A 56936-nucleotide genomic window follows, 5' to 3' on the forward strand; every position below is an offset into this window, starting at 1 on the left:
CAACCAGTTCCTCGCCGCCCACACCAACCACCGTACCGATCGTTGGGGCGGCAGCTACGAAAACCGCATGCGCCTGGCGGTGGAGATCGTGCGCCGGGTGCGCGACGCCGTCGGCCCGAATTTCATCATTATTTTCCGCCTGTCGATGCTCGACCTGGTGGAAGGCGGCAGCAGTTGGGAAGAAATCGTGCAACTGGCCAAGGCCATCGAGCAGGCCGGTGCGAGCATTATCAATACCGGGATCGGCTGGCACGAAGCGCGTATCCCGACCATCGCTACCAAGGTGCCGCGTGGCGCGTTCAGTAAAGTCACCGCCAAATTGCGTGGCGCGGTGCAGATCCCGCTGATCACCACCAACCGCATCAACACCCCGGAGATTGCCGAGCAGATCCTCGCCGCAGGCGATGCCGACATGGTCTCGATGGCGCGGCCGTTCCTCGCCGACCCAGAGTTCGTCAACAAGGCCGCCGCCGGCCGTGCCGATGAAATCAACACCTGCATCGGCTGTAACCAGGCCTGCCTGGACCACACCTTCGGCGGCAAGTTGACCACCTGCCTGGTCAACCCACGCGCGTGCTACGAGACCGAACTCAACTACTTGCCGGTCAAGCAGATCAAGAAAATCGCCGTGGTCGGCGCCGGTCCTGCGGGCCTGGCCGCGGCGACGGTGGCGGCCGAGCGCGGCCATCAGGTGACATTGTTCGATTCGGCCAGCGAGATCGGCGGCCAGTTCAACATCGCCAAGCGCGTGCCGGGCAAGGAAGAGTTTTTCGAAACCCTGCGTTACTTCAATCGCAAGTTGCAGACCACCCATGTGGAGCTGTGTCTCAACACCCGTGTCGACGTCGCGCAACTGACGGCGGGCGGGTACGACGAGATCATCCTGGCCACCGGTATCGCACCACGCACGCCGGCGATTCCGGGCATCGACAATCCCAAGGTGCTGAGCTACCTCGATGTGATCCTCGAGCGCAAACCGGTGGGCAAGCGCGTCGCGGTGATCGGTGCCGGTGGTATCGGCTTCGACGTGTCGGAGTTCCTCGTGCATCAGGGCGTGTCCACCAGCCTGGACCGCGACGCGTTCTGGAAAGAGTGGGGCATCGACACGCAGTTGCAAGCGCGTGGCGGTGTCGCCGGGATCAAGCCTCAACCCCACCCGCCGGCGCGCGAGGTGTTCCTGTTGCAGCGCAAGGCCTCCAAGGTCGGCGATGGGTTGGGCAAGACCACCGGCTGGATTCACCGCACCGGTTTGAAGAACAAGCAGGTGCAGATGCTCAACAGCGTCGAGTACCTGAAGATCGACGATGAGGGCCTGCATATCCGCATCGGCGCCGAGGGCGAGCCGCAGCTGTTGGCGGTGGACAACATTGTGATCTGCGCCGGCCAGGACCCGTTGCGCGAATTGCAGGACGGCCTGGTCGCGGCGGGCCAGAACGTCCACCTGATCGGTGGCGCCGATGTGGCGACCGAACTGGACGCCAAGCGCGCCATCAACCAGGGCTCGCGCCTGGCGGCTGAGTTGTAAAATGCCTGGAAGGGGCGGTGTTAGACTATCGCCCCTTTTTTCATGCGGACTTGCCCCGATGGGCCCTTTCGATTGGCTTCCCCATGCGCCCCTGGAACCGCTGCCGCTGGATTGGCTGAACGGGGTTGAGTTGGCCGTGCTGCGCCTGGACCGTATTGACCCGCTGATCAGCGGCAACAAGTGGTTCAAGCTCACCGAGCACCTGGCCCAGGCGCAACAGGCCGGTGCCGGCGGGATCATCAGCCTTGGAGGGGCGTACTCCAACCATCTGCATGCGCTGGCGGCGGCCGGCAAGCGTTTTGATTTTCCCACCGTCGGCCTGTTGCGCGGCCATCCCCAAGACACGCCCACTGTCCTCGACCTGAAAGCCTTCGGCATGCAGCTGCATTGGCTGGGTTATGGCGGCTACCGTGCGCGGCATGAGCCAGGTTTCTGGCTGCCGTGGCGCGAGCAATATCCCCATCTCTATCCAGTGCCCGAAGGCGGCGGGGGCGTCGCCGGGGCGTTGGGTTGCGGCGTATTGGTCGAGCAGGCGCGCGCGCAGTTGAGCAACGTGGGGTGGGATGATTACGACGCATGGTGGCTGGCGGCAGGCACCGGCACGACGCTGGCCGGGCTGGCATTGGCCGAGGAGGGCGCGCACCCGGTGTACGGCGCAATGGCGGTGCCGGACGATCACGGCGTAGCGCAGAACGTGCGCGCCATTGTGCAGGGCGGGCATGAGTTGTTGGACGCCAGCCGGGGCGGCTTCGCCAAGGTCGACCGGTTATTGCTCGACTTTATCGAGACCACGCAACAGGCCTGCGGCTTACCGCTGGAGCCGCTCTACACCGGCAAAGCACTGCTGGCGTTGAAGCAACAGGTCGCAGCCGGACGCTTCCCTGCGGGCACGCGTCTGATCTTCGTCCACACCGGCGGCTTGCAAGGCCGCCGAGGGTTGGCTGCCTAGCGTTTGGGGATCATGCGCAACACCGTGTTATCACGCATGAAGTAGTGGTGGTACAGACCGGCCGCTGCATGCAGGCCGATCAACCAATAACCGATGGCACCGCCCAGTTCATGCCACTCTTTGATCTGCTTGGACAAGTCCTTGTTTTCGCCGATCAAGGGCGGTAACTCGATTCCGTAGAACATCACGGAGTGCCCTTGAGCGCTGACGATCAGCCAGCCGGCAATCGGCATGCCGATCATCAAGGCATACAGCGCAATATGCATCAGGGTCGCGAGCAGGCTCTGCCATTGCGGCGGTGCCGGTACAATCTTCGGCGCAACCCCCAGCGAGCGCGCAAACAGGCGCAGCCAGACCAGCACAAACACGGTCAGGCCGAGCATGTAGTGCATTTCCACGATCAGTGCTCGCCCGCCACTGCCTTTGGGGAAGATCCCGCGAAACTCAATACAGGCGTAAACCACCGCCAGCAGCACAAGCATCAACCAATGCAACGCTATCGACATAGTGCTGTAACGTGACTCGGAATTTTTCCACGGCATCGCTTGGTTCCTCTCTCATCAGGGCAAATCTCCGTTCTTTGGCGACGAAGTTCTTTTACTTTAAGCCTGTTTTGCGGGGTTTGCCCGACGTGAATGCCGTTGAGTTGACCTTGATCAGTGGCTTTGCGGCATTTCACCACGTGCCAGGCGCCGGTTGATGTCGGCGATCACCCCTGGCAGGTCGGTGATGGTGTCGATTAGGTAGTGCGGCCGCGAACCTTCGAACAGGGCTTCGATACGCGTGCGCTCGCGGGCCAGGGCGGTGCTGTCCAGGGCTCGGAACTGTGCGTAGGTCAGGCCCAGGGCGTTGCCGGAGCAGGTCAGGGCCACGGTCCACATCCCGGCGCGACGGCCTTCGAGAATGCCCGGCACGGTGTCGTCGACCTTGACGCACGCCGCTACATCGTCAATCCCCAGGGCGATCACGTTGGCCAGCGCCTGCGCCGGCCATGGGCGGCCATTAGGCACTTCGTCGGTGGCGACCACGTGGTCGGCGACGTAGCCGTTGGTGGCGGCCAGCGCGACGACCTTGTCCATCACTTGCTTGGGATAGCCGGAACAGGAGCCGATCTTGAGCCCTTGCGCACGCAGCGCAGCGATGCAGTCGAGGGCGCCGGGGATCAGGGCCGAGTGCTCGGCGATTTTTTCGATCTGCAGCGGCATGAAGCGCTGGTAGATCGCGGTTACGTCGTCATCGGTCGGCGTGCGGCCGAACGCCTTGCGGTAACGCTCGGCGACCTGCGGCTGGTTGCACAGGGTGCGGATATGCTCCCATTTGCCCATGCCCATCGGGCCACGGGCTTCCTCGATAGAGACGTGCACATCGAACTCGGCGAAGGCTTCGACAAAGATCTGCGTTGGGGCGAACGAGCCGAAGTCGACCACGGTGCCGGCCCAGTCGAGGATGACGGCCTGCAGGGTGTCGGGATGTTGATAGTTCATGGTTCAGATCCTGTGGGTAAAGGGCAATCAGATGTCCAGCACTTGCATTTCTTGCAGTACCTGCGCAACCGCCGCGACCGCCGCACGCATCTCGGCCGCATTGACGTGGCCGATGCAGCCCACGCGAAAGGTGTCCACCTGGGTCAATTTGCCCGGGTACAGAATGAAACCCTTGGCCTTGACCCGTTCGTAGAACGCCTTGAACTGGTAGCGCGGGTCTTTCGGCGCATGGAAGGTGACGATGATGGGGGCCTGGATCGCCGCCGGCAGAAAGCTGCGCAGGCCCAGTTCGGCCATGCCTTCGAGCAGCACCTGGCAATTGTTGGCGTAGCGTCGGTGGCGCGTGGGCCGGCCGCCTTCTTCGTGGTATTGCAGCAGCGCTTCGTGCAGCGCGGCGACCACGTGGGTCGGCGGGGTGAAGCGCCACTGGCCGGTCTTGGCCATGTAGTGGTGCTGCTCGAAGAGGTCCATCGCGAGGGAGTGACAGTTGCCTTGGGCGGCGCCCAACGCGCGTTTTTCGGCGAAGACAAACCCCATGCCCGGCACGCCTTCCAGGCATTTGCCTGAAGCAGCGATCAGGGCATCGAACGGCACTTCGCGGGCATCGATCGGCAGCGCGCCGAAGGAACTCATCGCGTCGACGATCAGGCGCTTGCCATGCTGTTTGACCACTTGGGCGATCTGCGCCAGCGGGTTGAGGAGGCCGGTACTGGTTTCGCAGTGGATCAACGCGACGTGGGTGATGGCCGGGTCGGCGTGCAGCAGGCGGTCGACGTCGGCGGCGCTGGCGGGTTCGTCCTCGGCGGTTTCAACGGTGGTGAAGTCGCGGCCGAGCACTTCGCAGATCTTTGCCAGGCGCTTGCCATAGGCGCCGTTGATCAGCACCAGCACCTTGCCGTCGCGTGGCACCAGGGTGCCGATGGCGGCTTCGACGGCGAAGGTGCCGCTGCCTTGCAACGGCACGCAATGGTGGCTGTCTGCGCCGTTGATGATCGCCAACAGTTGCGAGCAGACGCTGGCGGTCAACTGGTTGAAACGCTCATCCCATGAACCCCAATCCACCCGCATTGCCTGGCGGGTGCGGGCAGAGGTGGTCAGGGGGCCAGGGGTCAGCAGGATCGGCGCGGCGGTGCTCATCTCAAGTCCTTGCAAGGTGTCGGGGGTTGACGTTACGGCGCCTAAATTGCAGTTTGGCTTGTCATCAATCAAATTGTTTGTTGTTATGCGAGCTATCAGTTAGGCCGATAATCAGGTCAGTCAGCATGAACTTGTTCCAACTACGCGCATTCGATGCGGTGGCCCGCGAGGGCAGCTTTACCCGTGCGGCGGCGCGGTTGTTCATCAGCCAGCCGGCGGTGACCGGGCACATCAAGGCCCTGGAAGAGCGCTACCAGATCCCGTTGTTGCGCCGCACTGCGCGACGTGTGGAGTTGACCGAAGAGGGCACACGCCTGGCGGCGCTCACCCGGGCGATCTTCGGCCTGGTGGATGAGGCCCAGGCGCTGCTGGAGGCGAATCGGCAGTTGCTCACCGGGCGCCTCGAAGTCGCGGCGGATGGCCCGCACCTGGTGATGCCGATGATCGCCAGCCTGCGCGCGCGCTACCCGGGCATTACCGTTAACCTGCGGCTGGGCAATGCCCAGGAAACCCTGGCGGCGCTGCTGTCCGAGCACGCGGATGTGGCGGTGCTCACCGAAGTTGAACCGCGCAACGGCCTGCACCTGCAAGCGTTGAGCGAGTCGCGGATCTGCGCGTTGGTACCGGCCGGCCACCCGTGGGCGACGCTGGCCGAGGGCATTCAACTGGCGCAATTGCACGAGGTGATCATGGTGCTGCGCGAGCCCGGGTCCATCACGCGGCGCACCTTTGACCACGCCTGCCTGGGGGCGGGTGTGCAACCGAAAGTACTGCTGGAGTTGGACAGCCGGGAGGCGGTGACCGAAGCCGTTGCCGCGCAGTTGGGGGTGGGCGTGGTGTCCTCGATGGAGGTCAGCCCGGACCCACGCGTGCGTGCGCTGCCGATCCACGGGGAGGGGCTGGTCAACCGACACAGCCTGGGGTGCATGGAGCGCCGTCGGTCGCTGCGTTTGATTCAGGCGTTTTTCGAGCTGGCGCCGTGAAGGTTTTTTGGTGGAACGTTGCGTTTTTGCCCTATAAACTCTGCCCCCAAAGCGCTGGCCAGTAGACGTCTCGGCGCGATGGACGAGAAAGAGAGTGAGTCATGGGCGCACAGTGGAAAGTCAAACATAAAGAAGCGGCATCCAATGCCAAGGGCAAGATCTTCGGCAAACTGGTGAAAGAGATCACCATCGCCGCCCGTAACGGTGCCGACACCGCGACCAACGCCCACTTGCGTCTGGTGGTGGAGCAGGCCAAAAAAGCCTCGATGCCCAAGGAAACCCTGGACCGCGCCATCAAGAAAGGCGCCGGTCTGCTCGGTGAAACCGTGCAGTACCACCGCGTGACCTACGAAGGGTTCGCCCCGCACCAAGTGCCGTTGATCGTTGAATGCGTGACCGACAACATCAACCGCACCGTGGCGGAAATCCGCGTGGCGTTCCGCAAGGGCCAGTTGGGCGCTTCCGGCTCCGTGGCCTGGGACTTCAACCACGTCGGCCTGATCGAAGCCGCGCCGGACAGCCCGGATGCCGATCCTGAAATGGCGGCCATTGAAGCGGGCGCCCAGGATTTCGAAGAGGGCGAAGAAGAGGGCACCACTCAGTTCATCACCGAAACCACCGACCTCGACGCCGTGCAGAAAGCGCTGCCGGAGCAGGGATTTACCGTGCTGTCGGCCAAGCTGGGCTATATCGCGAAGAACCCGGTGTCGGGTTTGACCGACGAGCAGATGGCTGAAGTCGAAGCCTTCCTCGAAGGCCTGGACAACCACGATGACGTGCAGGATATGTTCGTCGGCTTGGCTGGCTGATTCGTAGCTGAATAAACGCGCTCCAAACGGTGGGAGGGGGCTTGCTCCCGATAGCGGTGCCTCAGTCAACGATGATGTTGAATGTGCTACTGCCATCGGGAGCAAGCCCCCTCCCACATTGGGTTCAGTGGTGTGGAATAGACTGCGTTGCAGCGCCCTGGTTTCCACGATGAGCAGATTCGAAGCCTTTCTCGAAGGCTTGGCTGGCTGATTCGTAGCTGAATAAACGCGCTCCAAACGGTGGGAGGGGGCTTGCTCCCGATAGCGGTGCCTCAGTCAACGATGATGTTGAATGTGTTACTGCCATCGGGAGCAAGCCCCCTCCCACATTGGGTTCAGTGGTGTGGAATAGATTGCAGCAGCGCTTCGACTTCTTTGAAGCTCGGCCGCGCCAACACCTCGGGCTGACAGCAACGCCCCTGCAAGCCTTCCAGTGCCTGGCGCGTGGCGTCGCTCAAGCCCGTGTCAATCCGCTCCAGCAACTCCCCGAGCAACACCCCGAACGCCCGTACTTCAATGCGTTGCAGCGCCCGGGTTTCCACGGTGTCCGCCGAGGCATGGAACGATGCCGCGCCGAAATCCCCGAGCAAGCAGTCGCCCGCCGCGTTCCACAGAATATTGTGGCCGTACAGGTCGCCATGGGTGATGCCGTGGCGGTGCAGGTGCGCGGCCACCGAGGCGATGCCGCGTGCCATGCGCAATGCCACGGCGAGGCTGAAGCGGGTGGCCGGTTCGTAGATATCGCGGGTGCAGGACGCCAGGCTCGGCAGGGCGGCGAGGTTGCGGTAGCTCGGCTCGATCAGGTCCATCACCAGCGCGGCCTGGTCATCCGGGTGGTCAACCACGCGGCCTTCCACCTTGATCAGGTTGGGATGCAGCCCGGCGGCAATGCACGCCTGCATTTCGTGCAGCGGTGAGCCATCGCTGGTGATGCTGCCTTTATACAACTTGACCGCCACCGGCTTGGCCGAGGGTTGCCAGAGCGCCTTGCGAATCACCCCGGAGGCGCCTTCTCCGAGGACCTCGGCCAGTTCCAGTGCCGACCACGGAATGTCCGGCGTCGCGTCGTCGTCAGCTACGTCTACCGCCATTTCCACCGGGTTGCCGGCGTAGGCCAGCCAGGTCAGGCTGGGCAGTGCCAGGAGCCAGTGCGGCAGGCCGGTGAGGCGGTTGGAGGCGATGCGGATCAGCTCGAGGTTGTGGCAGTTGGCCAGGCTTGGCGGCAGGTGCGCCAGGTGGTTGCCGGCCAGCATCAGTTTTTGCAGCAGCGGCCGCTGGCCCAATTCGTCGGGCAGTTGGCTGATGCAGTTGTCGGTGAGGATCAACCAGCGCAACAGCGGCGGTAGCGCGGCGGCCGGCACGTGGCTGATCCGGTTGGCTTTGAAGCCTATCATGCTCAGCTTTGCGCATTGGCCCAGGCAGGCCGGCAGTTCGGTAAAGGCGTTGTCCGAGCAGAACAGCACGCGCAGGTGCGGCAGGCGATGCAGGTCGTCGGGCAGGCTACTCAGGGCGTTGCCGCTGAGGTTGAGGATTTCCAGGGAGTCGGCCAGTTCGAAGATTTCCCGGGGGAATTCGGTCAGCCCGCAGGACAGGTCCAGGCGCTGGATGCCGGCCAATTGGCCGGCCTTGAGTTGGGCGAGGGTATTCATGAACGGCGCGGTCACTCGGCAAGGGGGGTGTAAAAGGCGCTCATGATAGCGGGTCGGGCGTGTGTTGCGGGTGGACCGCTTGCAATTGGTTCAGGCGACTGGCAGTACGCGCCAGATCGATGGCGTGGCCGCTCAAGGCCTGCTCCAGCGGGTGCGCACCGATCAGGATCAGCTGTTTATCCTGGTCGTAGAGCACGTCCACCAAATTGATAAAGCGCTGTTGCACGGCAATCGGACAGTCTGCCAGGTGCGGCAGCCCGTCGATGATCCAGTGGTCGAAGTCCTGGCACAGCAGCAGGTAATCCATCACCGCCGTGAGTTGTTCGCAGAGGTCAGCGAACGTGAAGGCGATGCGCCGTGCCTGCTGGCTGCGGCAGCGCAACGGGCGGTTGCCGACCCTCAGCACCTGCGCCGGGCAATCCGCTGCCGGCAGCCCGAGCGCGGTGCGCTGCGCCGTTGTGCCTGGCCACACATACTGACCGCTGCTGAAGCGCTGTTCGGCATGGGCCTGGGGCAGGCTGCGGAAGTCCTCGGGCGAGCTGACTTCCAGCACGTCCATACGCGCCGCGATCAGCTCGATCACCGGTTTGAAGCGCTCGTGGTACAGCGGGTTGGGCAATAGCCCTTGCGGCGGGTAATTGGACGTCACCAGCACCAGTACGCGACGTTGGAACAACGCCTTGAACAGGCGATTGATCAGCATTGCATCGCCGATATCGTGGACGTGGAATTCGTCGAAACACAGCACGCGGCAGCCGTCCAGCAGCGCATCAAGGGTCACGGCCAGTGCGTCGTGGTGCTGACGATGGGCGAACATGCCCCGGTGCAGGTGGGCGAAAAAGTCATGGAAATGCACGCGTTGTTTTGCGGCAATCGGCAATGCCTGGAAAAACCCATCCAGCAGCCAACTTTTGCCGCGCCCCACCGGCCCGTGCAAATACAGGCTGCGGGTGGGCTGGCCGGCGAGCAGGTGCCGGGTTTCACGCGCCATCGCGGCAATCGCCTGGGCTTGTGCGGCGCTGAGGGTATAGCCGTGCTGCTCGGCCTTGGTCTGAAAGAACGTCGGGATGGGCGAGTCGTCGTGGGTGTGGTGTTTTTTACCGAGCAAACGACGGATCAGGGAACGCGGCGCCAATGGGAGTCACTCTGTGTGCGGTGGTCGCTCACTTTAGGGCGACAGCTTGGATTTGACCAATAGAGAAGCGCGCCGCCAGCTATCTCGAAACCGCATGGCCGTCGGTTTTTAGAAGCGCAGCAGCGGCGTGGTCGGCTGACCCACCGGGCTGACCATCGCATAGTTGTACCCGCCGCCGGACCAGTACTCGGCCTGCAAGCCATCGGCGCTGCGGCTGCCACGGGGCAGGAAGGCGTTTTCCGGGCCCGGTGGACGGATATAAAAACTGATGTGCCGGCCTTGCAGATCCTCGTACAGCACCATCGCCGCCGCGCCTTGTTCGGTGCTGAGCAAACGCCCGCTGACAGGGCTGAAGCCCGCCTGGCTCAGGTCGGGCAGGCGCTGGGCCTGGTTGAAATAGCGGTCGAGCCAGGCTTGCATGGTGTCGCTGCCCTGGGCGTGATAGTCGGCGGGCAGCACACCGTCCTGGGCAAACAGACGGTAGGCCTGCATGGCATCGGTCATGGGCAGCATGGGCGATTGCGTGGCTTCGCGGGCCTGCCAGCCGCCCAGACCGCCAAGGCTGATCGCTATCAGCAGCAGCGCCGCCGTGGCGAAATGGCGGCGCGACTGCTGCTTGATGCGCTGGCGGATCAGCGCCGGGTCCAGGTTCGGGTTGGCCGGCTGCTGGAGTGCGCCACTCAAGGCGGCGCGCAATACGTGCGCGTCCTGCTGCCAGGCATGGACCTGGGCGGCGACCTCGGGGTGGGCAGCCAAGTAGGTTTCCAGCACGCGCCGATCGCTCTCTGGCAGTTGCTGATCGACGTAGGCATGCAAATCATGTTCGCTGGGGGGCAGGCTGATCATTTGAGTATCCGCAGGGAAGGGCGGCTAATTTCGCCATCGCTGAGTTGACGCAGGGCTTGGCGCGCCCTGGACAGGCGCGACATTACGGTGCCGATGGGCACATCGAGAATCTGCGCGACTTCCTTGTAGCTCAAGCCTTCGACCGACACCCACAACAGCAGGGCGCGCTGTTCGCTGTTGAGCTGGTCGAAGGCTTGCAGGGTCGACTGGGCGATCACCGTGCGTTCGACCGAGGGCTGCACATTATCGCGGCCAGTAAACAACTCAAGCATGCGTGCATAGCGCCGGGTGCGCCGATGGGCATCGAGGAACTGCCGGTAGAGGATCGAGAACAGCCAGGCGCGCAGGTCGCCGTCGACGGTTTTGTCGGCCCAGCGCGTGATCGCCCGTTCCAGGGTCGATTGCACCAGGTCGTCGGCGCTGCTGGCGTTACGGCTCAGGGACACGGCAAAACGCCGCAGCCTGGGGATGAGTTCACGTAACTGTTCGTCGAGTTCATGCATGGGGAATCGAGTCTAGCCGGTTGTATGCAGGTAGACGCTGCTCCCTGTAGGTTATTCCACTCGCGATGAAAAGAAACGTTACGCGTGTCGGTGAGACGTTTCTGTAAATCCTGAGTACCTGTAATCAACGGCTCGCGCCTCAATCCACCCTCGTACCTGCCAGCTATTTTTCGGCAGTCAACCGATGAGGGTGTATCCATGACGTTTTCACCGACCGACAAGCGGCTTTTTTCCCACCCGGTGCTGGCGCATCTGTCTGTCCTGCAGCGAGTCTTGTTCGAGCAATGGGGCTTTGGTCCGTCAACCCCTCCGGGCTACGGCTGTATCCACCACGCCATCGAAGCGCAAGCGGCGCTGGCGCCGCACGCGACGGCGGCGGTGTGGGCGGGACAGCGCATCAGTTACGAACAACTCAACCGCCAAGCCAATCGTTTGGCCGCGCGCCTGGTCGAACAGGGCGTGAAACGCGGCGACACCGTGGCGCTGTTCGTCGAGCGTTCGATCCCCATGGTGGTGGGCCTGTTGGCGGTGTTGAAGGTCGGCGCCGCCTACGTGCCGCAGGACGCCAGAATCGTACCGACCCTGCAACTGGCCATGGTCCTCGAGTCCTTGACCAGCCCGGTGATTCTGACCCTGTCGAACCTGGCGGATCGCATTCCGCCGGACGCCGCCCAGCGCCGCCTGTGCCTGGACAGCTTCCTGGCCGAAGAGCCCTGGATCACCCAGGACAATCATCACGTGTTCGCCGCCGCCGACACCCATGACCTGTGTTTCGTGCTGTTCACCTCCGGCACGACAGGGCGCCCCAACGGCGTGTGTGTCAGTCACCGTAACGTCTGCAACATCCTGCTGACGCAGCCCGGGCGGATGGGCATGGCGCCGGGCCGCAACGTGGGGCAGATCCTCAATATCGGGTTCGACATGGCGGTCTGGGAAATACTCGGTTGCCTGGCCCATGGCGCGACCTTGCTGATTCGCGGCAAAGCCATTGCACAGACCGCTGCACAGTGCCATGTGTTGATTGCAACCCCCTCGATACTGGCGCGCCTCGACCCTCGGCAGTGCCCCGATCTCCAGGTGGTCGCGGTCGCCGGAGAACCCTGTTCCCAGGCCCTGGCCGAGCGTTGGGCCGAGCACTGTACGTTCTACAACGGCTGCGGGCCCACCGAAACCACCATCGTCAACACGTTGCATCGGCATGTGCCTGGCGCGCCATTGACCATCGGCCAGCCGACACCCAACAACAGCGTGTACGTGCTCGACGAACAGGGACGCCCCTGTGAGTTGGGGCAAACCGGGGAAATGTGGGCAGGCGGCGCCGGGGTGACGGCGGGCTACCTGAACAACCGCGCACTGACCCACGAACGCTACCGCCCGGACCCCTTTCTGGGCGGCGATGCCATGATGTTCCGCACGCGCGACCTGGGGCGCTGGACGGCCGACGGGCAACTCGAACACTTGGGGCGCGTCGATGACCAAGTGAAAGTCCGCGGGTTCCGCGTGGAACTGGACGCGGTGTCCACCGCCCTGGAGGCCGGCGATGGCTGCACGCGGGCGGTCACGCTGAAGCTCGACAGCCGCACCTTGGTGGCCTTTGTTTCGCCGGCCAGCGCCGACGTGGCGTCTTGCCGATTGCAGTGCGAGCAACGCCTGGCCTACTACTGCGTGCCGTCACTGATTGACGTGGTGGAGCATTTTCCACTGACCGCCAGGGGCAAGATCGACAAGGCGCTGTTGCTGCAACGGGCGCGCGAAAGGTGGGTGGCATGGCAGGCGTTCGCGCCGCAGGAGTCTGGCCATGCTTGATGCGCTGAGCCAAACCGTGGTGCCACCCAAACCGGCGCTCTGGCGGCGCTGGACGGCGTTGCCGGTGTTTTCCTACTACAACCGCCTGGTGGCGCTGGTGTTGATCAGCAACCTCGCGTTTGCCGTGTTCGGCGTCGGCCTGCCGGGCATCAGCGCCCAGACGTTGTCGGAGCTGGTGCTGATCAACCTGTCGCTGGCCATCCTGATTCGCCAGCAATACCTGATCAATGCGTTGTTCTGGTTGGCGACGCGTGTTCCCGTCACCTGGCCGCTGCGTGTGCGGCGCAGTGCGGCCAAGGTGTACCACTTCGGTGGGCTGCACAGCGGCGCGGCCCTGGCGGCCACGGGTTGGTTCGCGGGGTGGGTCGGTGTGCGGGCCACGGACTATCTGCAGCAGCCGGGCAGTGTTTCGCTCGCCGAGTTGTGGCTCGGCGCTACGTTGCTCGGCGTGTTGCTGTTGATGGTGGTCATGGCTCAACCGCGCATTCGGGGGCGGTTTCACAATGGCTTCGAGCGGGTTCATCGGTTTGCGGGGTGGGCTGCGTTGCTGTTGTTTTGGGGGCTGACGTTGCTGGCGTCCGTCGATAGCTTTGCGAGCCTGCTGCACAGTGGCGCGTTCTGGATGCTGGTGCTGTTGACGCTGAGCATCGCGCTGCCCTGGCTGCGGCTGCGCAAAGTTGCCGTTGAACACACGCGGCCTTCCGGGCATGCGGTAATTACGCGCTTTACCCACACCACGCCTTTTGCCGGTTCGTCGACCGCGATCAGCCGGCATCCGCTGCTGGAGTGGCACTCCTTTGCCAACATCCCCACGCCGGGCCAGGCCGGGTTTCGTCTGACCATCTCCCGCGCCGGCGATTGGACGGGGCGCTTTATCGAGGACTTGCCGAGCCATGTATGGGTCAAGGGCATCACCACTGCCGGCGTGGCCAATGTGGAAACCCTGTTCAAGTCGGTGGTGTACGTCGCCACCGGCAGCGGGATCGGCCCGGTCATGCCGCATTTACTCGCGGCGCGGCTGCCGATCCAACTGATCTGGTCGACCCGCAGCCCGAGAAAGACCTACGGCGACGAATGGGTCGACGAGATCCTGCGCGCCCAGCCCGGCGCGTTGATCTGGGACACCGATGCGCGCGGCAAACCTGACCTGGTGCAGTTGGCCTACGGTGCGGTGCAAGCCTTTGGCGCGGAGGCAGTGATCTGTATCGCCAACCAACGTCTGACGCGACAGGTGGTGCAAGCGCTGGAAGCCCGGGGAATACCCGCCTATGGCGCGATCTGGGATTCCTGAAAAGCGCGTGTTCATTCAACGATATCAATCACTGGAGGTGCCTATGAATGTAGTGATCGAGCGTCATGGCCGGGTGGTCCTGGCCAGGCTCAATCGTCCCCATGTCAAGAACGCGCTGAACTCGGCGCTGATGACGCAGCTGGTTTCCTGTCTGGAGGCCCTCGACCAAGACCCCGAGGTCGGGTGTTTTGTCATCACCGGCGCAGCGGAGTACTTCGCCGCCGGAGCCGATATCAAGGAGATGAGTGGCAAGTCCTATCTGGACATGCTCAACGAGGATTACTTCGTCGGCTGGGAGGCGTTTAGCCGCCTGCGCACGCCGACCATTGCCGCCGTCAACGGTTACGCCTTCGGTGGCGGCTGTGAGCTGGCGCTGATGTGCGACATGATTTTTGCCGCCGATACCGCCACCTTTGCCCAGCCGGAAATCAAGCTCGGCGTGATGCCGGGCATGGGCGCGACCCAGCGCTTGGCAGGCTTGATCGGCAAGGCCAAGACCATGGACCTGGTGCTGACCGGGCGGCCGATGAGCGCTCAGGAGGCTGAACAGGCCGGGCTGGTGTCACGTGTCTATCCGGCGGCGACCTTGCTCGAGCGGACGCTGGCAGTGGCCGCGCAAATCGCCGGTTTTTCTCGCCTGGCCACGCGGGCGGCGCGTGAAGCGGTCGAGCAATCCCTGCAGCTCGGCTTGCACGAGGGCGTGCGGCTGGAACGCCGGCTGTTCCACAGCCTGTTCGCCACGCCTGATCAGCAGGAGGGCATGCGGGCGTTTCTCGACAAGCGAGCGGCCGTGTTTAATCAGGTCTAGGAGGGCGCAGGACGCGGTGCTAGGGCTACTATGAAAAAAACTACAGTGAAGGGGGAATAAACCTACATGGGATTCGTCTCATAGCTCAATTCCCCCTTGGCCACGCGCCCTGGAGCTTTCATGGTAGATCACTCATCACCGCCCCGTCGGCCACTCAGCACGGCCAGCCTGGTGCTCAGGCTGGCGTGTATCGGTGGCGTGGTGGCGGTTGTCGCCGGGGCGTTTGCCTACGTCAACGGCACCTTCGACCCACAACGTCTGCAGCCCAAAACCCTGGTCAATGCCCTGGAAACCAATAACGGCGTACACCCGGGGTTCCGCCGCAACCACGCCAAGGGTGTGTGTGTCGCCGGGTATTTCGAGAGCAGCAGCGAGGCGCGAGCCTACTCGAGTGCTCAGGTATTCAACGCGGCCAAGACCCCGCTGATCGGCCGTTTTGCCTTGCCCAGCGGTAATCCCTACGCGCCGGACAGCAGCGTGCCCATCCGCAGCTTTGCCGTGCAATTCAGCCAGGCCAACGGCCAGCAGTGGCGCACCGGGATGAATAGCATGCCGGTATTCCCGGTGGGCACCCCTGAGGCGTTCTACCAAATGCTCAAGGCCGGCGCGCCCGACCCGGCCACCGGCAAGCCGAACCCGGCGAATATGCCGGCGTTCTTTGCGGCCCATCCCGAGGCCGCGCCGTTCCTGGCGTGGGTCAAGACGGCCAAGCCATCCGCCAGCTATGCGACTGAAACCTATAACGGTATCAATGCGTTTTACCTCGTGGGCGCCGATGGTAAGCGCCAGGCCGTGCGTTGGGGAGTTGTCCCGCAGAGCCTGGATGCTGCGGGGGATACCGCGCCAGCCGGCAGTGATTTCCTGGAAAAAGATCTGATGCAACGCCTGGCTTCAGCACCGTTGCGTTGGCAGTTAAACCTGACCCTGGCCAACCCCGGCGATCCGCTCGACGATGCAAGCAAACCCTGGATCGGCGAGCACACAGTGCTGAACGCCGGCACCCTGGTGCTGCAAAGCAGCCAAGCGCAAGCAGACGGCGATTGCCGCGACATCAACTTTGATCCGCTGATTCTGCCGAGCGGTATCGAAGCCTCGAATGACCCGTTGCTGGCCGCACGTTCGGCCGCTTACGCCAGTTCTTACCTGCGTCGCGCCGCAGAAGTCAGCCCGTTGCACCGCAGCGCTCAGGAGTCGAAGCCATGAATGCCCAACCACGGTTTTTCGCCCCTCTGGCGCGCTTGCTGCACTGGCTGATGGCGCTGATGATCATCGCCATGCTGTTTATCGGCGCGGGGCTGGCGGCCTCGGTTTCCGAACGCCATGAATGGTTGATTCACCTGCACAAGCCGCTGGGCATCGCGATCCTGGCGTTGGTGATCGTTCGCTTGGTGGTGCGTTTCTCTACGCGCCAACCGCCGTTGCCTAGCGATTTGCCGCTGTGGCAAGTGTTGGCGGCCAAAGCGTCCCATCTGGTGCTATATGCCTTGATGCTGGTGTTGCCGCTGCTCGGCTGGGCGATGATTTCGGCGGCGGGCGACCCGGTGATGCTCAGCCGTTCGGTGCAACTGCCGGCGCTGGTGGCGGCCAACGCGCCGTTGTTCGCGTTACTGCGCAAGGCCCATGGCTATCTTGCCTACGTGCTGTTCCTCACGGTGCTGTTGCACCTGGCGGCAGCGCTGTTCCATGGGTTGATTCGCCGTGATGGCGTGCTGCGGAGCATGACGGGCACCCAGGACTGAGGCCCGCGCTCGATGGTTGTGGCGAGTACGCTCGCCGCATTCAGCGCAACAGGCTGACGATATCGGCCACGCTGCTCAATACATCCTTGCCCAACTGCATCGACCGTTTGCCCGACCAGCCGGTGTGCGGGTTGGGGGCGTCGTCGTTGTCCTTGAAGGGCATCTCCAGGGTCAGCGACAGGCAGTCGTATTTCTCACCGACGGCATTGCAGGCCAGGGTCATATTGGCTTCGCCCGGCAGGTCGCGGGTGTAGCCGTGGGTGGTCTGGAAGTCCCGGGTCAAGGCGCTCAGGTGGCTGCGGAAGTGTTTTTCCAGCCCTTCGATACGCGGGGTGTAGCCGGGGTTGCCTTCGCAGGCGGCGGCGAATACGTAGGGGATTTCCTCGTCACCGTGGATATCGAGGAACAGGTCGACGCCATACTTTTCCATTTGCTTCTGGACGAACAACACCTCCGGGCTGATCTCCTGGCTGGCGTTCTGCCAGGCGCGATTGAGGTCCTGGCCCATGGCGTTGGTGCGCAGGTGGCCGTGGAAGGCGCCGTCGGGGTTCATGTTCGGCACCAGGTACAGGTCGGCGACGGCCAACAGCTTTCTCAGCTCGGCATCACCGTCCTGCTGCAGGCGTTCGATGATGCCTTCCATAAACCATTCGGCCATGTGCTCGCCGGGATGCTGCTGGGCGATGATCCACACCTTGCGCCGACCTGCGCCACCTTTGCCACGGCGCAACAATTGGATATCGCGGCCTTCGACACTTTTACCGGTGGCCAGCAGCTGGGTGCCCGCGTGGTTCAGCGCCTGGTCGATGAGCCCGGCGTGGCGCGCGCGGCTGTAGGGTTCGAAGTAGGCAAACCACGCATGCTTCTCGCGGGTTTCCAGGCTGATGTGCAGGGTTTCACCATCGAAGCGCGTAGGCACCCGAAACCAAGTGACATGGTCATACGACGCCACGGCGTTGTAGCCGCTCCAGGCGTGCTTATAGGACGATTGCCCGGCGTTGCTCAGGCGGAAGGTGTGGGTGTGGCCCACATGCATGCCTTCGGCCTTGAAGTGGAACCATTGGAAATGGTGACTGCGGGTATCGGGTTTGATTGCCAGCAACAAGTGATAGGCATCGCTGGCATCCAGCACTTGGATGTTGCCGCTGTCGAAGTCGGTGCTTATCTTGATGGAGGTCAAGGCCACGGTCATAGTCTGGTTGCCTGAGTATGAGTGTTGTGGCGGTTATCTTACACAGAGGTTGGGCAAAATCTGGATGCAAAATTGTTGCGAGAGGAGGGGGGCGTCGTCCTTGACGCCGCTGCAGCTTAGGGTCTATGAGATTGATTCTCAAGCGCTATTTCGCAAAGATCTGAGCTAGAGCGGTCGCCCGGCTTTCTTTCGACGATGGTCTTTTGCTATCATTTGCGTCATCAAGCAACACACAGTCCTCATTAGCCTGAAGCCATGCCAGGGAAACTGGCAAAAAAAAGACCCGGCCAAAGAGCCGGGTCAAAAACCGTGATTAGCCTGATGAGGAGATATTCCAAGAGTCCGACCTAAGGTCTCTTGGCCTATCGACTGATCTCGCGATCAGCTGGCTCCAATAATAATCATTATCATTTGCAAGTCAAATGTTTTTATCCGAGGGATAGGAATATTTTTCTTTCGTGTGGCTCATGGATTGTCCTGAGCGTGCGGCGCCTGCAACGATCGCTCCACCATCGCCTTCGCCATATCAATCAAATACACCACTGAAAATGCCAGGTCACGCTGGTTGCCTTGATGGCTGCTCGCCGATTCGTAGGCCGTGGCGGCCGCGCTGCGCAACAGGTCCGAGGCATGCACCAGGGCTTCCTCCGGGCTGATGCCGGGCTTGATGCTGAAGAAGGCGTCATTCGGGGCCGAGTCGCACATATCTTCTTTCAAATAATAGTCCAGCGCACGTTGAGCGGCACCGCTGCTGCGCATGTCGAGCAGTTCATGGGATTCGGGTTCGCCGGGCAGGCGATAGGGGCTTGTCGTCATAGGTCGGTACTCGGGTTGGGTGTCGAAACGCGGATGCCCGATAATAGTACGTATCGTATTTATGTCGTTTTATGGATTACTACAAACTGTTTATTGCCCTGAAAAATACGCAACGTATTGTCAGGCCCCATGGATAACTGGATAGCGTTGGTCAGGGCCAACATGAAAGACCGCAAGGTCACGCAGGATGAACTGGCCGAACGCCTGGGCATGTCCCAGGGCGGTGTGGGGCATTGGCTGAACAAGCGCCGGGTGCCAAGCCTGGCGGACATGAACCGGGTGCTGGAGGAACTGGGGCTGGGCGACCTGGAAGTTGCGCTGGATATTCGCCAGAAGACCGATGCACTGCCGGCCGGGCTACAACACTACAACCCGTATTTTCGCTACCCGGTCAGTGACTGGAAAGGTGTGTGCGAACTTCGCGAAGAGCGCCCGGCCTACGGCGCGGCACGCTTTGAACTGACGGATTATCACGCCCAGGGCGAGGCTTACTGGCTGCCCGTGGTCGGCGATGCCATGACCGCGCCCAGTGGCCTGAGCATCGGTGACGGCATGATCATCCTGGTGGACCCGGCCATCGACGCCGAACCCGGCAAGCTGGTGGTCGCGCAGTGTGCGCAGAGCACGCAGGCGACCTTTCGCCAATTGCGCGAAGAGAGCGGCCAGCTGTACCTGGTGCCGCTCAATCCGACTTACCCCAAGCGGCTGTTCAGCGACGATTGCCGCATCCTCGGCGTCGTCGTGCAGGCTACGGCGAAGTTCTAGTCCGCTGTTTCAAGCTCCACCAGCGCGCAACCTTCGGCAACCATTTCGCCTTCCTGGCAGAACAGTGCCTTGACCACGCCGGCCTGGGGTGCGCGGATGCTGTGCTCCATCTTCATCGCCTCCAGCACCACCAATTGCGTGCCGGCTTCGACGGTCTGGCCGACGTCCACCAGCACACGCACGATGCTGCCGTTCATCGGTGCGGTGAGGCCGCCTTGGTGGGATTGGTTGGCCTCGACCGCCGCAATCGGATCGAACAGGCTGATGGCATGCATTTCGCCATCCCAGCGCAGGAACAGCGTGCTGGCGCTGCGCACCGCCAGATGGGCGCGGCGTATCCCCTGGTGTTCGATCAGCAGCTGTTCGCCTTGCAGTCGCGGCGCGTGCTGCGCCAACGTCACCAGGCGATCCTGACCGTTGCAGCTCAAGTGCAGCGAGACTTCGGCGGGCAGCCCCGCGCGAAAGCCACGGGTGTCCGCCCATGGCCCGTCACCCGCTGGCAGGCTCTGCATGAAGGCCGAACCTGCGGCCTGCCAGAACGCGTCGCTCAATGCGCCAGGCACCGGCAGCAGCTCGTCCTGATAGCGCGGAATAAACCCAGTATCCAGCTCAGCGGCGGCAAACGCCGGATGACCGATGATGCGTCGCACAAAGCCCAGGTTGGTCTTGAGCCCGCCGACGGCGAACTCGTCGAGCATGCTCAACAGGCGCAGCCGCGCTTGTTCGCGGTCCTCGCCCCAGGCGATCAGTTTGCCGAGCATCGGGTCGTAGAAGGGCGAAACGCTGTCGCCTTGCTCGACACCGCTGTCCACCCGACGGCCCGGGCCGGGCGCGGACTCACGGTACAGCGTCAGGTGGCCGGTGGCGGGGAGGAAATCATTGGCCGGGTCTTCGGCATACAAGCGTACCTCGATCGCATGCCCGATCAACGGCACCTGCGCCTGGGTGATCGGCAGCGCTTCGCCCTGGGCCACGCGAATCTGCCAGGCTACCAGGTCGAGGCCGGTAATCGCCTCGGTCACCGGGTGCTCCACCTGCAGCCGCGTGTTCATCTCCATAAAGAAAAATTCGCCCCGGGCATCCAGCAAAAACTCCACCGTGCCCGCGCCCACATAACCAATGGCCTGGGCCGCACGCACTGCGGATTCGCCCATCGCCCGGCGTTGTTCGGCACTCAAGCCGGGCGCCGGGGCCTCCTCGACGACCTTTTGGTGGCGCCGCTGGATCGAACAGTCGCGCTCATTGAGGTACAGGCAGTGCCCATGCTGATCGGCAAACACCTGGATCTCCACATGGCGCGGCTTGAGCAAGTACTTCTCCACCAGCATCTGCGCGTTGCCGAACGACGACAACGCCTCACGCTGGGCGGAGGCCAGGGCTTCGGCCAGTTGGCTGACGTCCTCGACCACCTTCATGCCCTTGCCGCCGCCCCCGGCCGTGGCCTTGAGCAGCACCGGGTAGCCGATACGCGCACAGGCGGTGCGGAAAGTTTCCAGGTCCTGAGCCTCGCCGTGGTAGCCCGGCACCAGCGGCACGCCGGCGGTTTCCATCAGGGCCTTGGCCGCCGATTTGCTGCCCATGGCGTCGATCGCCGAGGCGGGCGGGCCGAGAAAGATCAACCCGGCCGCCTCGACGGCGCGAGCGAAACCGGCGTTTTCGGAAAGGAAGCCGTACCCCGGATGAATCGCCTGGGCGCCGCTGGCCTGGGCGGCGGCGATCAGTTTGTCGATTTGCAGGTAGCTGTCGCTCGCTTTGCTGCCGCCGAGGTCGACGCGGATATCGGCTTCGCGGCTATGGCGCGCATCGCGATCGGTGGCGCTGTGTACCGCCACGGTGGTCAACCCCATCGCCTTGGCGGTGCGCATCACACGGCAGGCAATTTCGCCACGGTTGGCCACCAGCAAGCTGGTCAGTGTGTTCATGCGCGTGGCTCCTGCGACTGCCAACTGGGCGGGCGTTTTTGCAGGAACGCGCGCAAACCTTCCTGGCCTTCGGCGCTGACGCGAATTCGTGCGATGGCATTTTCGCAATAGCGCCGCAGCGCCGGGGTAAGGGCGCCGTTACCGACTTCGCGCAGCAAGTCCTTGCTCGCACGCATCGCCGCCGGGCTGTTTTGCAGGAGGTTGGCAATCCATTGGTCCACCTGTTGATCCAGGGTTTCGGCCGGATAGCTTTCGGCCAGCAGGCCGAGGTCGCGCGCGCGCTCGCCGCCAAAGCGCTCCGCGGTCAGCGCATAACGACGCGCGGCGCGCTCCCCAATGGCTTGCACCACAAACGGGCTGATCACGGCGGGCGCCAAACCAATGCGCACTTCTGACAGGCAGAACTGTGCCTCATCCGCCCCAATCGCCATGTCGCAGCAACTGATCAGGCCCAGCGCGCCACCGTAGGCGGCGCCTTGCACCACCGCCAGGGTCGGGATTTTCAGCTTGGCCAGGTTGTACATCAGCTCCGCCAGTTCGCGGGCGTCGTCAAGGTTGGTGGCGTAATCCAGTTCGGCCGATTGCTGCATCCAGGCCAGGTCGGCGCCGGCGCTGAAGTGTTTGCCGCGCCCGCGCAGGACCAGAAAGCGCAGCGACGCATCGCCCTGCACGTGGTCGAGGGCGAGGATCAGTTCGCGGATCATCTGGGCGTTGAACGCGTTGTGCTTGGCTTCACGACTGAGCCACAGCGTGGCGAAACCACGGCTGTCGGTGATCAGTTCGAGGGTGTTGAAATCGTTCATGGGGTACAGCTCCATTTACATGCGGAACACGCCGAAGCGGCTCGGCTCGATGGGGGCGTTCAGCGCGGCAGACAGGGCCAGGGCTAGTACGTCGCGGGTCTGCAACGGGTCGATGACGCCGTCATCCCACAGGCGTGCGCTGGAATAATAGGGGTGACCCTGGGTTTCGTACTGGTCGAGGATCGGCTGCTTGATCGCCGCTTCCTCATCGGCACTGAACCCGTTGCCGGCGCGTTCGGCCTGCTCGCGCTTGACCTGCACCAGCACGCCGGCCGCCTGTTCGGCGCCCATCACGCCGATGCGCGCGTTGGGCCACATCCACAAAAAGCGCGGGTCGTAGGCGCGGCCGCACATGCCGTAGTTACCGGCGCCAAAGCTGCCGCCGATGATCACGGTGAATTTCGGTACTTTGGCGCAGGCCACCGCTGTGACCAGCTTGGCGCCGTGCTTGGCGATGCCGCCGGCTTCGTACTTCTGGCCGACCATAAAACCGGTGATGTTTTGCAGGAACAACAAAGGAATCCCACGCTGACAGGCGAGCTCGATAAAGTGCGCACCTTTTTGTGCGGCTTCGGCGAACAGAATCCCGTTGTTGGCCAGGATCGCTATCGGGTAGCCGTGCAAGTGCGCAAAACCACAGACCAGTGTGGTGCCGAACAGCGCTTTGAACTCATCGAATACCGAGCCGTCCACCAGCCGCGCAATCACTTCGCGCACATCGAACGGCTGCTTGGCATCCGCCGGAATCACGCCGTACAACTCTTCGCTGCTGTACAGCGGCGCCACCGGTGTGCGTTGCAGCAACTGGCCCTGTTTGCGCCAGTTGAGGTTGGCCACGCTGCGCCGTGCCAGGGCCAGGGCGTGTTCATCGCTGTCGGCATAGTGGTCGGCCACGCCGGAGATCTTGCAATGTACATCGGCACCGCCGAGGTCTTCGGCGCTGACCACCTCGCCAGTGGCGGCTTTCACCAGCGGCGGGCCCGCGAGGAAGATGGTGGCTTGCTGGCGTACCATGATCGCTTCGTCCGCCATCGCCGGCACATAGGCACCGCCAGCGGTACACGAGCCCATCACCACGGCAATCTGCGGGATACCCTGGGCGCTCATGTTGGCCTGGTTGAAGAAGATCCGCCCGAAGTGCTCGCGGTCCGGGAATACCTCATCCTGGCGTGGCAGGTTGGCGCCGCCGGAATCCACCAGGTAGATGCACGGCAGGCGGTTCTGTTCGGCGATGGTCTGGGCGCGCAGGTGTTTCTTGACCGTCAGCGGGTAGTAGGAACCGCCTTTCACCGTGGCGTCGTTGGCGACGATCATGCATTCGACGCCTTCGACCCGGCCGATCCCGACAATCACCCCGGCCGCAGGCACGTCTTCGCCATACACCTGGTGGGCGGCCAGCTGGCTGAGTTCCAGGAACGGCGAGCCCGGGTCGAGCAAGCGGTTGATCCGCTCACGTGGCAGCAGTTTGCCACGCGAGGTGTGACGCTCCTGAGCCTTGGCGCCGCCGCCTTGCTGCACCTGGGCGAGCAGGGTGTGCAGGGCGTCGACCTGTTGGCGCATCGCCGCGCTGTTGGCGGCAAATTCCGCCGAGCGCGGGTTGAGCTGGGTGTGCAAGGTGGCCATGACGCGCTCCTTCAGCGGGTTTCGTTGAAGAGTTCGCGACCGATCAACATGCGTCGGATCTCACTGGTGCCGGCACCGATTTCGTACAGCTTGGCGTCACGCAGCAGGCGTCCGGCGGGGAATTCATTGATGTAGCCATTGCCGCCCAGGATCTGGATCGCGTCGAGGGCCATTTGTGTGGCGCGTTCGGCGCTGTAGAGGATCACCCCGGCCGCGTCCTTGCGCGTGGTTTCACCGCGCTCGCAGGCCTGGGCCACCGCGTACAGGTAGGCGCGGCTGGCGTTGAGCTGGGTGTACATGTCGGCGACTTTGCCTTGGATCAGTTGGAATTCGCCGATGCTCTGGCCGAACTGCTTGCGGTCATGGATGTAGGGAACGATCAGGTCCATGCACGCTTGCATGATCCCGGTCGGGCCGCCGGACAGTACGACGCGCTCGTAGTCCAGGCCGCTCATCAGCACTTTGACGCCGCCGTTGAGTACACCGAGGATATTTTCTTCGGGCACTTCCACGTCATCGAAGAACAACTCGCAGGTGTTGGAACCGCGCATGCCGAGCTTGTCGAACTTGTTGCTGCGGCTGAAGCCTTTCCAGTCGCGCTCGACGATAAACGCCGTGATGCCGTGGGGGCCTTTCTCCAGGTCGGTCTTGGCGTAGATCACGTAGGTGTTGGCGTCGGGGCCGTTGGTGATCCAGGTCTTGCTGCCGTTGAGCACGTAGCGGTCGCCGCGCTTGTCGGCGCGCAGTTTCATCGAGACCACGTCGGAGCCGGCATTCGGCTCGCTCATGGCCAGGGCGCCAACGTGTTCGCCACTGATCAACTTGGGCAGGTACTTGAGTTTCTGTTCATGGTTGCCGTTGCGGTTGATCTGGTTCACGCAGAGGTTGGAGTGGGCCCCGTAGGACAACGCCACCGACGCCGAACCCCGGCTGATTTCTTCCATGGCCACCACATGGGCCAGGTAACCCAGGCCGGCACCGCCGTATTCTTCTGCCACGGTAATGCCCAGCAGGCCCATGTCACCGAACTTGCGCCACAGGTCGGCGGGGAACAGGTTGTCGATGTCGATTTGTGCCGCGCGGGGAGAAATCTCCTTGGCCACGAAGGACTGCACGTGGTCGCGCAGCATGTCGATGGTTTCGCCGAGGGCGAAGTTCAGGGAGGGATAACTCATGGAAGGCACCTTTATTGAGCTTTGTTGTTGTGGGGTGACGGCGCCGGGGGAGGGGCGCTCACCTTTACGTTAACGTAAACTTGCGTTGCGGCGCTGTCAATCGTAGTTTACGTTTACGTCAACCTACAAAAAAGACAACAGGGGTCGTTATGGATCAACCGAATCAGAGCTACAGCCGTGGCTCTCAGGACAAGACCTTATTGGCCATGACGATCGGTCAGGCCTTCGATCACACCGTTGCGCAGTATCCCGACGGGGAAGCCTTGGTGGTGCGTCACCAGCAACGCCGCTACACCTGGCGGCAACTGGCCGAGAGCGTTGACCTGCACGCCCGCGCGCTGCTGGCGTTGGGCCTGCAAACTGGCGACCGCCTGGGCATCTGGGCGCCGAACTGCGCCGAGTGGTGCATCAGCCAGTTGGCCAGCGCCAAGCTCGGGGTGATTCTGGTCAATATCAACCCGGCCTACCGCAGCACTGAGCTGGAATACGTGCTCAAGCAATCCGGTTGCCAATGGTTGGTGTGTGCCGGTTCCTTCAAAACCTCCGACTACCACGCAATGTTGCAGGCGTTGGTGCCTGAGCTGGCGGAGCAATCCATCGGCCAATTGAACTGCGAAAAGCTCGCGGACCTGCGGGGCGTGATCAGCCTCGCCGCCAGTCCACCTTCGGGATTTCTGCCCTGGTCGCAGCTCTCGGCCCTCGGTACAGGCATCGCGCCTGAGCGGTTGAGCGCGCGCCAAGCCAGCCTGCACTTCGACCAGGCCGTCAATATCCAGTACACCTCCGGCACCACCGGCTTCCCTAAGGGCGCCACCCTCAGTCACCACAATATCCTCAACAACGGCTACATGGTCGGCGAAAGCCTGGGCCTGACTGCGCAGGACCGCCTGGTGATCCCGGTGCCGCTCTATCATTGCTTCGGTATGGTGATGGGCAACCTGGGCTGCATCACCCACGGCACCACCATGATTTACCCGAACGACGGCTTCGATCCGCTGCTGAGCCTGACCGCCGTTGCCGAAGAACGCGCCACCGGCCTGTACGGCGTGCCGACGATGTTTATCGCCATGCTCGATCACCCACGGCGGGGCGAGTTCGACCTGGCCACCTTGCGTACCGGCATCATGGCCGGTGCCACGTGCCCGATCGAAGTGATGCGCCGGGTCATCAGCGAGATGCACATGAGTGAGGTGCAGATTGCCTATGGCATGACCGAAACCAGCCCGGTGTCCCTGCAGACCGGCGCCGATGACGATCTGGAGCGCCGCGTCACCACAGTCGGCCGCACCCAGCCGCAGTTGGAAAGCAAGATCATCGACCTGGCCGGTAACACCGTCGTGCGCGGCGAGATCGGCGAACTGTGTACCCGAGGCTATAGCGTGATGCTCGGTTACTGGAACAACCCCGACGGCACCCGCGACGCCATCGACGCCGCCGGCTGGATGCACACCGGTGACCTGGCGACCATGGACGAGCACGGCTACGTGTGCATCGTCGGGCGCAATAAGGACATGATTATTCGCGGTGGCGAGAACGTGTACCCGCGCGAGCTGGAAGAGTTTTTCTTCACCCATCCGGCGGTGGCCGATGTGCAGGTCATTGGCATCCCCGATGAGCGTTACGGTGAAGAAATCGTCGCCTGGGTCAAGTTGCATCCCGGGCATGTGGCCAATGAGCTGGAACTGCAAACCTGGTGCAAGGGCCGTATCGCGCACTACAAGACGCCCAAGTATTTCAAGTTTGTCGACGCGTTTCCGATGACGGTGACGGGCAAGATCCAGAAATTTCGCATGCGCGAGATTTCGCTTGAGGAGCTGCGAACGCAGTCTTAGTTGCCTCACTGAAACCCAGCGGGAGGGGCCCCCTCCCACATGATTGGATGTGTGGCTTAGGCCGGCATGGGCAGGGCGACTATCTTGCCGTGGCAATACACTAATGGCCCGGCGTTCCGCTGGGGCACGATGAGGTTCTTCACCGAGCCGACCATGATCGCGTGGTCGCCGCCTTCATACTCACGCCACTGGGACGGGGCTGACACCCTGCAATCAAACTGTGGGAGGGGGCTTGCTCCCGATAGCGGTGCATCAGTCAACCCACTCAATGACTGGCACACTGCCATCGGGAGCAAGCCCCCTCCCACAGTTTAAATCGAGGCTGTGCTTGAAAATTGCGCAATCCCAGACAGCACAAAGGGGACCCGAAGGTCCCCTTTAATTTGTTGTTACGTGCTCTTTTTTTATTATTGAGGGGCGGTCTATTGTTGTTTTTAGCAACCGTTACCCTTTACCGCTGTTTTTGGCGACCCCCATTCGGGGTCAAGAGCAAACGTATTTTTTTGAGCGCTGATCTGCTTCTTCGCACGCGATCCAACCAGTGGGTAGCTACCTGAGGTAGTTTTATTTTTCTCTATCCGGTTGCGGGTTTCGGCAAGCCGTACCCTGCGAAGCACATCTTCTCCAAAAAAATCTGTTAGCTGCGTCTCTGCCGTGTTGTTTTTGTTATGTCAGAGTCGTTTCGTCTTATTTTTATTAGGTTTGGCGCTTTTTATTCTTGTTATGTAATAGAGATAGCAGAAGCCGTGCCAACTTTTAAAAATCTTTTAAAATCAATGTGTTGTATTTTTTGTAGGAAATGGTCTGTAGCAAACACGACAAAATATGTTCCCGTGTTACTCGTCTGGCCGGCCTGCGGTAACACATTGTCACGGCTAAGCGACTCAACTGGCGTTACGCGCCTTGGCAACGCGTGAGCCGCTGGGTCGGCCCAGTACGTTGCTGATCTGCCGGCCCGCGAGAATCAATTGCTCCAGGTCGATCCCGGTCTCGATCCCTAGGCCGTTGAGCAGGTACACCACATCTTCGGTGGCGACGTTACCGCTGGCGCCTTTGGCATAGGGGCAACCGCCCAGGCCCGCGATAGAGCTGTCGAATACGTTGATCCCTTCCAGCAGGCTGGCATAGACGTTGGCGACGGCCTGCCCATAGGTGTCATGGAAGTGCCCCGCCAACTTGTCCCGTGGCACGTGCGCGCCCACCACCTCGAACAGCCGGCGCGTGGCCCCCGCCGTGCCGGTGCCGATGGTGTCGCCCAGGGATACTTCGTAGCAGCCCATGGCAAACAGCTCGCGGGCCACCGCCGCCACTTGTTCCGGGGCGACCGCGCCTTCATAGGGGCACCCCAGCACGCAGGACACATAGCCGCGCACACTGACACCCTGCTGTTTGGCGGCCGCTATGATCGGCACGAATCGCTCCAGGCTTTCGCTGATCGAGCAGTTGATGTTGCGCTGGGAAAACGCCTCGGACGCGGCGGCAAACACCGCGACCTCCTTGACCCCGGCGGCCAGCGCATCTTCAAAACCGCGCAGGTTCGGCGCCAGCGCGCCGTAGGTCACGCCGGGCTTGCGCTGGATCTGCGCAAAGACTTCGGCGGAGCCGGCCATCTGCGGCACCCATTTAGGCGAGACAAAACTGCCGACTTCGATATAGCTCAGGCCGGCGGCGCTTAGGGCATCCACCAACTGCACTTTGTCGGTCACGCTGATGGGTTGGGCTTCGTTCTGCAAACCGTCGCGCGGGCCGACTTCGACCAGGCGCACGTGGGAGGGGAGGGACATGGCAACTACCTTATGATCAACGGCCAGCCTGGCCTTGGATGGTTTCGGCCAGGGCCTGGGTGCAGCGCTCTTCGGCGGTGTCCAGTTCCAGCTTCATTTGTTCGATATCCAACAACTGCTGCTCCAACTGTTCGCGACGCTCGGCGATCTTCACCAGCATGCTGTTGAGTTGGATATGGTTGCCGCTGGTGGGGTCGTAGAGTTCGATCAGCTCACGGCACTCTGCCAGGGAAAAACCGATGCGCTTGCCACGCAGGATCAGCTTGAGGCTGACCTTGTCCCGCGCCGAGTAGATGCGCTCCTGGCCCCGGCGTTCCGGGGCCAGCAGGCCTTGTTCTTCATAGAAGCGAATGGCGCGGGTGGTGATGTCGAGCTCGCGGGCGAGGTCGGAGATGCTGTAGGTCGTGCTCATGAGGGCGCTCAAGAAGGTCTTGGCGCTAAGCTAATGTCAGGTTGACGTAAACGTCAAGGGCCGCTGCGCAGCCCATCGGGGGCAAGCCCCCTCCCACAGGGGGCGTTCTTCAACCTCAGGCTTGTTGTTTATCCAGCTTATTTTCATGGGCTGTGACCTGCTGGCACAACTCGATCATTTGCTCACGCATCCAGCGGTTGGCCGGGTCCTGGTCGGTGCTTTCGTGCCAGTACAAGTGGGTTTCCACCGCTGGCACGTCGTTGACCGGCAGATTGAACCAGTGCAGTTCATGACGGCGGGCGAAGCGTTCGGGAACGGTCATCACCATGTCGGTCTGCTGCAACACTTGCGAGGCCATCAGGTAATGCTGGGAGCGCAGGGCGATCTTGCGCTGGATGCCCATCTTGCCCAGGGCCAGGTCGACATGGCCCAAGCCGTTGCGGCGGCTGGAGATATGGATATGGGTCAGCGACAGGTAATCATCCAGGGTGAACTTGTCCTTGCCCGCCATCGGGTGGCCCTTGCGCATGGCGCACACGTAGCGGTCTTCCATCAGCTTGACATGACGCACCTGCGGGTCGGTGTTGAGCGGCGCATCGACGGCAAAATCCAGGCGCCCGGCGGCCAGTTCCTTGGTGGTCTCGCGGCGTTTGGACAGGAAACTCTCGATCACCACCGTCGGTGCCAGGCGACGCAGGCGCTGGAACAGCAGCGGCAGAATCACCGCCTCGGTCAAGTCGGTCATGCTGATGCGGTAGGTCTTGGCCGCTTGCTGCGGGTTGAAAATCCGGCTTTCCTGCACCGACACCCGCAGCAATGACAGCGCATTGCGCACCGGGCCGATGATGTTCTGCGCCATCGGCGTGGGCACCATGCCTTGGGCGGTGCGCACGAACAGCGGGTCGTTGAAGGTCTCGCGCAGGCGTGCCAGAGCATTGGACACCGCCGGTTGGGTGATGCCGACAATCTGCCCGGCACGGGTCAGGTTGGCTTCGGTGTAGATCGCGTCAAAGACGATAAACAGGTTGAGGTCGACCTTGCTCAGATTCATTTCGTTGCGCTCTTATTGTTAGGTGTCCATGCCCCGATCATATATCGGTGATGAATGTTAATACACGCCGAGAATAGGCTAGGTAAATTATCAGCGCTGTTCTAGCATCGATTGCATGACCTAAACAACCTCTCAAAGAAGGGAGCTGCTCATGGATTTCGCCTATTCGCCCAAAGTTCAGGAACTGCGTGAACGCGTCACTGCGTTCATGGACGCTTACGTTTACCCAGCCGAACCGGTGTTCGAACGCCAGGTCAGCGAAGGCGACCGCTGGCAGCCCACCGCGATCATGGAAGAGCTGAAAGCCAAGGCGAAAGCCGAAGGCCTGTGGAACCTGTTCCTGCCCGAATCCGAATTAGGCGCCGGCCTGACCAACCTTGAATACGCGCCGCTGGCGGAAATCATGGGCCGTTCGCTGCTAGGCCCGGAGCCGTTCAACTGCTCCGCGCCGGACACCGGCAACATGGAAGTGCTGGTGCGCTATGCCAACGCCGAACAGAAACAGCGCTGGCTCGAACCGCTGCTGCGCGGTGAGATCCGTTCGGCTTTCGCCATGACCGAGCCCGACGTCGCCTCATCGGATGCGACCAACATGGCTGCCCGCGCCGAGCGCCAGGGCGACGAGTGGGTGATCAACGGCAAAAAATGGTGGACCTCCGGCGCCTGTGACCCGCGCTGCAAAATCCTGATCTTCATGGGCCTGAGCAATCCCGATGCGCCGCGCCATCAGCAGCACTCGATGATCCTGGTGCCGGTGGACGCTCCTGGCGTGAAAATCGTGCGCCCGCTGCCGGTATTCGGCTATGACGATGCGCCCCACGGGCACGCCGAAGTGCTGTTCGATAACGTGCGCGTGCCGTATGAAAACGTCCTCCTGGGTGAAGGCCGTGGCTTTGAAATTGCCCAGGGACGTCTTGGTCCTGGCCGCATTCACCACTGCATGCGCTCCATCGGCATGGCCGAGCGCGCGCTGGAACTGATGTGCAAACGCGCCATCAGCCGTACCGCGTTCGGCAAACCGTTGGCGCGCCTGGGCGGCAATATCGACAAGATCGCCGACTCGCGGATGGAAATCGACATGGCACGCCTGCTGACCCTGAAGGCGGCGTACATGATGGACACCGTGGGTAACAAAGTGGCGAAAAGCGAAATCGCGCAGATCAAGGTCGTGGCGCCGAACGTGGCGTTGAAGGTGATCGACCGCGCGATCCAGATCCATGGCGGCGCGGGCGTCTCCAACGACTTCCCGCTGGCCTACATGTACGCCATGCAACGCACCCTGCGCCTGGCCGACGGCCCGGACGAAGTCCACCGTGCGGCGATCGGCAAGTTCGAGGTTGGCAAGTATGTGCCTAAAGAGCTGATGCGCGGCGGGCAGTAACACCGCGTCGCCTGCCATCGGGAGCAAGCCCCCTCCCACAGTTGACCGAGTTGTGCATGAGAACGCGGTCTAGGGTGGGAGGGGGCTTGCTCCCGATGAGGCCATTCCGAACACCGCAAGGCTAAGGTCTCAGTACACCCACACCTCCACCCGCCGATTCTTGATCCGGCCTTCATCCGCCGTATTCGCCGCCACCGGCATCTGCGCGCCGAACCCGCGAATATCGCGCAGCACCACGCCGTTCTTGACCAGTTCCCGACGCACCGCCATCGCTCGCAGCTTGGACAACAGCGCCGCGCGTTGCGGGTCATTCTTGATATCGCCGAACCCCACTAGCGTCACCTGCTTGTCGAGCTTGTCGTGGCTTTTTATATACGCCACCACGCGTTGGACATCCTGGCGCGCTTTGTTGTCCAGGCTGGCGCTGCCTTCTTCGAAGCGAAAGTTCACCGTCAGGCGCTGGGCCTCGCGGGCAATTGCCTGATAGTCCTCGGGCATCGAAGGGCGCGGCTCCACGCCCATCGCCTGGACCCGCTGCGCGATAAACCCGTTGGCCGCCACGATCGCCTGGCCCTTGCTGCTTTGGGTAAAGTCCACCAGCGCCTTGGCCCACGGGTTGTGCGTGGTCGGCGGCAGGTAAAAGAACAGGCGGCGCGACAGCGGGTAGTCCTCGGTGGCAATCAGGCTGTTGAGCGGCAACATCGGTTGCGAGTCACCGTCGACGATCGCCACCGCCTTGGCCTGGCGCACATAGGGCAGGCCGATAAAGCCGATGCCTTGCGGGTCCTGGCTCACCGCATCCGACAGTTGCTCGCTGGCCTCGAACCGCTTGGCCGACGCCGCGAGGGGCTTGCCGCGACGGCTGAGCACCAGGTCCTTGAACGTGTCATAGGTGCCCGACTGGTCATCCCGTGCATATAAATGAATCGCCCCGCCGATGCCGCCGAGTGCCTCCCAGGTGCTGATCTCTCCGTTGAAAATTTGCGCCAGTTGCTCGGTGTTCAGCGTATTCAGCGGGTTGCGTGGGTTGAGGATGATGGCCAGGCCGTCGATGGCGATCACCTGTTCGGCCTCGGGGCTTTTCAGGTCGCCCAGGGGTTCGAGGTCCACCAACTCGGTGTCTTTGATCGGGCGGGATGAGGCGGCAAGGTCGGCGCTGGCTTTGTGCAGCGCGGCAAACCCGGTGCTGGAACCATGGGCCGCGACCTCGATGGTCAGCGTCTGGCCCTGGCGAGTCTTGCCGATCACGCGCATTTCATTGGCGCCTTCGGCGGGTTCAGCGTGTACCCCTTGCAGACCCTGCCGCTCCATCAACCCCTTGACCAGCGCCGGGCCAAGCGCCGCACCAATCGTGTTAGAGCCCTGGATGCGCAAGGCGGGGCCCTGATCGGGAACGGGCAGCGGCGCGCTAACGGCAAACAGGGGAAAAAGGGTCAGCAGTAACAGAACGCGCGGGATCATGCCGGCACCGTCTCAAGGCAAAGGGAGTGCCGCGAGATTAAGTCAGTTGGGTTTCAGTAATATGACTGACACTCAACTGTAAAAATGTGGGAGGGCGCTTGCTCCCACATGGTTTAAGCGCGTCGTACTTGAAATCAGCTCAATTCCAGCCAGATCGGCGCATGGTCCGAGGGTTTTTCCAGGCCGCGCAGTTCGTAGTCCACCCCCGCATCCTTGATCCTGGGCAGCAAGCCGTTGGACGCCAGGATCACGTCGATACGCAGGCCACGCTTGGGCTCATCTTCAAACCCACGGCTGCGGTAGTCGAACCAACTGAAACGGTCGGTCACGTCGGGGTTGAGGTGGCGGAAGCTGTCCACCAGGCCCCAGTTCTTCAGGCGGGCCATCCACTCGCGCTCTTCCGGCAGGAAGCTGCACTTGCCGGTTTTCAGCCAACGCTTGGCGTTGTCGGCGCCAATGCCGATGTCGCAGTCTTGCGGGGAAATATTCACATCGCCCATCACCACCAGCGCCTGGTCGTTGCTGAACTGGCTTTCCAGCAACTGTTGCAAGTCTGCGTAGAAGCGCTGCTTGGCCGGGAACTTGGTGGGGTGGTCGCGGCTTTCGCCTTGGGGGAAATAGCCATTCATGATGGTGACCGGGTTGCCCTGCGCATCGGCGAAGGTGCCCCAGATAAAGCGACGCTGGGCGTCTTCTTCATCGCTGGCAAAGCCCTTGTGTACGCTCAATGCTTCTTTGCGCGAGAGCAGGGCCACACCGTAATGGCCTTTCTGGCCGTGGTAGTACACGTGATACCCCAGGGCCTGCACGTCGGCCAACGGGAACTGGTCGTCGTGGACCTTGGTTTCCTGCAGGCCGATTACATCGGGTTGATGCTTTTCAATCAGCGCCGCCAACTGATGCGGGCGAGCCCGTAGCCCGTTGATATTGAAAGAGACGATTTTCATGGTCGGCTGTCCAGTCTGGCAAAAGGGCGATGCTAGCCGACAAGTCGGACGGGGGCCAGCGTGGCGGTAGGACGGATGCACTGCTAATGTCTGGGAACGACTCGCGCTGCGTAAGTTCGTACCCATAAGAACGCCGTCTTTTGAATGGCGCCCAGGGAGATTCACCGTATGCCTGACACTTCAACTGCGATTGCCGAAATCCGTCTGCTCAATAGCGACTATTCCCGCGAAGCACGCTCCCTGTTGTACCAGGCTTATCGCCATGAGCCGACGTTCGCCTACATCTTCGAAGCTGAGCGCCCGGGGTATGAGCAGCGGGTGCGCGCCACCGTGCGCGAGCTGGTCAAACAGCATTTCTTCCAGAAACTTCCCGCCATCGGCCTGTTCGTCGACGACCGCTTGATCGGCATTGCGTTGATCGCGCCGCCCCAGCGGCGCCTGGGCATCACCGAGAGCTGGGCCTGGCAATTGCGCATGTGGTTGAGCACCGGTGTGCGCGGTACGCGGCGTTACCTGGATTATCACCAAGCGGTACTGGCGTGCCTGCCCAGCGAGTCGGTGCATGTATTGCCGTTGCTGGGCATTCACCCGCAATTCCAAGGCAAGCACTTCGGTGAGCAACTGCTCGGCGCGGTACACGACTGGTGCGCCGAGGACCCGCATTCGTCCGGCGTGGTGCTCGATACGGGCAACTCGCGTTACCTGGAGTTCTACAAGCGTCAGGGCTATGAGGAAATCGGCGAAGTCGCCATAGGACCGGTCCTTGAGCATGTGTTTTTCCATGCCAATCCGCAGCCGTTACAGGCGGCAACGACTTGAGTCAGGATTTTTCAGATAAATCCGAGTTCAAAGACGCTCCCCAGCTCGTGTAGCATCCGCGCCTATGAAGTTTCCAGGAAGATTTACCAGCGGCTTGATTCTGCTGTTCACAAGCTGCGGCGCTTTGGCGCAAAGCGAACTGGACGTGCGCGTCAAACCCTCAAACGACGCGTTGAAAGCCAACATCGAAGGCTACATCGGCGGGGTAGGCGATCGCGATGAAGAAGCGTTGCTGCGGTTCAGCCGTGGCGCCGAGGAGCAGGCGCGCAAAGCGGCCCAGGCCTTGGGCTTCTATCAGCCGCGGATCAGCAGTGATGTGCAGGGCGGCAAGAACCCGCGCCTGACCCTCACCATCGACCCCGGCGAACCGGTGCATTTGCGCAACGTGACTATTCGGGTCGATGGCCCGGCGGCGGCCCTCAAGGCCTTTCGTGTGCCCGCCAGCAACGACCTTCAAACCGGTGCCGTGCTCAACCACGGCCATTACGAAGACGCCAAGCGTCTGATCCAGAACCAGGCCTCGCGCTACGGTTTCTTCAGTGGGCGCTTTACCCGCCAGACCCTGTCGGTCGACCCCAAGGCGGGCGTCGCCGATATCGAACTGGTGTATGACAGCGGCCCGCGTTACACCTTGGGCAAGGTCAGCTTTGCCGGCAATACGCCCTTTGATGAAGAGCTGCTGCAGCGCATGGTGCCGTTCAAAAACGGTGCGCCCTACGATTCCGAACTGATCGCCGAGCTGAACCAGAACCTGCAAGGCAGCGGCTTTTTCGAGGGCGTGCGGGTGGACGCCGCGCCGGCCGCGTCGACTAACGATGTCATTCCGGTCGCGGTGCAACTGGAAACCCGCAAGCCACGCACCATGGGCCTGGGCCTGGGTTTTTCCACCGACGTCGGCCCGCGGGGCAAGGCCAACTGGACGCGCCACTGGGTCAACTCCCAGGGTCACAGTTACGGCTGGGAAGCCGAACTGTCGGCGCCACGGCAGAACGTCGGCCTGTGGTACGACATCCCGCTCGACCCACCGCTTACCGACAAGCTGCGTTTCGCCGGCGGCTACCAGAATGAAGAGCTGGCCAACACCGACACCTTGAGTAAATTGCTCACTCTCGGCCCGGAATGGCACAGCAAGTTGCCCAGCGGCTGGACCCGGGTGATCTCCCTCAAGTGGCAGCGTGAAGAGTATCGTTTGGGCGACGATTCGGGCCTCAGCAACCTGCTGATGCCGGGGCTCAGCTATTCCTATCTGCGCAGCGACAACCGCATCGATCCCCACCACGGCTACCACCTGCAATTCGACACCAAGCTGGCCAAGGAAGGTCTCGGCTCCGACACCAACCTGCTTTACGGCACGGCCATGGTCAAAGGCCTGACCACCTTGTGGGACAACCACCGCTTCCTCGCACGGGCGCAAATCGGCGGCAGTGCCACCAACGGCTACAAGTCGGTGCCGCCGTCGCTACGCTTCTTTGCCGGTGGCGACCAGAGCGTGCGTGGCTACGAGTACCAGACCCTGTCGCCGGAGAACGACCGCGGCGACCGCATCGGTGGCCGCTACATGGTGGCCTTGAGCGCTGAGTATCAATATTCCATCGCCGAAAAATGGCGGATCGCGACCTTTATCGACCAGGGCAACTCTTTCAACACCCTGGAAATGCCCAGCCTGAAAACCGGCGTGGGCGTCGGCCTGCGCTGGGTGTCCCCCGTCGGGCCGATTCGCCTCGACCTGGCCCATGCCCTGGAAGACCCGGGCGGTATTCGTTTGCACTTTTCCATGGGGCCTGAGCTGTGATGCGTGGTTTGAAAATAGCCGGGCTGGTTGCCGTCGGCCTCCTGGGCGTGGTGTTGCTGGCGTTGTGGACGGTACTCGGGACCCAGGCGGGCAGCCGTTGGGCGTTGGGCCAGGTGCCGGGCTTGAACGTGGACAATTTCCAGGGCCGTTTGGGCGGTCAGTGGCGCGCCGATCATCTGGTGTGGCAGCAGGGCAGCAGTCGCGTCGAACTTAATGCGCCGACCTTTGACTGGTCGCCAGCCTGCCTGCTGCGCATGACGCTGTGCATTGATCGGTTGGATGTGGATCAAGTCAGCCTGCAATTTGCGCCGAGCACCGAAGAGAGCAGCGGGCCGCTTCAGTTGCCGGCGCTGAAGTTGCCGGTTGCGCTCCAGTTGGGCGAGGTTCGCGTCGGCAGCCTGCTATTTAATGGCAGTGAAGAACTCAAGGACCTGCAATTGGCCGCACATTGGACCGCCGCCGGCCTGCAAATCGATGCCGTACACCTGCAACGCGACGACCTTGTGCTGGACCTGTCGGGCCTGCTTCAACCTGTCGGCGACTGGCCGTTGACCGCCAGCGGCAACCTGAGCCTGCCCTACGCGCCAGACGGCGCGCCGTGGACAGTCGCGCTCAAGGTCGATGGCGACCTGCTCAAGACCCTCAAGCTCGACGCCGACAGCAGCGGCTACCTGTCGGCCACGCTCAGCGGCGAGTTGCAGCCGCTGGTGGAAAACCTGCCGGCGCAACTGCACATCACCGCCGACGCCTTCAAACCCAGCGCCGATTTGCCGGACACCCTGCAACTCAATCAACTGGACCTGACCGCCAAAGGCGACCTGAACAGCGGTTACCAATTGCTCGGCAAAGCCTTACTGCCGGCGGAAAAAGGCCCGGTGGCTATGCTGCTGCAAGGTCGGGTGGACGCCAAGGGCGCGCAAATCGCCGGTCTGGATCTGACGGCCGGCGACAAACAAAGCCTGAAACTCACGGCACAGCTGGATTGGCAGCAAGGCTTCAGTGCCGACGCCAAGATCGATTGGCTGGACTTCCCCTGGCATCGCCTCTACCCATTGATCGACGAGCCGCAGGTCACCGTGCGCACCTTCAATGGCGAAATTTCCTATAAGGACGGCAACTACCTCGGCAACCTCAAGGCCGACCTCGATGGCCCCGCCGGCAAATTCAATGTGGTCACACCGTTCAGTGGCGACCTCAAGCAAGTGTTCCTGCCCGAGCTGAAACTGGCCGCTGGCCAAGGCAAGGCCGTGGGCCACCTCAACCTGCAGTTCGCCGACGGCATCGCCTGGGACACGGCGCTCGACCTGTCGGCGTTGAACCCGGCGTACTGGCTCGCGGAATTACCGGGCACCCTGGCCGGACCGCTGCGCAGCAAAGGCGAGTTCAAAAACCAACAGCTCAAGCTGAACGCCGACCTCGACCTCAAGGGCCGTCTTCGCGGGCAGCCCGCCGTGTTGGCCGCCAAGGCCGAAGGCGCGGGCGAGCAATGGACCCTGGCCAACCTGGATATCCGCCTGGGCGACAACCGCATCAACGGCAGCGGCAGCCTGCAACAACGCCTGGCGGGGCAGATCGATATCAAACTGACGCGTCTGGCCCAGTTGTGGCCGCAGTTGCGCGGGCAGATCAATGGCCGACTCGATGTGGCCGGCAGCCTCAAAGCGCCGCAAGGCAAACTCGACCTTAAGGGCCAGCAACTGGCGTTTGCCGACAATCGCCTGCAAAGCCTGAGCCTCGACGCCACGCTCGACAACGCCCAGCGCGCGAAGATCGACCTCAAGGGCAGTGGCATCCAAAGCGGCGACACCCAAGTCGGCACACTGACTGCCAGCGCCCAGGGCGATATCAGGCAGCAGAAGGTCCAGTTGGATCTGGCCGGCCCACTGGTCAAGCTGGCCCTGGCCCTGGACGGCAACCTCGACAAAGGCAACTGGCGTGGGCGCCTGGCCAGCGGTGACGTGCAAGCCGGTGGCCAGGACTGGAAGCTGCAGGCCCCGGCGAAAATCGAGCGCCTGGCCGATGGCAAGTTGACCTTCGCCGCTCACTGCTGGGTCGCAGGCACGGCCAGCCTGTGCGGTGAAGACCAGCGGCTGATGCCCGAACCGAAGCTGCGTTATCACCTCAAGCAATTCCCCATCGACAGCCTGGCCGCCTGGTTGCCCAAGGACTTTGCCTGGCAGGGCACGCTCAACGCCGACGTACAGCTCGACCTACCGGCCAGCGGCCCCAAAGGCGTGATCGCGGTGGATGCCAGCGGCGGCATTTTGCGCGTCAAGGATAAGCACCAGTGGCTGGATTTCCCCTACGACACGCTGAAACTGGACGCCACCCTCAACCCCAAGCGCATCGACACCCGGCTCAACTTCCAGGGCGGCAAACTCGGTGAGTTGCTGTTGCAGGCACAGATCAACCCGCTGGCGAAAAACAAGCCGATCAGCGGCACCTTCAGCCTCACCGGTCTCGATCTTGCTGTGGCGCGGCCGTTTGTGCCGATGGTGGAAAAACTCCACGGCAAGCTCAACGGCAATGGGCGTATCTCCGGTGGTCTGTTGGCGCCGCTGGTCAACGGCAACGTGAACCTGGTGGGTGGCGAAATTTCCGGGCCGCAACTGCCGATCAGCCTCGAAGGTTTGAACGTGCAGGCGCTGATTGCTGGCGAAAGTGTGCAACTCGATGGCGGCTGGCACAGCGGCAAAGCCGGGCAGGGTAGCTTCAAGGGCCATATCGACTGGAGTCGCGCCCTGGTGGTCGACCTCAGCCTGCAAGGCTCGCAACTGCCGGTCACCGTCGAACCTTACGCGGTGCTGGAAGTCGCGCCCGACCTGAAGATCAGCCTGAAGAACGACAAGCTCGCGATCGCCGGCAAGGTGCAGATCCCGCGCGGTGATATCACTGTGCGCGAATTGCCGCCGTCGACGGTCAAGGTCTCGGATGACACGGTGATCGTCGGCAGCCAGACCGCAGAGGGCACGCCACCCATGGCAATGGCGATGGATATCGACGTGGCGGTCGGTGAAGACCAGCTCAACTTTTCGGGCTTCGGCCTCACCGCCAAAGTGCAGGGGCATGTGCATATCGGCGACAACCTGGACACCCGTGGTGAGCTGTGGCTGAACGATGGGCGCTACCGTGCCTATGGTCAGAAGCTCAATGTGCGTCGAGCGCGGCTGTTGTTCGCCGGGCCTCTTGATCAACCGTTCCTGGATATCGAAGCGGTGCGGGTCACTACCGAGTCCTCCAGGACCGTCACCGCTGGTATCCGTTTGAGTGGCAGTGCCGAACAGCCGACGACGCAGATCTTCTCCGAGCCGGCCATGGCTCAGGAGGATGCGTTGTCATACCTCGTGCTGGGACGTTCGCGCACCACCACGGGCGAAGACAACAATATGCTGGCGGAAGCGGCGCTGGGCCTGGGCTTGATGGGCAGTGCCGGGGTGACCTCGGACATCGCCAAGAACCTCGGCATCCAGGATTTCGAGCTCGATACCCAAGGCAGCGGCACCAACACCGCCGTGGTTGCCAGCGGCAAGATCTCGGAGAAACTCAGCCTGCGTTATGGGGTTGGGGTGTTCGAGCCGGCCAGTACCATTGCTTTGCGCTACCTGTTGAGCAAGAAGGTCTACCTGGAAGTGGCCAGTGGCGTGGCCAGTTCGTTGGATATTTTCTACAAACGGGATTTCTAGATCCGCCGTCGATGAAAAAGTGCGAGCGGGCTCGCTCGCACATACCAAGCAAGCTAATTATTCCATTTGACATTCGCTGCCTAAGCAGTAATATCTCGTCACACATTCACTGCCTAGGCAGTAATAAGGTGACTTTCGATGAAGCACTTCACCCCGGACAACTTCCACAACTGCCAACTTGGGCTGTTGCTCGGCCGTGCGGCCATCCTTAAAGACAAGATCATCGACACCCATATGGAACCCCACGGCATCACCGCCGCGCAGTTCAAGGTGTTGATCATCATGGCGCAGTTCGGGGTCGACACCCCGGCGGAGCTGTGCCGCAACCTGTCGCTGGACAGCGGTTCGATGACCCGCATGCTCGACCGCCTGGAGCAAAAGGGCCTGCTTGGTCGCAAGCGTTCGGAGCTGGACCGCCGCCAAGTGCAGTTGGTGCTGACGGATGACGGTCAGCGCCTGGCGGACATGCTGCCCTACATCGGCGCCGAGGCGTTGAACCAGTTGGCCAGCGCACTGGAACCGGGTGAGTTGCAAACCCTGGAAAAAATCCTCAAGAAAATTCTGATAGCTGCCGGTGATCCCATCACCCTTCAGCGGGTAGGTAGAGAATGAACACACGTGCCCTTTGCCTGGTGCTGGCGGCCATGAGCATGGCCGGTTGCGCCAACTTCAGCGGCCTCGACACTCAGGGCCAGCGCCTCGACGCCAACACCCTGCAGACCGGTAAGTCGTTGACCGGCGTGACCCTGTCGAGCGCCGCCTGGCCCAGCGCCGACTGGTGGAAAAGCCTCGGCGACCCGCAGCTCGACGGCCTGATCCAGGAAGCCCTGCAAAACAGCCCCGACATGCAAGTGGCCAGCGCCCGTGCCCATCAGGCCGAAGCCGCCGCCTATGCCGCCAATGCCGCACGCATGCCGACCCTGGACGCCAGCGCCGGTGTCAGCCGTTCGCGCCTGGCCAAGGACCAGGACCCGCTGGGGCAGGGCGATGCCTACTCGACCGTGCGAAATATCGGCGCGAGCTTCAACTACAACTTCGACCTCTGGGGCGGCCAGCGTGCTGCCTGGGAAGCCGCCTTGGGCCAGGCCCGCGCCGCCGAAGTCGACCAACAGGCCGCGCGCCTGACCCTGGCGGCCGATGTGGCCAAGGCCTACAGTGATTTGGGCCAGGCCCATATCGTGCGTGACCTGGCCAATGACGACCTCAAACGCACCCGGCAAATGCTCAACCTGAGCCAGCGCCGCCTCAACTCAGGCATCGACAGCCAGTACCAGTTCCAACAGACCGAAAGCCTGGAAGCCAGCTCCCAGTCGCAACTGATCGATGCGGAAAAACAACTGCAGAGCGCCAAAATCGCCCTGGCGGTGTTGCTCGGCAAAGGCCCGGATCGCGGCAACGAACTGGCGCGTCCGGCGGTGCTCAAGCCCAGCGCCGTCGCAGTGCCTTCGGTGCTGCCCGCCGAATTGCTGGGCCGCCGCCCGGACCTGATCGCCGCCCGTTGGCGTGTAGAGGCCGCGAGCAAGAACGTCGCCGCCGGCAAGGCCAACTTCTACCCCAACCTCAACCTGAGCGCGAGCGCCGGGGCCGAGTCGTTGCTGGGGGACGCGATGTTCGGTTCGGCCAGCCGGTTCTTCAACATTGCGCCGACGATCTCGCTGCCGATCTTCGACGGCGGTCGCCTGCGCGCCAACCTCGATGCGCGTGATGCCGACTACGACTTGGCTGTGGCCCAGTACAACAAAACCTTGGTGCAAGCCCTGGGCGATATTGGCAACACCCTTTCACAACTGCGCGAAACCGGTCGGCAGATCCAGGCCCAGCAACACGCCGCGGACATTGCCCAGCAGTCCTACGACACCGCGATGCTGCGTTACAGCTCTGGAATCGGTAACTACCTGGACGTGCTCAGCATCGAGCAGCAATTGCTGCAAGCGCAGCGCCAGCTAGCGGCCCTGAATGCCGCGCAAATCGATTTGTCGATCCAATTGATGCAAGCCCTGGGTGGCGGCTACAGCGCCGCAAACGTGGCGTCGACCACCCCAGCTACACGCACGGAATAATTTGAGGTAACTGACATGGCCACTGCCGAAAGCAACACCGCAACGGGAAAACCCGATAACAACCCACGCAAACGTAAAGTGATGCTGATCGGCCTGACGCTGATCGTCATCCTCAGCGTCGTCGGCGTGTGGGGCTGGTATGAACTCTACGGTCGCTTCAATGAAAGCACCGACGACGCCTACGTCAACGGCAACGTGGTGGAAATCACCCCGCTGGTCACCGGCACGGTGGTCAGCATCGGCGCCGACGATGGCGACCTGGTCCACGAAGGCCAGGTGCTGATCAACTTCGACCCCAACGACGCAGCCGTCGGCCTGCAAAGTGCCCAGGCCAACCTGGCCCGCACCGTGCGCCAGGTGCGAGGGTTGTACAGCAACGTCGATGGCATAAAAGCCCAGGTCAATGCGCAGAAAGCCGACATGCAAACCGCCCAGGACAATTTCAACCGGCGTAAGACGCTGGCCCAGGGGGGGGCGATTTCCCAGGAGGAGCTGTCCCACGCCCGCGACGGGCTGACTGCGGCCAAGAACGCCCTGACCAACCTCGAACAGCAGCTCAAGACCAGTACCGCCCTGGTGGATGACACCGTGATCTCGTCCCATCCGGACGTGCAAGCTGCCGCCGCGCAACTGCGCCAGGCCTACCTGGGCAATGCGCGCAGCACCTTGATCGCCCCCGTGACCGGCTATGTGGCCAAGCGCACCGTGCAACTGGGTCAGCGCGTGCAGCCGGGCACGGCATTGATGGCGGTGATCCCGCTGGACCAGTTGTGGATCGACGCCAACTTCAAGGAAACCCAACTGCGCAATATGCGCATCGGCCAGCCGGTGGACATCGAAGCTGACATTTACGGCAGCGATGTGAAGTACAGCGGCACCATCGACAGCCTCGGCGCCGGCACCGGCAGTGCGTTTGCCTTGCTGCCTGCGCAGAACGCCACCGGCAACTGGATCAAGATCGTGCAACGGGTGCCGGTGCGCATTCATATCAATGCTGAAGAATTGGCCAAGCACCCGCTGCGCGTGGGCTTGAGCACCGTGGTCAACGTTGACCTGCACGACCAGAGCGGCCCGGTATTGGCGCAACAGGCGCCGCAAAAGGCCTCGTTCACCACCAATGTGTATGATCGCCAATTGGCCGAGGCTGACGCCATGATCACTCAGTTGATCCATGACAACAGCCTCGCCGCGCCCAAGGCTGCGCAACGCTGATGAGCAATAACGCGTCCTTCTCGCCGCCCAGCTTGCTGATGGCCACTATTGGCCTGTCGCTGGCGACTTTCATGCAGGTGCTTGATACCACGATCGCCAACGTGGCGTTGCCGACCATCTCCGGCAACCTCGGTGTGAGTTCGGAGCAGGGCACCTGGGTGATCACCTCGTTCGCGGTGAGCAACGCCATTGCCCTGCCGCTGACCGGCTGGTTGAGCCGGCGCTTTGGCGAGGTGAAGCTGTTTCTCTGGGCCACCATTCTGTTCGTGCTGGCCTCGTTTCTTTGCGGTATTTCCACTTCGATGCCCGAGCTGATTGGCTTTCGGGTGCTGCAAGGCTTGGTGGCCGGGCCGTTGTACCCGATGACCCAAACGCTGCTGATCGCGGTCTACCCGCCGGCGAGGCGCGGCATGGCCCTGGCGTTATTGGCGATGGTCACGGTGGTGGCGCCGATTGCCGGTCCCATCCTCGGCGGTTGGATCACCGACAGCTACAGTTGGCCGTGGATCTTCTTTATCAACGTGCCCATCGGCATCTTTGCGGTGATGGTGGTGCGTTCGCAACTGAAGAAACGCCCGGTGGTCACCAGCTACCAGCCGATGGACTATGTGGGGCTGTTGAGCTTGATCGTCGGGGTCGGCGCGTTGCAGATCATCCTCGACAAGGGCAACGACCTGGACTGGTTCGAGTCCAACTTCATCCTCGTGGGGGCGGCGATTTCGGTGATTGCCCTGGCGGTGTTCATCATCTGGGAGATGACCGACAAACACCCGGTGGTCAACCTGCGGCTGTTCGCCTACCGCAACTTCCGCATCGGCACCATCGTGTTGGTCCTCGGCTACGCGGGCTTCTTCGGTATCAACCTGATCCTGCCGCAGTGGCTGCAAACCCAGATGGGCTACACCGCGACCTGGGCCGGCCTGGCGGTGGCGCCGATCGGTATTCTGCCGGTGCTGATGTCGCCGTTTGTCGGCAAGTACGCGCACAGATTCGACCTGCGCCTGCTGGCGGGCCTGGCGTTCCTGGCGATTGGCTTGAGCTGCTTCATGCGCGCCAACTTCACCAATGAGGTGGACTTCCAGCACATCGCCCTGGTGCAGTTGTTCATGGGTATCGGCGTGGCGCTGTTCTTCATGCCGACCTTGAGCATCCTGATGTCCGACCTGCCGCCGCACCAGATCGCCGACGGTGCAGGTCTTGCGACCTTCCTGCGGACCCTGGGCGGTAGCTTCGCGGCCTCGCTGACCACGTGGATCTGGATTCGCCGCGCGGACCAGCACCATGCGTACATGAGCGAGAACATGACCACCTATGACGCGGCCACCCGCAATGCACTGGACGCACTCGGTGGGGCAGGGCACAAGGCTTATGCGCAGTTGGACCAGATCCTCACCAGCCAGGCGTACATGATGTCCACCGTGGATTACTTCACGTTGCTGGGGTGGATGTTCATGGGCTTGATGCTGCTGGTGTGGCTGGCCAAGCCGCCGTTCACCGCGAAGGCGGGGCCGGCTGCATCAGGGCACTGATCTGCCCGGGCTGGAAAGCAATCAACCAAGGTTGGAATGCAATCTGTCAAGGCTGGAATGCAATCAGCCAGGGCTGGAAAGCAATCAACCAAGGCTGGAATGCAATCAACTGTGGGAGGGGGCTTGCTCCCGATAGCGGTGGGTCAGCTTCAAACAGGCTGACTGATACACCGCCATCGGGAGCAAGCCCCCTCCCACAGTTGATCAGGCGCCGGGCAGTGCCAGTTGCGGGTTCACAAGGTCAAACGCCGCCAACTGAAACCCTTGCTCATCCACCTGCAATGCCCAGCCTTGCTTGTCCCAATCCCCCAGCACAATGCGCTTGGCCGCCTGGTCACCAATCTGCAACTTATGAATGGCGGGGCGGTGCGTATGGCCGTGGACCAAGGTGCGCACGCCGAACTGCTGCATCACCCGCGGCACTTCCTCGGGGGTGACATCGACAATGTCGTTGGCCTTCATCCGCGTCTGCGCCCGGCTTTCGCTGCGCAGCTTGCGGGCCAGCTTGTGGCGGGTGCGCAGGGGCAGGTGACGCAGGATAAACAGCGCAATCGGGTTACGCAGGATGCGCCGCAGCTTCATATAGCCGACGTCGCGGGTGCAGAGGCTGTCGCCGTGCATCAGCAGCACGGGCTCGCCGGCGAGCTGCACGACGCTCGGGTCCTTGAGCAAGGTGGCGCCTGCGGCTTTGCAGAACGCCTTGCCGAGCAGGAAGTCACGGTTGCCATGCATGATGAAAATCGGCGTGCCGCTGTCGCTCAGTTCGCGCAGGGCCGCGCAAATCGAGCGCTGGAAAGGGGTGATCCCATCGTCGCCAATCCAGGCTTCAAAGAAGTCCCCGAGAATGTACAACGCCTGGGCGCCACGGGCGCGGCCGTGGAGTAAATCCAGAAACGCCCGGGTAATGTCCGGGCGCTCCTCTTCCAGATGCAAGTCTGAAATCAGCAATATCACTCAATGATCTCGGCTTTCTCGATGATCACGTCGTCTGCTGGTACGTCTTGGTGGCCGGCTTTGCTGGTGGTGGCAACACCTTTGATCTTGTCGACGACGTCAGTGCCTTCGGTGACTTTACCAAACACCGCGTAGCCCCAGCCCTGCACGTTCTTGCCGCTGTGGTTGAGGAAGGCGTTGTCGGCGACGTTGATGAAAAATTGCGCGGAGGCCGAATGCGGCTCCATGGTACGGGCCATGGCGACGGTGTATTTGTCGTTGGAAAGGCCGTTGTCCGCTTCGTTCTGGATGCTTGGGCGCTTGTCTTTCTTTTCTTGCATGCCAGGCTCGAAACCGCCGCCCTGGACCATGAAGTTGCCAATGACACGGTGGAAAACGGTGTTTTCGTAGTGGCCGGCTTTCACGTATTCAATGAAGTTGGCGACGGTGATCGGCGCTTTCTCGGCGTTCAGTTCGATGACGATGTCACCGTGGTTGGTGCTCAGTTTGACTTGAGTCATGTTCACTACTCTTTCAGGGAATTCGTGGGTTCAGGCGCTGTGCGCCTGACCTGTTTGGCTAAACGATGGCCAAGGCGCGCAGTTTAGCGTGCCCTGCGGGAATTTCGAGGTGGTTTTTTACCGCCCGGGCAATTAAAGCAGCAGTTTTGGGCCGCGCTCTGTCAGGCGGTTGGCCGCTTCGGCTATGATAAGCCCTTTGTTTTATCTGGCCTGACCAAGGCCACGTACTCGTCTGTTCAAGGATATTATGAGCAAGCCCACTGTCGACCCTACCTCGAACGCCAAGGCCGGCCCTGCCGCCACGGTCAACTTCCTGCGCCCGATCATCCAGGCGGACCTGGATTCGGGCAAGCACACGCAGATCGTCACCCGCTTCCCGCCAGAGCCCAACGGCTACCTGCACATCGGTCACGCCAAGTCGATCTGTGTGAACTTCGGTCTGGCCCAGGAGTTCGGTGGCGTCACGCACCTGCGTTTCGACGACACCAACCCGGCCAAGGAAGACCAGGAATACATCGACGCCATCGAAAGCGACATCAAGTGGCTGGGCTTCGAATGGTCCGGTGAAGTGCGCTATGCGTCCAAGTATTTCGACCAGTTGTTCGACTGGGCCATCTTACTGATCAAGGCCGGCAAGGCCTACGTCGACGACCTCACCCCTGAACAGGCCAAGGAATACCGTGGCAGCCTGACCGAGCCGGGCAAGAACAGCCCGTTCCGCGACCGTTCCGTGGAAGAGAACCTGGACTGGTTCGCCCGCATGCGCGCCGGTGAGTTCGCCGATGGCGCCCGTGTACTGCGTGCCAAGATCGACATGGCCTCGCCGAACATGAACCTGCGCGACCCGATCATGTACCGCATCCGCCATGCCCACCACCATCAGACCGGTGACAAGTGGTGCATCTACCCGAACTACGACTTCACCCACGGTCAGTCGGACGCCATCGAAGGCATCACCCACTCCATCTGCACCCTGGAGTTCGAAAGCCACCGTCCGCTGTACGAATGGTTCCTGGAGCACCTGCCGGTTCCGGCACAGCCGCGCCAGTACGAATTCAGCCGCCTGAACCTGAACTACACCATCACCAGCAAGCGCAAGCTCAAGCAACTGGTGGATGAAAAGCACGTCAACGGCTGGGACGACCCACGCATGTCGACGCTGTCGGGCTTCCGTCGTCGCGGCTACACGCCCAAATCCATCCGCAACTTCTGCGAAATGGTCGGCACCAACCGTTCCGACGGTGTGGTCGACTTCGGCATGCTCGAATTCAGCATCCGTGACGACCTCGACCACAGCGCCCCGCGTGCCATGTGCGTGCTGCGCCCGCTGAAAGTCGTGATCACCAACTACCCGGAAGGCCAGGTCGAGAACCTCGAACTGCCACGCCACCCGAAAGAAGACATGGGCGTGCGCGCACTGCCATTTGCCCGTGAAATCTATATCGACCATGACGACTTCATGGAAGAGCCGCCAAAAGGCTACAAGCGCCTGGAACCTGCCGGCGAAGTGCGCCTGCGCGGCAGCTACGTGATCCGCGCCGACGAAGCGATCAAGGACGCCGAGGGTAATATCGTCGAACTGCGTTGCTCGTATGACCCAGAGACCCTGGGCAAGAACCCTGAAGGCCGCAAGGTCAAAGGCGTGGTCCACTGGGTGCCGGCCGCTGCCAGCGTCGAGTGCGAAGTGCGTCTGTACGATCGTCTGTTCCGTTCGCCGAACCCTGAGAAAGCCGAAGACAGCGCGAGCTTCCTCGACAACATCAATCCGAACTCCCTGCAAGTACTCACGGGTTGTCGTGCCGAGCCATCCCTTGGCAATGCACAGCCGGAAGACCGTTTCCAGTTCGAGCGCGAAGGTTACTTCTGCGCGGATATCAAGGACTCGAAACCTGGTCACCCGGTATTCAACCGTACCGTGACCTTGCGTGATTCGTGGGGCCAGTGATTTAAGGAACCGTCGTGCTAACGATCTACAACACGCTCAGCAAGAGCAAAGAAGTCTTCAAGCCGCTGGATGGCAACAAGGTGCGCATGTACGTGTGCGGCATGACCGTGTACGACTACTGCCACATCGGCCACGGCCGCAGCATGGTCGCCTTTGACCTGGTGACCCGCTGGTTGCGTTTCAGCGGCTACGACTTGACCTATGTGCGCAACATCACCGACATCGACGACAAGATCATCAACCGCGCCAATGAAAACGGCGAGTCGTTCGACGCGCTGACCGCGCGCATGATCGCCGCGATGCACGAGGATGAGGCGCGCCTCAACATCCTCAAGCCGGACATGGAACCGCGCGCCACGGACCATATCCCGGGCATGCACGCGATGATCCAGACCTTGATCGACAAGGGCTACGCCTACGCCCCAGGCAATGGCGACGTGTACTACCGCGTCGCCAAGTTCATGGGCTACGGCAAGCTGTCGCGCAAGAAAATCGAAGACCTGCGCATCGGCGCGCGTATCGAAGTCGACGAAGCCAAGCAAGACCCGCTCGACTTCGTGCTCTGGAAAGGCACCAAGCCCGGCGAGCCGAGCTGGGAATCGCCATGGGGCGCCGGGCGTCCGGGCTGGCACATCGAATGCTCGGTGATGTCCACCTGCTGCCTGGGCGAGACCTTCGACATTCATGGCGGCGGCAGCGACCTCGAGTTCCCGCACCACGAAAACGAAATCGCCCAAAGCGAAGCCGCCACCGGCAAGACCTACGCCAACGCCTGGATGCACTGCGGCATGATCCGCATCAATGGCGAGAAGATGTCCAAGTCCTTGAACAACTTCTTCACCATCCGCGACGTGCTGGAAAAGTACCATCCGGAAGTGGTGCGTTACCTGTTGGTGTCGAGCCACTATCGCAGCGCGATCAACTACTCGGAAGACAACCTCAAGGACGCCAAAGGCGCTCTGGAGCGTTTCTACCACGCGTTGAAAGGCCTGCCCTGCGTGGCCCCGGCCGGCGGCGAAGCGTTCGTGGCACGGTTTACCGAAGTGATGAACGACGACTTCGGCACACCGGAAGCCTGCGCGGTGCTGTTCGAGATGGTGCGCGAGATCAACCGCCTGCGTGAGAGCGATCTCGACGCAGCGGCCGGCCTGGCTGCGCGCTTGAAAGAACTGGCCAGCGTGCTGGGGGTGTTGCAGATGCAAGCCGAAGACTTCCTGCAAGCCGGCGCTGAAGGGCGTGTGGATGCGGCTGAAGTAGACGCGCTGATCCAGGCGCGTTTGGCCGCTCGGGCCAACAAGGACTGGGCGGAGTCCGACCGCATCCGTGACCAACTGACCGCGATGGGTGTGGTGTTGGAAGACGGCAAGGGTGGGACGACGTGGCGGTTGGCTGATCAGGTTTGATCAGTCAGCGCTGAATGAAAAACGCCCCGACTGGTTCGGGGCGTTTTTCATTTTTGGGTTAAGCGAAACATGCGCGAAGGGTCCGCCTTCGTAACGCTGTCGGAACACGCTTCGAGTCGTATCAAACCGGCGACGTTTTGGAAAAAGCCCATTTGTTTTGACGCCCGTCCAATCCTGGCTTTAGATGGTCGACCAGACCAAAGCCCATGATGAAACTGACGGTGATTCAAATGGATTGTATTTTCTGCAGCATTGTCCGAAAAACCTCCCCGGCCCACATTCTGTGGGAAGACGAACACCATATGGCCTTCCTGTCTATTTTCCCCAACACCCCAGGTTTCAGCGTGGTGATCCCCAAGCAACATTACGGCAGTTATGCGTTTGCACAGTCGGATGAAGTGCTGGCAGGTCTGGTTGTGGCGGCGAAGAAAACGGCGCTGCAGATCGACCGGGCGTTTCCCGATGTGGCGCGCACGGGGATGATCCTCGAAGGGTACGGGGTGGATCATCTGCATGCGAAGCTGTTTCCCATGCATGGGACGGGGCAGGACAGCACGTTCAAACCGTTGAGCTCGAAGGTGGATAAGTTCTTTGAGGCCTATGAAGGGTATATCTCGTCGCACGATTCGGATCGGGCGGATGATGCCGAATTGGCGGAGTTGGCGGCACACATCCGGTCCTTCGCCTAGCGTCGATCCAAATGTGGGAGGGGGCTTGCTCCCGATAGCGGTGTGTCAGCGACAGATGCATTGACTGACACACCGCTATCGGGAGCAAGCCCCCGCCCACATTTTTTGACCGTGTTCGCTTCAGCACTCAGCGACGGCTGCTGACCTCGGCGGGCACATCGTCACCGGCCATGCGCTTGCGGAACAACGCCGTGCGCGCCAGCAGCAGCGTCGTCACCGGCACCGTGATCGACAACAAGATCGGGATCAGCCAGCCATGCAGCACCGGCGTGGACTTGAGTACCGAAAAATAGATGATCGACGCCAACGCCACGCTCCACGCGCCCAGCGTCGAGGCCAGTGCCGGCGGGTGCATGCGCTGGAAGAAATCCTTCATGCGCAGCAACCCGATTGCGCCAATCAGTGCAAACACGCTGCTCAGCACCAGCAACACGGCCACGCACACTTCAATCCATAACGGCATCATTCGATCACCTCGCCACGCAGCAGGAATTTGGCCAGGGCAAATGACCCGACAAAGCCAAACAGCGCGATCAACAGCGCCGCTTCGAAGTAGGTATCACTGGCATACCGAATGCCCAGCACCAGCATCATCAGCATCGCCAGGATGTACAGGTAGTCCAGCGCCAGGACCCGGTCCTGGGCCGAGGGGCCTTTGAACAGGCGGATCAGCGTCAGCGCCATGGCCAGCGAGAACAGGAACAGGCTGAACAGGATCGCATTGGCGAGCAGGGCGCTCATTCGAAGATCTCCATCAAGGGCCGTTCGTAGTCGTGTTTGAAGTGCTGGATAAACTGCGCTTCATCGTCCAGGTCGAAGACGTGCAACAACAGGATGCTGCGGTCCAGGGCAAGTTCCGACCAGACGGTGCCTGGGGTCACGCTGGTGATCATCGACAACACGGCCAGGCCGTTGGCGTCGCGCAGGTCCAGGGGGATTTTGATAAAGCGCGAACGCGGTGGCCGCGAGCCGCACACCAGCACGCCCCAGGCCACTTTCAGGTTGGAGACGATCACGTCACGGCCTACCCGGAAGAACAGGCGAATGATCACTCCGGGACGATGGATACGAATCGGCAACGGGCGCAGCGGCGCCATCAGCAGCGGCGCGAGGACGCCCAACAGCGCGCCCAGCAGCAGGTTGCCAGGGCTCACGGACAGGTTCAGCACCAGCCACAACACCCACAACGCCAGCGACAACCACGGGGCCGGGAACAGGCGCTTCATGGCTGCACCTCCAGCGCGGCGGTCTTGGCTTCAGGGCTGGGTACCGGGCGTGTGGCCATGACCGCCATCACATACTGTTCCGGGTTGTTCAGGCGCTTGGCGGTGTCGAGGGTATAGCGCATCAGCGGCTCGGCCTTGAAGGTCAGCAGGATGCTCAGGCCGAGCAGGAAGAAGATCGGCACGCACTCGTAACGGCGTAGCAGCGGTGAAGGGCGCTCTTCTGGGGTCCAGAAGCGTTGGATGCCCAGGCGGGCGAAGGCGATCAGCGAGGCCAGGCCGGACAGGATCAGCAACGTCACCAGGCCCCACGCGGCAGGGCGGATGGGCTCATCCACCGCATGCCCCAAGCCCAGCGGATTGACCAGCGCGCTCAACAGGCTGAGCTTGCCGATAAACCCTGACAGCGGCGGCATGCCGATGATCAGCAGCGCGCAGGCGACAAAGCTCAAGCCGAGGAATGCCATGGTCCAGGGGATCACCTGGCCGACCACGGCTTTCTGCTCGTCATCGAGGTTGACGCCGGGGCGTGGGTGCAGGGATTCCATGGCTTTGGGCAGCGCGTCGATCTCCTCGTCCAGCGGCAGGTCGTTGGCCGAGCGCGAGCGTTCGATCAATTCGGCCAGCAGGAACAGCGCGCTCAAGGCCAGTGTGGAACTGACCAGATAGAACAGTGCCCCGGCTGTCAGGCTGGGCTGGGCGAAACCCACCGACGACAGCAGGATGCCGGCCGAGACCAGGATGCTCAAGCTGGCCATGCGCTCCAGGCGCTGCGCAGCCACCATCGCCAGCGCCGCGCAGATGATGGTCGCCATGCCGCCGTACACCAGCCAGTCGCCGCCGAACAGCGCCGACGCCCCGGCCTGGCTGGAGAACAGCAGGGTCCACAGGCGCAGCACGGTGTACACGCCGACCTTGGTCATGATCGCGAACATCGCCGCCACCGGCGCGCTGGCCGATGAGTACGCAGGCGCCAGCCAGAAGTTCAGCGGCCACATGCCGGCCTTGGCCAGGAACGCCGTGGCGAGGATCGCCGCACCCGCGTGCAACAGGCCGCGATCAGCCTCCGGCACCAGCGGGATTTTCAGCGCCAAGTCAGCGAAGTTCAGCGTGCCGGTGACGCCATAGATCAGCGCCGCGCCGATCAGGAACAGCGACGACGCCAGCAGGTTGATCGCGATGTAATGCAGCCCTGACGACACCCGCGTACGGCCGGAACCGTGGAGCATCAAACCGTAGGAAGCCGCCAGCAACACCTCGAAGAACACGAACAGGTTGAACAGGTCGGCGGTGAGAAAGGCGCCGTAGAGGCCCATCATCTGGATCTGGAACAACGCATGGAAACTGGTGCCCGCGCGGTCCCAGCGGGCCATGGCGAACAGCAGCGCACTCACGCCGATGATCCCGGTGAGTACCAGCATCAGCGCCGACAGTTGGTCCACCACCAGCACGATGCCGAACGGTACTTGCCAGTTGCCGGGCAGGTACACGCCGATCGAACCGGGGCCACCTTGTTGTGTCCAGTACAGCAGCAAGATCGCGATACCGAGGCCGAGCACGCTGGAGAACAGGTTGATACGCGCCTTGAGCGGGCGGTGCTTCTCGCCGAGCATCAGCATCAGGGCGGCGGTCAGCAACGGCAGCAGGATCGGCGCGACGATCAGTTGATTGACCCACGTCATTCCTTGGGCTCCCGGCCGTCCACATGGTCGGTGCCGGTCAGGCCCCGCGACGCCAGCAGTACCACGAGGAACAGCGCGGTCATGGCGAAGCTGATCACGATCGCCGTCAGCACCAATGCCTGGGGCAGGGGGTCGGTGTAGTGCAACAGGTCTTGCGGCACGCCGTCCTTGATGATCGGCTCCTTGCCGATAAACAGGCTACCCATGCTGAAAATGAACAGGTTGACCCCGTATGACAACAGACACAGGCCCATCACCACCTGGAACGTCCGTGGTCGCAGGATCAACCAGACGCCGGAGGCCGCCAGGACCCCAATGGCAATTGCGATGACTTCTTCCATCAGGCGGCTCCTTCCGGTGTAGCAACGGTTTTCGGCTGGTTGCTCGGTTTATGGGCCCGCACCGATTGGTGACCGAGAGCGGTGAGCATCAGCAGCGTCGAGCCGACGACCATGGCGTACACGCCGACGTCGAAGAACAGCGCGCTGGCGATATGGATGTCGCCGAGCACCGGCAAGCTCAAATGCCAGGTATGGGTGGTGAGGAACGGGTAGCCGGCGAACAAGGCACCGAGGCCGGTCAGGGTCGCCGAGAACAGGCCGAAGCCCATCCAGCGCATCGGTCGCAAACTCATCTGCGCCTCGACCCACTGGGTGCCGGCGACCATGTATTGCAGGATAAACGCCACCGACATCACCAGGCCGGCGACAAAACCACCGCCCGGCTGGTTATGGCCGCGCATGAACAGATAGAACGACACCACCAGCGCAATCGGCAGCAGCAGGCGCACCAGCACCGCCGGCACCATCATGTAGCCCAACGCGGTGTCGCTGGCCTGGCGTGGGTTGATCAGGTCGGTGGCCGCGTCCGGCGCGAGTTGGCGCTGTTGCGCGGGCAATTGCATGCTTTCCTTGGAGGGGCGGAAGCGCCGCAGCAGCGCGTACACAGTCAGCGCCACGGCGCCGAGTACGGTGATTTCGCCCAGGGTGTCGAAGCCACGGAAGTCCACCAGCATCACGTTTACCACATTGCTGCCGCCGCCTTCGGGGAGGGCGCGGCTCAGGTAGAACGAGGAAATATCGTTGGGCGTCTGGCGGGTCAGCATGGCATAGGACAGCAGCGCCATGCCGCCACCGACCACGGTGGACAGCAGGAAGTCGCGCAGCCGGCGAATGCGTGCCTTGCGCAACGTATGGGGCAGTGGTGAGACTTCTTCGATCCGTCGTGGCAGCCAGCGCAGGCCCAGCAGGATCAGCACGGTGGTCACCACTTCCACGACCAACTGCGTCAGCGCCAGGTCCGGCGCCGAGAACCACACGAAGGTGATGCAGGTCATCATGCCGCACACGCTGACCATGGTCAGGGCCGCCAGCCGGTGGTACTTGGCTTGCCAGGCGGCACCGAGGGCGCAGGCAATCGCCAGCAGCCACAGGGTGACGAATACGATGGACCCCGGGATCTTCGGCCGGTCGCCCCAACTGAGGCCGCTGTTGAGTATTGGGATCATGCCGCCGATCACGGCGACTAGCACCAGCAGGAACAACTGCGTCTGCAGGCGCTTGGTACTGATGCGTTTCTCGATCCTGCGCACGCCGCGCATCATCACCACCAGGCAGCGTTCGAAGGCGCGCTTGCCATTGAAGTAGCTGATGATCGGCGGGTACTTGAAGCGCCCGCGCTTGAGTTGCTTGCGCAGCAGCAGGTAAAGCACCACGCCGCCGGACATTGCCACCAGGCTCATGATCATCGGTGCGTTCCAGCCGTGCCAGATGGCCAGGCTGTATTCTGGCAACACCCCGCCGACCACCGGCAGCGCGGCGGCGGCGAGGATCGAGCCGACCACCTGGGCCGGGAATATCCCCACCAGCAGGCAGGTGAACACCAGCAGCTCCACCGGCGCGCGCATCCAGCGCGGCGGTTCATGGGGCGTATGCGGCAGGTCGGTTGCGGGCGGGCCGAAGAACACATCCACCGTGAAGCGCAGCGCGTAGGCCACGCTGAAGGTGCCGGCGATGGTCGCGATCACCGGCAGGGTGATTTCCACCCAGGCGGTTGCTGAGATAAACACCGTTTCAGCGAAGAACATCTCTTTGGACAGGAAGCCATTGAGCAACGGCACGCCAGCCATGGACGCACTGGCCACCATCGCCAGAGTCGCGGTAAACGGGATCAAGCGCACCAGGCCGCTGAGCTTGCGAATATCGCGGGTGCCGCTTTCGTGGTCGATGATGCCCGCCGCCATGAACAGCGAGGCCTTGAAGGTGGCATGGTTGAGGATATGGAACACCGCAGCGACGGCGGCCAGCGGGCTGTTGAGGCCGAGCAGCAGGGTGATCAGCCCGAGGTGGCTGATGGTGGAGTAGGCCAGCAGACCCTTGAGATCGTTCTGGAACATGGCGCAGTAAGCGCCGAGCAGGAGGGTCACGGCGCCGGCACCGCCGACGATCCAGAACCATTCGTCGCTGCCGGACAGCGACGGCCACAGGCGGGCCAGCAAGAACACGCCGGCCTTCACCATCGTCGCCGAATGCAAATAGGCCGATACCGGCGTCGGTGCCGCCATGGCGTGGGGCAGCCAGAAGTGGAACGGGAACTGCGCGCTTTTGCTCAAGGCACCAACCAGCACCAGGACCAGCATGACCGGGTACAGCGAGTGCGCACGAATCTGATCGCCCGCCGCCAGTACCCGGTCCAGGTCATAGCTGCCGACGATATGCCCCAGCAGCATCACCCCGGCCAGCAGGCACAGACCGCCCGCGCCGGTGACCATCAACGCCATGTAGGCACCGCGTCGCGCATCGGCGCGGTGATGCCAGTAGCCGATCAGCAGGAACGAGAACAGGCTGGTCAGTTCCCAGAAAAACACGATCTGGATCAGGTTGCCGGAGATCACCAGGCCGAGCATGGCCCCCATGAATGCCAGGAAAAACGCAAAGAAGCGTGGCACCGGATCGTCCGGCGACATGTAGTAACGCGCATACAGGGACACCAGCGTGCCGATGCCGAGTACCAGCATCGAGAACAACCAGGCGAAGCCATCCATGCGCAAGACAAAATTCACGCCCAGGCTGGGCAACCACATGAATTCTTCGCGGATCACCCCGCCGTGGGCGATTTGAGGGTAGAGCAGGGCGACTTGAACGGTACCGGCCAGGGCAATAAGGCCGGCCAGCAGGGATTCGGTGTTGCGCGCATTGTGCGGCAGCAAGGCCGCCAGACAGCTGCCGATAAAAGGCAGAAGCAGTAGAACTATCAGGGACATAGGCTTCTAATCTGCGGGAGTTTGGGATGCATCATACGTGCCGCTTTGTCGATCACCAAACGGCAACATGTGGCTGAATCCTACAAGGTAGGCTGAAAACGCCCATTTGGCATTGTTTCAAACGCCCTTTCCCACAAACGCCACCGCCCCAGGTGGACGCCGGGCTTGCCCACAATGGCGATTTTACTGCCAGCGCTACAGCTCGGGCCTTAGCCCTGCTGCTCCTGTTCCTTGGCATTTTGCAATTCGATGGCTTTCTGCCCGCGCGTCTTCAGCTCACTCACCACCACCGCCGCCACGATCAACGCCGCCCCGACCATGGCAATCGGCGGGAACCGCTCCCCGGCAATCCGCC

General features: G+C 62.3%; 49 protein-coding genes and 1 pseudogene (2 of these 50 running past the window's edge). 22 read left to right on the top strand and 28 right to left on the bottom strand.

Annotated features, from left to right (window positions below; genetic code table 11):
- Together ACP7CJ_RS22910 and ACP7CJ_RS22915 are read left to right on the top strand one after the other, a co-directional pair.
- Positions 1–1525 carry the 3' portion of an NADPH-dependent 2,4-dienoyl-CoA reductase gene (locus tag ACP7CJ_RS22910; RefSeq protein WP_276193606.1) on the top strand. The gene continues 515 nt to the left of window position 1, outside the view, so only the last 1525 of its 2040 coding nucleotides appear in the window; the start codon falls outside the window, past its left edge; its stop codon occupies positions 1523–1525.
- A gap of 58 nt (positions 1526–1583) precedes the next feature.
- Complete coding sequence (locus ACP7CJ_RS22915) at positions 1584–2474, top strand: 1-aminocyclopropane-1-carboxylate deaminase/D-cysteine desulfhydrase (RefSeq protein WP_276193605.1); 891 nt, start codon at positions 1584–1586, stop codon at positions 2472–2474.
- Here the strand turns inward: ACP7CJ_RS22915 and ACP7CJ_RS22920 are convergent.
- The 3 genes from ACP7CJ_RS22920 to ACP7CJ_RS22930 all read right to left on the bottom strand — a co-directional run bounded on the left by ACP7CJ_RS22920 (position 2471) and on the right by ACP7CJ_RS22930 (position 5095).
- Positions 2471–3016, bottom strand: a complete 546-nt coding sequence (locus ACP7CJ_RS22920) for a cytochrome b (protein WP_276193604.1) — start codon at positions 3014–3016, stop codon at positions 2471–2473. The two genes, ACP7CJ_RS22915 and ACP7CJ_RS22920, sit on opposite strands and share 4 nt — an antisense overlap.
- 114 nt (positions 3017–3130) lie before the next feature.
- Positions 3131–3958 (bottom strand): phosphonoacetaldehyde hydrolase, encoded by an 828-nt coding sequence (gene phnX / locus ACP7CJ_RS22925; RefSeq protein WP_276193603.1) that lies wholly within the window; start codon positions 3956–3958, stop codon positions 3131–3133.
- Between the two features lie 27 nt (positions 3959–3985).
- Positions 3986–5095, bottom strand: a complete 1110-nt coding sequence (locus tag ACP7CJ_RS22930; protein WP_426102120.1) for a 2-aminoethylphosphonate--pyruvate transaminase — start codon at positions 5093–5095, stop codon at positions 3986–3988.
- Between the two features lie 125 nt (positions 5096–5220).
- Between ACP7CJ_RS22930 and ACP7CJ_RS22935 the strand changes: the two genes are divergently transcribed.
- Entirely contained in the window at positions 5221–6078 is an 858-nt protein-coding gene (locus tag ACP7CJ_RS22935) for a LysR substrate-binding domain-containing protein (protein WP_426102122.1), read from the top strand.
- A gap of 101 nt (positions 6079–6179) precedes the next feature.
- On the top strand, positions 6180–6887 hold the full coding sequence (locus ACP7CJ_RS22940; protein WP_276193600.1) for a YebC/PmpR family DNA-binding transcriptional regulator: 708 nt from the start codon (positions 6180–6182) through the stop codon (positions 6885–6887).
- A gap of 335 nt (positions 6888–7222) precedes the next feature.
- Here the strand turns inward: ACP7CJ_RS22940 and ACP7CJ_RS22945 are convergent, their stop codons facing one another.
- From ACP7CJ_RS22945 to ACP7CJ_RS22960, 4 genes are all read right to left on the bottom strand, one after another.
- Positions 7223–8536, bottom strand: coding sequence for a protein kinase (locus tag ACP7CJ_RS22945; protein WP_276193599.1), 1314 nt, complete (start codon positions 8534–8536; stop codon positions 7223–7225).
- A gap of 40 nt (positions 8537–8576) precedes the next feature.
- Entirely contained in the window at positions 8577–9671 is a 1095-nt protein-coding gene (zapE, locus tag ACP7CJ_RS22950; protein WP_426102124.1) for a cell division protein ZapE, read from the bottom strand.
- Positions 9672–9779: 108 nt separating this feature from the next.
- Positions 9780–10517 carry an anti-sigma factor family protein gene (locus ACP7CJ_RS22955; protein WP_426102126.1) on the bottom strand — a complete coding sequence of 246 codons (738 nt, stop codon included), beginning with the start codon at positions 10515–10517 and terminating at the stop codon, positions 9780–9782.
- Entirely contained in the window at positions 10514–11020 is a 507-nt protein-coding gene (locus ACP7CJ_RS22960) for a sigma-70 family RNA polymerase sigma factor (protein WP_426102128.1), read from the bottom strand. The genes ACP7CJ_RS22955 and ACP7CJ_RS22960 overlap by 4 nt, the downstream gene beginning before the upstream one ends.
- A 198-nt stretch (positions 11021–11218) precedes the next feature.
- Between ACP7CJ_RS22960 and ACP7CJ_RS22965 the strand changes: the two genes are divergently transcribed.
- From ACP7CJ_RS22965 to ACP7CJ_RS22985, 5 genes are all read left to right on the top strand, one after another.
- Positions 11219–12826, top strand: a complete 1608-nt coding sequence (locus ACP7CJ_RS22965) for an amino acid adenylation domain-containing protein (RefSeq protein WP_426102130.1) — start codon at positions 11219–11221, stop codon at positions 12824–12826.
- Complete coding sequence (locus ACP7CJ_RS22970) at positions 12819–14117, top strand: hypothetical protein (protein WP_426102132.1); 1299 nt, start codon at positions 12819–12821, stop codon at positions 14115–14117. Before ACP7CJ_RS22965 ends, ACP7CJ_RS22970 begins: the two co-directional genes overlap by 8 nt.
- A 43-nt stretch (positions 14118–14160) precedes the next feature.
- Positions 14161–14925: an enoyl-CoA hydratase-related protein gene (locus tag ACP7CJ_RS22975; RefSeq protein WP_426102134.1), complete on the top strand. Its 765-nt coding sequence runs from the start codon at positions 14161–14163 to the stop codon at positions 14923–14925.
- Positions 14926–15045: 120 nt separating this feature from the next.
- Positions 15046–16128 (top strand): catalase family peroxidase, encoded by a 1083-nt coding sequence (locus tag ACP7CJ_RS22980; RefSeq protein ID WP_426102136.1) that lies wholly within the window; start codon positions 15046–15048, stop codon positions 16126–16128.
- On the top strand, positions 16125–16664 hold the full coding sequence (locus ACP7CJ_RS22985; RefSeq protein ID WP_426102138.1) for a cytochrome b: 540 nt from the start codon (positions 16125–16127) through the stop codon (positions 16662–16664). The genes ACP7CJ_RS22980 and ACP7CJ_RS22985 overlap by 4 nt, the downstream gene beginning before the upstream one ends.
- Before the next feature lie 40 nt (positions 16665–16704).
- On the opposite strand, the gene ACP7CJ_RS22990 is transcribed toward ACP7CJ_RS22985, so the two are convergent.
- Both ACP7CJ_RS22990 and ACP7CJ_RS22995 read right to left on the bottom strand, forming a co-directional pair.
- Positions 16705–17856 (bottom strand): M14 family metallopeptidase, encoded by a 1152-nt coding sequence (locus ACP7CJ_RS22990; RefSeq protein WP_426102140.1) that lies wholly within the window; start codon positions 17854–17856, stop codon positions 16705–16707.
- A 465-nt stretch (positions 17857–18321) separates the two neighbouring features.
- Complete coding sequence (locus tag ACP7CJ_RS22995; RefSeq protein WP_276193593.1) at positions 18322–18672, bottom strand: DUF6124 family protein; 351 nt, start codon at positions 18670–18672, stop codon at positions 18322–18324.
- A gap of 129 nt (positions 18673–18801) precedes the next feature.
- Between ACP7CJ_RS22995 and ACP7CJ_RS23000 the strand changes: the two genes are divergently transcribed.
- A complete protein-coding gene (locus ACP7CJ_RS23000; protein ID WP_426102142.1) occupies positions 18802–19437 on the top strand; it encodes a LexA family protein in 636 nt (211 codons plus the stop codon).
- Here ACP7CJ_RS23000 and ACP7CJ_RS23005 read toward each other — a convergent pair.
- Genes ACP7CJ_RS23005 through ACP7CJ_RS23020 form a run of 4 tightly spaced genes read right to left on the bottom strand, consistent with a single transcriptional unit; the run spans position 19434 to position 24960 of the window.
- Positions 19434–21359, bottom strand: coding sequence for an acetyl/propionyl/methylcrotonyl-CoA carboxylase subunit alpha (locus ACP7CJ_RS23005; RefSeq protein WP_426102144.1), 1926 nt, complete (start codon positions 21357–21359; stop codon positions 19434–19436). The two genes, ACP7CJ_RS23000 and ACP7CJ_RS23005, sit on opposite strands and share 4 nt — an antisense overlap.
- Complete coding sequence (locus ACP7CJ_RS23010; protein ID WP_426102146.1) at positions 21356–22162, bottom strand: gamma-carboxygeranoyl-CoA hydratase; 807 nt, start codon at positions 22160–22162, stop codon at positions 21356–21358. The genes ACP7CJ_RS23005 and ACP7CJ_RS23010 overlap by 4 nt, the downstream gene beginning before the upstream one ends.
- Positions 22163–22177: 15 nt before the next feature.
- Positions 22178–23785, bottom strand: a complete 1608-nt coding sequence (locus tag ACP7CJ_RS23015) for a carboxyl transferase domain-containing protein (RefSeq protein WP_426102147.1) — start codon at positions 23783–23785, stop codon at positions 22178–22180.
- A gap of 11 nt (positions 23786–23796) precedes the next feature.
- A complete protein-coding gene (locus tag ACP7CJ_RS23020; protein WP_276193588.1) occupies positions 23797–24960 on the bottom strand; it encodes an isovaleryl-CoA dehydrogenase in 1164 nt (387 codons plus the stop codon).
- Between the two features lie 149 nt (positions 24961–25109).
- On the opposite strand from ACP7CJ_RS23020, the gene ACP7CJ_RS23025 reads away from it, so the two are divergent.
- Positions 25110–26792: an AMP-binding protein gene (locus tag ACP7CJ_RS23025; RefSeq protein WP_276193587.1), complete on the top strand. Its 1683-nt coding sequence runs from the start codon at positions 25110–25112 to the stop codon at positions 26790–26792.
- Positions 26793–26848: 56 nt separating this feature from the next.
- Here the strand turns inward: ACP7CJ_RS23025 and ACP7CJ_RS23030 are convergent.
- The 4 genes and pseudogenes from ACP7CJ_RS23030 to ACP7CJ_RS23045 all read right to left on the bottom strand — a co-directional run.
- A pseudogene (locus tag ACP7CJ_RS23030) lies at positions 26849–26980 on the bottom strand (flavin reductase family protein); the annotation flags it as partial.
- Between the two features lie 696 nt (positions 26981–27676).
- The gene (locus tag ACP7CJ_RS23035) at positions 27677–28576 is read right to left on the bottom strand and encodes a hydroxymethylglutaryl-CoA lyase (RefSeq protein WP_276193586.1); all 900 of its coding nucleotides are present in this window, start codon (positions 28574–28576) and stop codon (positions 27677–27679) included.
- A gap of 16 nt (positions 28577–28592) precedes the next feature.
- On the bottom strand, positions 28593–28988 hold the full coding sequence (locus tag ACP7CJ_RS23040; protein WP_253396847.1) for a MerR family transcriptional regulator: 396 nt from the start codon (positions 28986–28988) through the stop codon (positions 28593–28595).
- Between the two features lie 115 nt (positions 28989–29103).
- Positions 29104–30039: a LysR family transcriptional regulator gene (locus ACP7CJ_RS23045; protein WP_276193585.1), complete on the bottom strand. Its 936-nt coding sequence runs from the start codon at positions 30037–30039 to the stop codon at positions 29104–29106.
- Positions 30040–30190: 151 nt separating this feature from the next.
- Between ACP7CJ_RS23045 and ACP7CJ_RS23050 the strand changes: the two genes are divergently transcribed.
- A complete protein-coding gene (locus ACP7CJ_RS23050) occupies positions 30191–31420 on the top strand; it encodes an acyl-CoA dehydrogenase (protein ID WP_276193584.1) in 1230 nt (409 codons plus the stop codon).
- A gap of 129 nt (positions 31421–31549) precedes the next feature.
- Here the strand turns inward: ACP7CJ_RS23050 and ACP7CJ_RS23055 are convergent, their stop codons facing one another.
- Complete coding sequence (locus ACP7CJ_RS23055) at positions 31550–32881, bottom strand: phosphate ABC transporter substrate-binding/OmpA family protein (RefSeq protein ID WP_276193583.1); 1332 nt, start codon at positions 32879–32881, stop codon at positions 31550–31552.
- A 134-nt stretch (positions 32882–33015) separates the two neighbouring features.
- The gene (xthA, locus tag ACP7CJ_RS23060) at positions 33016–33828 is read right to left on the bottom strand and encodes an exodeoxyribonuclease III (RefSeq protein ID WP_426102148.1); all 813 of its coding nucleotides are present in this window, start codon (positions 33826–33828) and stop codon (positions 33016–33018) included.
- A gap of 168 nt (positions 33829–33996) precedes the next feature.
- On the opposite strand from xthA, the gene ACP7CJ_RS23065 reads away from it, so the two are divergent.
- The 7 genes from ACP7CJ_RS23065 to ACP7CJ_RS23095 all read left to right on the top strand — a co-directional run bounded on the left by ACP7CJ_RS23065 (position 33997) and on the right by ACP7CJ_RS23095 (position 44923).
- Positions 33997–34647: a GNAT family N-acetyltransferase gene (locus ACP7CJ_RS23065; protein ID WP_276193581.1), complete on the top strand. Its 651-nt coding sequence runs from the start codon at positions 33997–33999 to the stop codon at positions 34645–34647.
- 64 nt (positions 34648–34711) lie between these two features.
- Positions 34712–36439, top strand: a complete 1728-nt coding sequence (locus ACP7CJ_RS23070) for an autotransporter assembly complex protein TamA (RefSeq protein ID WP_426102150.1) — start codon at positions 34712–34714, stop codon at positions 36437–36439.
- Positions 36439–40122, top strand: coding sequence for a translocation/assembly module TamB domain-containing protein (locus tag ACP7CJ_RS23075; protein WP_276193579.1), 3684 nt, complete (start codon positions 36439–36441; stop codon positions 40120–40122). The genes ACP7CJ_RS23070 and ACP7CJ_RS23075 overlap by 1 nt, the downstream gene beginning before the upstream one ends.
- A 138-nt stretch (positions 40123–40260) precedes the next feature.
- A complete protein-coding gene (locus ACP7CJ_RS23080) occupies positions 40261–40734 on the top strand; it encodes a MarR family winged helix-turn-helix transcriptional regulator (protein ID WP_247407614.1) in 474 nt (157 codons plus the stop codon).
- A complete protein-coding gene (locus tag ACP7CJ_RS23085) occupies positions 40731–42182 on the top strand; it encodes an efflux transporter outer membrane subunit (protein ID WP_426102152.1) in 1452 nt (483 codons plus the stop codon). Before ACP7CJ_RS23080 ends, ACP7CJ_RS23085 begins: the two co-directional genes overlap by 4 nt.
- 15 nt (positions 42183–42197) lie before the next feature.
- Complete coding sequence (locus ACP7CJ_RS23090; RefSeq protein ID WP_276193577.1) at positions 42198–43394, top strand: efflux RND transporter periplasmic adaptor subunit; 1197 nt, start codon at positions 42198–42200, stop codon at positions 43392–43394.
- On the top strand, positions 43394–44923 hold the full coding sequence (locus ACP7CJ_RS23095; RefSeq protein ID WP_276193576.1) for a DHA2 family efflux MFS transporter permease subunit: 1530 nt from the start codon (positions 43394–43396) through the stop codon (positions 44921–44923). Before ACP7CJ_RS23090 ends, ACP7CJ_RS23095 begins: the two co-directional genes overlap by 1 nt.
- 204 nt (positions 44924–45127) lie before the next feature.
- On the opposite strand, the gene lpxH is transcribed toward ACP7CJ_RS23095, so the two are convergent.
- Together lpxH and ACP7CJ_RS23105 are read right to left on the bottom strand one after the other, a co-directional pair.
- Positions 45128–45877 (bottom strand): UDP-2,3-diacylglucosamine diphosphatase, encoded by a 750-nt coding sequence (gene lpxH / locus ACP7CJ_RS23100; RefSeq protein ID WP_276193575.1) that lies wholly within the window; start codon positions 45875–45877, stop codon positions 45128–45130.
- Positions 45874–46377, bottom strand: coding sequence for a peptidylprolyl isomerase (locus ACP7CJ_RS23105; RefSeq protein ID WP_276193574.1), 504 nt, complete (start codon positions 46375–46377; stop codon positions 45874–45876). The genes lpxH and ACP7CJ_RS23105 overlap by 4 nt, the downstream gene beginning before the upstream one ends.
- Before the next feature lie 247 nt (positions 46378–46624).
- Between ACP7CJ_RS23105 and ACP7CJ_RS23110 the strand changes: the two genes are divergently transcribed.
- The 3 genes from ACP7CJ_RS23110 (at position 46625) to ACP7CJ_RS23120 (ending at position 50414) form a co-directional block, all read left to right on the top strand.
- Positions 46625–48322 (top strand): glutamine--tRNA ligase/YqeY domain fusion protein, encoded by a 1698-nt coding sequence (locus ACP7CJ_RS23110; RefSeq protein ID WP_276193573.1) that lies wholly within the window; start codon positions 46625–46627, stop codon positions 48320–48322.
- Positions 48323–48336: 14 nt separating this feature from the next.
- Positions 48337–49725 (top strand): cysteine--tRNA ligase, encoded by a 1389-nt coding sequence (gene cysS, locus ACP7CJ_RS23115; RefSeq protein ID WP_276193572.1) that lies wholly within the window; start codon positions 48337–48339, stop codon positions 49723–49725.
- 230 nt (positions 49726–49955) lie between these two features.
- Positions 49956–50414: an HIT family protein gene (locus ACP7CJ_RS23120; protein WP_426102174.1), complete on the top strand. Its 459-nt coding sequence runs from the start codon at positions 49956–49958 to the stop codon at positions 50412–50414.
- Between the two features lie 127 nt (positions 50415–50541).
- On the opposite strand, the gene ACP7CJ_RS23125 is transcribed toward ACP7CJ_RS23120, so the two are convergent.
- The 7 genes from ACP7CJ_RS23125 to ACP7CJ_RS23155 all read right to left on the bottom strand — a co-directional run.
- Positions 50542–50880, bottom strand: coding sequence for a Na+/H+ antiporter subunit G (locus ACP7CJ_RS23125; RefSeq protein WP_426102154.1), 339 nt, complete (start codon positions 50878–50880; stop codon positions 50542–50544).
- Complete coding sequence (locus tag ACP7CJ_RS23130; protein ID WP_276193568.1) at positions 50877–51155, bottom strand: K+/H+ antiporter subunit F; 279 nt, start codon at positions 51153–51155, stop codon at positions 50877–50879. The genes ACP7CJ_RS23125 and ACP7CJ_RS23130 overlap by 4 nt, the downstream gene beginning before the upstream one ends.
- Entirely contained in the window at positions 51152–51640 is a 489-nt protein-coding gene (locus ACP7CJ_RS23135) for a Na+/H+ antiporter subunit E (protein WP_276193567.1), read from the bottom strand. Before ACP7CJ_RS23135 ends, ACP7CJ_RS23130 begins: the two co-directional genes overlap by 4 nt.
- Complete coding sequence (locus ACP7CJ_RS23140) at positions 51637–53319, bottom strand: monovalent cation/H+ antiporter subunit D (RefSeq protein ID WP_426102156.1); 1683 nt, start codon at positions 53317–53319, stop codon at positions 51637–51639. The genes ACP7CJ_RS23135 and ACP7CJ_RS23140 overlap by 4 nt, the downstream gene beginning before the upstream one ends.
- Entirely contained in the window at positions 53316–53660 is a 345-nt protein-coding gene (locus ACP7CJ_RS23145) for a Na+/H+ antiporter subunit C (RefSeq protein WP_007986256.1), read from the bottom strand. Before ACP7CJ_RS23145 ends, ACP7CJ_RS23140 begins: the two co-directional genes overlap by 4 nt.
- Positions 53660–56581 (bottom strand): monovalent cation/H+ antiporter subunit A, encoded by a 2922-nt coding sequence (locus ACP7CJ_RS23150; protein ID WP_276193565.1) that lies wholly within the window; start codon positions 56579–56581, stop codon positions 53660–53662. The genes ACP7CJ_RS23145 and ACP7CJ_RS23150 overlap by 1 nt, the downstream gene beginning before the upstream one ends.
- 209 nt (positions 56582–56790) lie before the next feature.
- On the bottom strand, positions 56791–56936 hold the final stretch of the coding sequence (locus tag ACP7CJ_RS23155) for a DMT family transporter (protein WP_276193564.1). 784 nt of this gene lie beyond the right edge of the window; 146 of the gene's 930 nt are visible here — the last part of the coding sequence; its start codon lies off the right edge, out of view; the stop codon is at positions 56791–56793.

The organism is Pseudomonas sp. PSPC3-2, assembly GCF_049897085.1.
Lineage (GTDB): Bacteria > Pseudomonadota > Gammaproteobacteria > Pseudomonadales > Pseudomonadaceae > Aquipseudomonas > Aquipseudomonas paraveronii.

Bases quoted from the DNA above. Each gene is read 5' to 3' on its own strand.
- ACP7CJ_RS23020 (WP_276193588.1), bottom strand. From the start codon at position 24,960: ATGAGTTATCCCTCCCTGAACTTCGCCCTCGGCGAAACCATCGACATG.
- ACP7CJ_RS22990 (WP_426102140.1), bottom strand. From the start codon at position 17,856: ATGACCGTGGCCTTGACCTCCATCAAGATAAGCACCGACTTCGACAGC.
- ACP7CJ_RS22965 (WP_426102130.1), top strand. From the start codon at position 11,219: ATGACGTTTTCACCGACCGACAAGCGGCTTTTTTCCCACCCGGTGCTG.
- ACP7CJ_RS23075 (WP_276193579.1), top strand. From the start codon at position 36,439: ATGCGTGGTTTGAAAATAGCCGGGCTGGTTGCCGTCGGCCTCCTGGGC.
- ACP7CJ_RS23085 (WP_426102152.1), top strand. From the start codon at position 40,731: ATGAACACACGTGCCCTTTGCCTGGTGCTGGCGGCCATGAGCATGGCC.
- ACP7CJ_RS23130 (WP_276193568.1), bottom strand. From the start codon at position 51,155: ATGAGCGCCCTGCTCGCCAATGCGATCCTGTTCAGCCTGTTCCTGTTC.
- ACP7CJ_RS22945 (WP_276193599.1), bottom strand. From the start codon at position 8,536: ATGAATACCCTCGCCCAACTCAAGGCCGGCCAATTGGCCGGCATCCAG.
- ACP7CJ_RS23000 (WP_426102142.1), top strand. From the start codon at position 18,802: ATGGATAACTGGATAGCGTTGGTCAGGGCCAACATGAAAGACCGCAAG.
- ACP7CJ_RS22980 (WP_426102136.1), top strand. From the start codon at position 15,046: ATGGTAGATCACTCATCACCGCCCCGTCGGCCACTCAGCACGGCCAGC.
- ACP7CJ_RS23045 (WP_276193585.1), bottom strand. From the start codon at position 30,039: ATGAATCTGAGCAAGGTCGACCTCAACCTGTTTATCGTCTTTGACGCG.
- ACP7CJ_RS22970 (WP_426102132.1), top strand. From the start codon at position 12,819: ATGCTTGATGCGCTGAGCCAAACCGTGGTGCCACCCAAACCGGCGCTC.
- ACP7CJ_RS23005 (WP_426102144.1), bottom strand. From the start codon at position 21,359: ATGAACACACTGACCAGCTTGCTGGTGGCCAACCGTGGCGAAATTGCC.
- ACP7CJ_RS23080 (WP_247407614.1), top strand. From the start codon at position 40,261: ATGAAGCACTTCACCCCGGACAACTTCCACAACTGCCAACTTGGGCTG.
- ACP7CJ_RS23050 (WP_276193584.1), top strand. From the start codon at position 30,191: ATGGATTTCGCCTATTCGCCCAAAGTTCAGGAACTGCGTGAACGCGTC.
- ACP7CJ_RS23145 (WP_007986256.1), bottom strand. From the start codon at position 53,660: ATGGAAGAAGTCATCGCAATTGCCATTGGGGTCCTGGCGGCCTCCGGC.
- ACP7CJ_RS23140 (WP_426102156.1), bottom strand. From the start codon at position 53,319: ATGACGTGGGTCAATCAACTGATCGTCGCGCCGATCCTGCTGCCGTTG.
- ACP7CJ_RS23040 (WP_253396847.1), bottom strand. From the start codon at position 28,988: ATGAGCACGACCTACAGCATCTCCGACCTCGCCCGCGAGCTCGACATC.
- ACP7CJ_RS23095 (WP_276193576.1), top strand. From the start codon at position 43,394: ATGAGCAATAACGCGTCCTTCTCGCCGCCCAGCTTGCTGATGGCCACT.
- ACP7CJ_RS22915 (WP_276193605.1), top strand. From the start codon at position 1,584: ATGGGCCCTTTCGATTGGCTTCCCCATGCGCCCCTGGAACCGCTGCCG.
- ACP7CJ_RS23105 (WP_276193574.1), bottom strand. From the start codon at position 46,377: ATGACTCAAGTCAAACTGAGCACCAACCACGGTGACATCGTCATCGAA.
- ACP7CJ_RS22985 (WP_426102138.1), top strand. From the start codon at position 16,125: ATGAATGCCCAACCACGGTTTTTCGCCCCTCTGGCGCGCTTGCTGCAC.
- ACP7CJ_RS22920 (WP_276193604.1), bottom strand. From the start codon at position 3,016: ATGCCGTGGAAAAATTCCGAGTCACGTTACAGCACTATGTCGATAGCG.
- ACP7CJ_RS22940 (WP_276193600.1), top strand. From the start codon at position 6,180: ATGGGCGCACAGTGGAAAGTCAAACATAAAGAAGCGGCATCCAATGCC.
- ACP7CJ_RS22955 (WP_426102126.1), bottom strand. From the start codon at position 10,517: ATGATCAGCCTGCCCCCCAGCGAACATGATTTGCATGCCTACGTCGAT.
- ACP7CJ_RS23110 (WP_276193573.1), top strand. From the start codon at position 46,625: ATGAGCAAGCCCACTGTCGACCCTACCTCGAACGCCAAGGCCGGCCCT.
- ACP7CJ_RS22995 (WP_276193593.1), bottom strand. From the start codon at position 18,672: ATGACGACAAGCCCCTATCGCCTGCCCGGCGAACCCGAATCCCATGAA.
- ACP7CJ_RS22975 (WP_426102134.1), top strand. From the start codon at position 14,161: ATGAATGTAGTGATCGAGCGTCATGGCCGGGTGGTCCTGGCCAGGCTC.
- phnX (WP_276193603.1), bottom strand. From the start codon at position 3,958: ATGAACTATCAACATCCCGACACCCTGCAGGCCGTCATCCTCGACTGG.
- ACP7CJ_RS23055 (WP_276193583.1), bottom strand. From the start codon at position 32,881: ATGATCCCGCGCGTTCTGTTACTGCTGACCCTTTTTCCCCTGTTTGCC.
- ACP7CJ_RS23065 (WP_276193581.1), top strand. From the start codon at position 33,997: ATGCCTGACACTTCAACTGCGATTGCCGAAATCCGTCTGCTCAATAGC.
- ACP7CJ_RS23010 (WP_426102146.1), bottom strand. From the start codon at position 22,162: ATGAACGATTTCAACACCCTCGAACTGATCACCGACAGCCGTGGTTTC.
- ACP7CJ_RS22930 (WP_426102120.1), bottom strand. From the start codon at position 5,095: ATGAGCACCGCCGCGCCGATCCTGCTGACCCCTGGCCCCCTGACCACC.
- ACP7CJ_RS23025 (WP_276193587.1), top strand. From the start codon at position 25,110: ATGGATCAACCGAATCAGAGCTACAGCCGTGGCTCTCAGGACAAGACC.
- xthA (WP_426102148.1), bottom strand. From the start codon at position 33,828: ATGAAAATCGTCTCTTTCAATATCAACGGGCTACGGGCTCGCCCGCAT.
- ACP7CJ_RS23015 (WP_426102147.1), bottom strand. From the start codon at position 23,785: ATGGCCACCTTGCACACCCAGCTCAACCCGCGCTCGGCGGAATTTGCC.
- ACP7CJ_RS23070 (WP_426102150.1), top strand. From the start codon at position 34,712: ATGAAGTTTCCAGGAAGATTTACCAGCGGCTTGATTCTGCTGTTCACA.
- ACP7CJ_RS23090 (WP_276193577.1), top strand. From the start codon at position 42,198: ATGGCCACTGCCGAAAGCAACACCGCAACGGGAAAACCCGATAACAAC.
- ACP7CJ_RS23135 (WP_276193567.1), bottom strand. From the start codon at position 51,640: ATGAAGCGCCTGTTCCCGGCCCCGTGGTTGTCGCTGGCGTTGTGGGTG.
- ACP7CJ_RS23150 (WP_276193565.1), bottom strand. From the start codon at position 56,581: ATGTCCCTGATAGTTCTACTGCTTCTGCCTTTTATCGGCAGCTGTCTG.
- ACP7CJ_RS23125 (WP_426102154.1), bottom strand. From the start codon at position 50,880: ATGATGCCGTTATGGATTGAAGTGTGCGTGGCCGTGTTGCTGGTGCTG.
- ACP7CJ_RS22935 (WP_426102122.1), top strand. From the start codon at position 5,221: ATGAACTTGTTCCAACTACGCGCATTCGATGCGGTGGCCCGCGAGGGC.
- ACP7CJ_RS23120 (WP_426102174.1), top strand. From the start codon at position 49,956: ATGGATTGTATTTTCTGCAGCATTGTCCGAAAAACCTCCCCGGCCCAC.
- ACP7CJ_RS23035 (WP_276193586.1), bottom strand. From the start codon at position 28,576: ATGTCCCTCCCCTCCCACGTGCGCCTGGTCGAAGTCGGCCCGCGCGAC.
- ACP7CJ_RS22960 (WP_426102128.1), bottom strand. From the start codon at position 11,020: ATGCATGAACTCGACGAACAGTTACGTGAACTCATCCCCAGGCTGCGG.